49 protein-coding genes, 1 tRNA gene and 1 rRNA gene (1 of these 51 only partly in view) are annotated in these 57,270 nt (G+C 53.3%); 22 read left to right on the top strand and 29 right to left on the bottom strand.

From position 1 onward, the window contains the following. Together CPA50_RS13345 and CPA50_RS19695 are read left to right on the top strand one after the other, a co-directional pair. Nucleotides 1-378: the 3' end of a hypothetical protein gene (locus CPA50_RS13345; RefSeq protein ID WP_096783037.1), read on the top strand. 492 nt of this gene lie to the left of the window's left edge; 378 of the gene's 870 nt are visible here — the last part of the coding sequence; its start codon lies off the left edge, out of view; its stop codon occupies nt 376-378. 345 nt (nt 379-723) lie between these two features. After that, nucleotides 724-1,092: a hypothetical protein gene (locus CPA50_RS19695; RefSeq protein ID WP_227519655.1), complete on the top strand. Its 369-nt coding sequence runs from the start codon at nt 724-726 to the stop codon at nt 1,090-1,092. 39 nt (nt 1,093-1,131) lie between these two features. Here CPA50_RS19695 and CPA50_RS13335 read toward each other — a convergent pair whose 3' ends face one another. From CPA50_RS13335 to CPA50_RS13320, 4 genes are all read right to left on the bottom strand, one after another. Further along, the gene (locus tag CPA50_RS13335) at nt 1,132-3,699 is read right to left on the bottom strand and encodes a CHASE2 domain-containing protein (protein WP_096783036.1); all 2,568 of its coding nucleotides are present in this window, start codon (nt 3,697-3,699) and stop codon (nt 1,132-1,134) included. A gap of 33 nt (nt 3,700-3,732) precedes the next feature. Beyond that, nucleotides 3,733-5,370, bottom strand: a complete 1,638-nt coding sequence (locus CPA50_RS13330; protein WP_096783035.1) for a FecR domain-containing protein — start codon at nt 5,368-5,370, stop codon at nt 3,733-3,735. Next, on the bottom strand, nt 5,363-6,115 hold the full coding sequence (locus CPA50_RS13325; protein ID WP_096783034.1) for a response regulator transcription factor: 753 nt from the start codon (nt 6,113-6,115) through the stop codon (nt 5,363-5,365). Before CPA50_RS13325 ends, CPA50_RS13330 begins: the two co-directional genes overlap by 8 nt. A 115-nt stretch (nt 6,116-6,230) precedes the next feature. After that, entirely contained in the window at nt 6,231-8,393 is a 2,163-nt protein-coding gene (locus CPA50_RS13320; RefSeq protein WP_096783033.1) for a DNA topoisomerase 3, read from the bottom strand. Nucleotides 8,394-8,557: 164 nt separating this feature from the next. On the opposite strand from CPA50_RS13320, the gene CPA50_RS13315 reads away from it, so the two are divergent. Continuing rightward, nucleotides 8,558-8,929 (top strand): BolA family protein, encoded by a 372-nt coding sequence (locus tag CPA50_RS13315; protein WP_096783032.1) that lies wholly within the window; start codon nt 8,558-8,560, stop codon nt 8,927-8,929. Beyond that, the gene (locus CPA50_RS13310) at nt 8,926-9,549 is read left to right on the top strand and encodes an L-threonylcarbamoyladenylate synthase (RefSeq protein WP_096783031.1); all 624 of its coding nucleotides are present in this window, start codon (nt 8,926-8,928) and stop codon (nt 9,547-9,549) included. Before CPA50_RS13315 ends, CPA50_RS13310 begins: the two co-directional genes overlap by 4 nt. Before the next feature lie 3 nt (nt 9,550-9,552). On the opposite strand, the gene CPA50_RS13305 is transcribed toward CPA50_RS13310, so the two are convergent. Continuing rightward, the gene (locus CPA50_RS13305) at nt 9,553-10,215 is read right to left on the bottom strand and encodes a hypothetical protein (RefSeq protein ID WP_096783030.1); all 663 of its coding nucleotides are present in this window, start codon (nt 10,213-10,215) and stop codon (nt 9,553-9,555) included. 194 nt (nt 10,216-10,409) lie between these two features. Here CPA50_RS13305 and CPA50_RS13300 point away from each other — a divergent pair, with 194 nt between their 5' ends. After that, nucleotides 10,410-12,023: a methyl-accepting chemotaxis protein gene (locus tag CPA50_RS13300; protein ID WP_096783029.1), complete on the top strand. Its 1,614-nt coding sequence runs from the start codon at nt 10,410-10,412 to the stop codon at nt 12,021-12,023. 54 nt (nt 12,024-12,077) lie between these two features. On the opposite strand, the gene rnk is transcribed toward CPA50_RS13300, so the two are convergent. The 3 genes from rnk to CPA50_RS19475 form a co-directional block, all read right to left on the bottom strand. Further along, nucleotides 12,078-12,461: a nucleoside diphosphate kinase regulator gene (gene rnk, locus CPA50_RS13295; protein ID WP_096783028.1), complete on the bottom strand. Its 384-nt coding sequence runs from the start codon at nt 12,459-12,461 to the stop codon at nt 12,078-12,080. A gap of 461 nt (nt 12,462-12,922) precedes the next feature. Beyond that, nucleotides 12,923-13,402: a hypothetical protein gene (locus CPA50_RS13290; protein WP_096783027.1), complete on the bottom strand. Its 480-nt coding sequence runs from the start codon at nt 13,400-13,402 to the stop codon at nt 12,923-12,925. Between the two features lie 302 nt (nt 13,403-13,704). Next, nucleotides 13,705-13,842, bottom strand: a complete 138-nt coding sequence (locus tag CPA50_RS19475; RefSeq protein ID WP_179397231.1) for a hypothetical protein — start codon at nt 13,840-13,842, stop codon at nt 13,705-13,707. A gap of 350 nt (nt 13,843-14,192) precedes the next feature. Between CPA50_RS19475 and CPA50_RS19470 the strand changes: the two genes are divergently transcribed. Both CPA50_RS19470 and CPA50_RS13285 read left to right on the top strand, forming a co-directional pair. Next, nucleotides 14,193-14,558: a hypothetical protein gene (locus CPA50_RS19470; protein ID WP_179397230.1), complete on the top strand. Its 366-nt coding sequence runs from the start codon at nt 14,193-14,195 to the stop codon at nt 14,556-14,558. 88 nt (nt 14,559-14,646) lie between these two features. Further along, the gene (locus CPA50_RS13285) at nt 14,647-15,045 is read left to right on the top strand and encodes a DUF4019 domain-containing protein (protein WP_179397229.1); all 399 of its coding nucleotides are present in this window, start codon (nt 14,647-14,649) and stop codon (nt 15,043-15,045) included. A 722-nt stretch (nt 15,046-15,767) separates the two neighbouring features. On the opposite strand, the gene CPA50_RS13275 is transcribed toward CPA50_RS13285, so the two are convergent. Further along, nucleotides 15,768-15,844, bottom strand: a tRNA-Arg gene (locus tag CPA50_RS13275). A gap of 86 nt (nt 15,845-15,930) precedes the next feature. On the opposite strand from CPA50_RS13275, the gene CPA50_RS13270 reads away from it, so the two are divergent. After that, entirely contained in the window at nt 15,931-16,638 is a 708-nt protein-coding gene (locus CPA50_RS13270; RefSeq protein ID WP_179397228.1) for a TIGR04283 family arsenosugar biosynthesis glycosyltransferase, read from the top strand. Beyond that, the gene (locus CPA50_RS13265; protein ID WP_096783025.1) at nt 16,625-17,260 is read left to right on the top strand and encodes a TIGR04282 family arsenosugar biosynthesis glycosyltransferase; all 636 of its coding nucleotides are present in this window, start codon (nt 16,625-16,627) and stop codon (nt 17,258-17,260) included. The genes CPA50_RS13270 and CPA50_RS13265 overlap by 14 nt, the downstream gene beginning before the upstream one ends. Here CPA50_RS13265 and CPA50_RS13260 read toward each other — a convergent pair. Further along, nucleotides 17,247-20,099, bottom strand: coding sequence for an insulinase family protein (locus tag CPA50_RS13260; protein ID WP_179397227.1), 2,853 nt, complete (start codon nt 20,097-20,099; stop codon nt 17,247-17,249). The genes CPA50_RS13265 and CPA50_RS13260 overlap by 14 nt on opposite strands. A gap of 80 nt (nt 20,100-20,179) precedes the next feature. Further along, entirely contained in the window at nt 20,180-20,479 is a 300-nt protein-coding gene (locus CPA50_RS13255; RefSeq protein WP_096783024.1) for a hypothetical protein, read from the bottom strand. Between the two features lie 373 nt (nt 20,480-20,852). Here CPA50_RS13255 and CPA50_RS13250 point away from each other — a divergent pair, with 373 nt between their 5' ends. Then, entirely contained in the window at nt 20,853-22,838 is a 1,986-nt protein-coding gene (locus CPA50_RS13250; RefSeq protein ID WP_096783023.1) for an SDR family oxidoreductase, read from the top strand. 85 nt (nt 22,839-22,923) lie between these two features. Here CPA50_RS13250 and rnt read toward each other — a convergent pair whose 3' ends face one another. Next, nucleotides 22,924-23,550, bottom strand: a complete 627-nt coding sequence (gene rnt / locus CPA50_RS13245; protein WP_096783523.1) for a ribonuclease T — start codon at nt 23,548-23,550, stop codon at nt 22,924-22,926. Nucleotides 23,551-23,635: 85 nt separating this feature from the next. Beyond that, nucleotides 23,636-24,667, bottom strand: a complete 1,032-nt coding sequence (gene pyrC / locus CPA50_RS13240; RefSeq protein WP_096783022.1) for a dihydroorotase — start codon at nt 24,665-24,667, stop codon at nt 23,636-23,638. A gap of 252 nt (nt 24,668-24,919) precedes the next feature. Between pyrC and CPA50_RS13235 the strand changes: the two genes are divergently transcribed. Next, nucleotides 24,920-25,837 carry a flagellar protein MotY gene (locus CPA50_RS13235; RefSeq protein WP_096783021.1) on the top strand — a complete coding sequence of 306 codons (918 nt, stop codon included), beginning with the start codon at nt 24,920-24,922 and terminating at the stop codon, nt 25,835-25,837. 18 nt (nt 25,838-25,855) lie between these two features. Here the strand turns inward: CPA50_RS13235 and CPA50_RS13230 are convergent, their stop codons facing one another. Next, complete coding sequence (locus CPA50_RS13230; protein WP_096783020.1) at nt 25,856-26,782, bottom strand: histone deacetylase family protein; 927 nt, start codon at nt 26,780-26,782, stop codon at nt 25,856-25,858. A gap of 158 nt (nt 26,783-26,940) precedes the next feature. Between CPA50_RS13230 and CPA50_RS13225 the strand changes: the two genes are divergently transcribed. After that, the gene (locus CPA50_RS13225; RefSeq protein WP_096783019.1) at nt 26,941-29,685 is read left to right on the top strand and encodes a GNAT family N-acetyltransferase; all 2,745 of its coding nucleotides are present in this window, start codon (nt 26,941-26,943) and stop codon (nt 29,683-29,685) included. A gap of 52 nt (nt 29,686-29,737) precedes the next feature. Here the strand turns inward: CPA50_RS13225 and rdgC are convergent, their stop codons facing one another. From rdgC to CPA50_RS13185, 8 genes are all read right to left on the bottom strand, one after another. Further along, nucleotides 29,738-30,664, bottom strand: a complete 927-nt coding sequence (gene rdgC, locus CPA50_RS13220; RefSeq protein ID WP_096783018.1) for a recombination-associated protein RdgC — start codon at nt 30,662-30,664, stop codon at nt 29,738-29,740. A 19-nt stretch (nt 30,665-30,683) separates the two neighbouring features. Beyond that, entirely contained in the window at nt 30,684-30,884 is a 201-nt protein-coding gene (locus CPA50_RS13215; protein ID WP_096783017.1) for a DUF2788 domain-containing protein, read from the bottom strand. 24 nt (nt 30,885-30,908) lie between these two features. Then, a complete protein-coding gene (gene yaaA / locus CPA50_RS13210; protein ID WP_096783016.1) occupies nt 30,909-31,679 on the bottom strand; it encodes a peroxide stress protein YaaA in 771 nt (256 codons plus the stop codon). A 13-nt stretch (nt 31,680-31,692) separates the two neighbouring features. Continuing rightward, complete coding sequence (locus CPA50_RS13205) at nt 31,693-31,926, bottom strand: glutaredoxin family protein (RefSeq protein ID WP_096783015.1); 234 nt, start codon at nt 31,924-31,926, stop codon at nt 31,693-31,695. Continuing rightward, nucleotides 31,926-32,675 (bottom strand): YciK family oxidoreductase, encoded by a 750-nt coding sequence (locus tag CPA50_RS13200; protein ID WP_096783014.1) that lies wholly within the window; start codon nt 32,673-32,675, stop codon nt 31,926-31,928. Before CPA50_RS13200 ends, CPA50_RS13205 begins: the two co-directional genes overlap by 1 nt. 66 nt (nt 32,676-32,741) lie before the next feature. Continuing rightward, the gene (locus CPA50_RS13195; RefSeq protein WP_096783013.1) at nt 32,742-33,404 is read right to left on the bottom strand and encodes an HAD-IA family hydrolase; all 663 of its coding nucleotides are present in this window, start codon (nt 33,402-33,404) and stop codon (nt 32,742-32,744) included. Further along, on the bottom strand, nt 33,394-34,110 hold the full coding sequence (gene ubiG, locus CPA50_RS13190) for a bifunctional 2-polyprenyl-6-hydroxyphenol methylase/3-demethylubiquinol 3-O-methyltransferase UbiG (RefSeq protein WP_096783012.1): 717 nt from the start codon (nt 34,108-34,110) through the stop codon (nt 33,394-33,396). Before ubiG ends, CPA50_RS13195 begins: the two co-directional genes overlap by 11 nt. Nucleotides 34,111-34,145: 35 nt before the next feature. Then, entirely contained in the window at nt 34,146-35,486 is a 1,341-nt protein-coding gene (locus tag CPA50_RS13185) for a TRZ/ATZ family hydrolase (RefSeq protein WP_096783011.1), read from the bottom strand. Nucleotides 35,487-35,622: 136 nt separating this feature from the next. Between CPA50_RS13185 and mtnA the strand changes: the two genes are divergently transcribed. Continuing rightward, nucleotides 35,623-36,699, top strand: coding sequence for an S-methyl-5-thioribose-1-phosphate isomerase (gene mtnA / locus CPA50_RS13180; RefSeq protein WP_096783010.1), 1,077 nt, complete (start codon nt 35,623-35,625; stop codon nt 36,697-36,699). Here the strand turns inward: mtnA and CPA50_RS13175 are convergent. The 4 genes from CPA50_RS13175 to CPA50_RS13160 all read right to left on the bottom strand — a co-directional run bounded on the left by CPA50_RS13175 (nt 36,688) and on the right by CPA50_RS13160 (nt 43,272). Next, on the bottom strand, nt 36,688-37,476 hold the full coding sequence (locus CPA50_RS13175) for a helix-turn-helix domain-containing protein (RefSeq protein ID WP_096783009.1): 789 nt from the start codon (nt 37,474-37,476) through the stop codon (nt 36,688-36,690). The genes mtnA and CPA50_RS13175 overlap by 12 nt on opposite strands. Nucleotide 37,477: 1 nt before the next feature. Beyond that, nucleotides 37,478-39,649 carry a carboxy terminal-processing peptidase gene (locus CPA50_RS13170; RefSeq protein WP_096783008.1) on the bottom strand — a complete coding sequence of 724 codons (2,172 nt, stop codon included), beginning with the start codon at nt 39,647-39,649 and terminating at the stop codon, nt 37,478-37,480. A 231-nt stretch (nt 39,650-39,880) separates the two neighbouring features. Next, nucleotides 39,881-42,031, bottom strand: coding sequence for a 3-hydroxyacyl-CoA dehydrogenase NAD-binding domain-containing protein (locus CPA50_RS13165; protein WP_096783007.1), 2,151 nt, complete (start codon nt 42,029-42,031; stop codon nt 39,881-39,883). Between the two features lie 32 nt (nt 42,032-42,063). Continuing rightward, nucleotides 42,064-43,272: an acetyl-CoA C-acetyltransferase gene (locus tag CPA50_RS13160; protein ID WP_096783006.1), complete on the bottom strand. Its 1,209-nt coding sequence runs from the start codon at nt 43,270-43,272 to the stop codon at nt 42,064-42,066. A 209-nt stretch (nt 43,273-43,481) separates the two neighbouring features. Here CPA50_RS13160 and CPA50_RS13155 point away from each other — a divergent pair, with 209 nt between their 5' ends. Next, nucleotides 43,482-43,745, top strand: a complete 264-nt coding sequence (locus CPA50_RS13155; RefSeq protein WP_096783005.1) for a late competence development ComFB family protein — start codon at nt 43,482-43,484, stop codon at nt 43,743-43,745. Between the two features lie 12 nt (nt 43,746-43,757). On the opposite strand, the gene CPA50_RS13150 is transcribed toward CPA50_RS13155, so the two are convergent. Beyond that, nucleotides 43,758-46,229 (bottom strand): DUF349 domain-containing protein, encoded by a 2,472-nt coding sequence (locus CPA50_RS13150; protein WP_096783004.1) that lies wholly within the window; start codon nt 46,227-46,229, stop codon nt 43,758-43,760. A 218-nt stretch (nt 46,230-46,447) separates the two neighbouring features. Between CPA50_RS13150 and CPA50_RS13145 the strand changes: the two genes are divergently transcribed. Next, complete coding sequence (locus tag CPA50_RS13145; RefSeq protein ID WP_096783003.1) at nt 46,448-46,924, top strand: regulatory protein RecX; 477 nt, start codon at nt 46,448-46,450, stop codon at nt 46,922-46,924. A 3-nt stretch (nt 46,925-46,927) separates the two neighbouring features. Here CPA50_RS13145 and mltF read toward each other — a convergent pair whose 3' ends face one another. Further along, nucleotides 46,928-48,451: a membrane-bound lytic murein transglycosylase MltF gene (gene mltF / locus CPA50_RS13140; protein WP_227519654.1), complete on the bottom strand. Its 1,524-nt coding sequence runs from the start codon at nt 48,449-48,451 to the stop codon at nt 46,928-46,930. Between the two features lie 279 nt (nt 48,452-48,730). On the opposite strand from mltF, the gene purL reads away from it, so the two are divergent. Together purL and CPA50_RS13130 are read left to right on the top strand one after the other, a co-directional pair. Continuing rightward, nucleotides 48,731-52,636: a phosphoribosylformylglycinamidine synthase gene (gene purL, locus CPA50_RS13135; RefSeq protein ID WP_096783002.1), complete on the top strand. Its 3,906-nt coding sequence runs from the start codon at nt 48,731-48,733 to the stop codon at nt 52,634-52,636. A gap of 414 nt (nt 52,637-53,050) precedes the next feature. Continuing rightward, nucleotides 53,051-53,362, top strand: a complete 312-nt coding sequence (locus CPA50_RS13130) for an NGG1p interacting factor NIF3 (protein ID WP_096783001.1) — start codon at nt 53,051-53,053, stop codon at nt 53,360-53,362. On the opposite strand, the gene CPA50_RS13125 is transcribed toward CPA50_RS13130, so the two are convergent. Beyond that, nucleotides 53,357-53,920: an NUDIX hydrolase gene (locus CPA50_RS13125; RefSeq protein ID WP_096783000.1), complete on the bottom strand. Its 564-nt coding sequence runs from the start codon at nt 53,918-53,920 to the stop codon at nt 53,357-53,359. The two genes, CPA50_RS13130 and CPA50_RS13125, sit on opposite strands and share 6 nt — an antisense overlap. Before the next feature lie 96 nt (nt 53,921-54,016). On the opposite strand from CPA50_RS13125, the gene CPA50_RS13120 reads away from it, so the two are divergent. The 5 genes from CPA50_RS13120 to CPA50_RS13100 all read left to right on the top strand — a co-directional run. Continuing rightward, a complete protein-coding gene (locus CPA50_RS13120) occupies nt 54,017-54,598 on the top strand; it encodes an NUDIX hydrolase (protein WP_096782999.1) in 582 nt (193 codons plus the stop codon). Between the two features lie 12 nt (nt 54,599-54,610). Beyond that, complete coding sequence (locus tag CPA50_RS13115) at nt 54,611-55,138, top strand: gamma carbonic anhydrase family protein (protein ID WP_096782998.1); 528 nt, start codon at nt 54,611-54,613, stop codon at nt 55,136-55,138. 12 nt (nt 55,139-55,150) lie between these two features. Beyond that, nucleotides 55,151-55,333 (top strand): DUF1289 domain-containing protein, encoded by a 183-nt coding sequence (locus tag CPA50_RS13110; protein WP_096782997.1) that lies wholly within the window; start codon nt 55,151-55,153, stop codon nt 55,331-55,333. A 48-nt stretch (nt 55,334-55,381) separates the two neighbouring features. Beyond that, nucleotides 55,382-56,581 (top strand): formate-dependent phosphoribosylglycinamide formyltransferase, encoded by a 1,200-nt coding sequence (gene purT, locus CPA50_RS13105; RefSeq protein WP_096782996.1) that lies wholly within the window; start codon nt 55,382-55,384, stop codon nt 56,579-56,581. Between the two features lie 544 nt (nt 56,582-57,125). Beyond that, a 16S ribosomal RNA gene (locus CPA50_RS13100) occupies nt 57,126-57,270 on the top strand; the annotation flags it as partial.

The following is a 57,270-nucleotide window of genomic DNA, read 5'->3' as shown; positions in this document are numbered from 1 at the left end:
TATCGTGGCCACCGGGAAAATGCCCGTGCCGTGCTGGAAATTGCCAGCGACCAGCCCGCTGATAAACTGGCCTGGTTCTTTGACTTTGACCCGGCGGGGCAGGCCTTTGCGCTTGGTCAAGGCCGAGGGAGTACTTTGGTGCCTCAGAATTGGCGTGAGTTTGGCGGGCATACACCGTTTAACCAACCAAAGACTCATCGCAACCAGGTTTCGGCCCTGAAACGATTTAAAGCCCGGGTCAACGGTGAGCTTCTTGCGATTGCTGAGCACATGGCAAGCGAAGAACTGGCATTGATGCAAGAGCACATGGTCCTGCGGCATGTGCAATTGGAGGCTATAGCCATTGATGGTAGAGCAATGGCTATAGCGCCGGACTAGCTTCTTGCTTAGAAACTACCTTCAAGCCTTGCTACAAGGCCTTTGCCGGGCGACAGGATTTCACCTTCAGTAAGGTGTTCCCTGTATCGCTTATCCAGCAGGTTGTTTCCTTCCAGGGTAACTTTCAGATTGCTCAGATCGCCCGCTGAGCCGAAGTCCCATCCCAGGATATATCAATGGTTGCATAGCCCGGCGGGCTGACCGGACAAAGGCAAATTGTGCCCTATTGACGATTTTTAACTGGAGTGATGTCGGACTTCACATCAATAATCCTCCCCGGTATGTACCATTCAATAAATTCAGCGATGTTTTAGTAAACAAAATACTATGAAGTGCATCATTAATATGTCGAAGACATGGGCGGCCACGTTTTTTCTTGGGGCTGTGCTTGCGGGGTGTGGAGGTGGTTCCGGCGGGAGTGCCAGCCTGGGGCAGGAGAATTCTGCAGTTCTGAGCTGGAGTGCACCTGAGCTCCGTGTAAACGGTGAGGGTATCAAAATGGCTGAACTGGACAGGTATATTATCCGTTATGGTCAGGATGTCGATAAGCTGGACCATGAGGTTGTTATTCCTGATGCTCAGGAGAAGGCCAACATGACGCACAGGGTGACCGGGCTGGGTGCCGGAGTCTGGTATTTTACGATCCTTGTTCAGGATAACAATGGCTTGTTGAGCCCCCCCTCTGAAGTTGTGGACAAGGAAATCGAGTCCTGAGAGAAGCCCCGGCGGCCTGCCCGGAAAGATCAGGTCCGGTTACGACATCGGGTCTGCGATCGGCAGCTTTAGTGTAAAAGACGAGCCTTCTCCCGGGGCGGAAACTACATAAATCTCACCCCGGTGCTTTTCGATTACCGTTTTCACGAACGACAACCCCAGCCCTGTACCGTGAATACCTGCCAGCTCACTGCTTTTTTGGCGGCGGTAACGGTCGAAAAGGTAGGGCAGTTCCTCCGGCGCTATGCCAAGACCCTCGTCTGCAATCGTAAGGCACGCCTGATGTCCGGCAGGAAAGACCTGAAGGCTCACTGCTGAGCCTCTTGGGCTGTACTGTACGGCGTTGGTGAGCAGGTTTATAACTGCACGTTCAAGCAATTCTGCATTACCTCTAAGCCACAGATCTTCTGTACCTTGCAACTGCAATGAGATGTGCTTTTCGAGAGCCTGTTCGCTCACGCTGTCACGGGCATTTTCAACAATGGCCAGAAATTCGCACTCATAAAAACGGGTTTCCGTCAGTTGCTCGGCGCGTGCCAACTGAACAAACTCTTCAGCCAGGTGGTAGCTTCGCCTTGCCAGTCGCCCCAGTTGTTCCAGTTGGCTTTGATCGATATGGGAAGGGTCACGTTTCAGTTGTTCTATCAGTGCCAGTTGCGACACCAATGGCGAGCGGACATCGTGGGAAATAAAGTCGATAGCCTCCCGGTGTTGGCGTTGCTGTTTCCGAAGTTCAGAAATATCTGAAATGTTGGCAATAATTCCGTATTCAATGCTGTCCGGAAGGGCAAAAGGTGCGAAGTGAATGAGAAAGTCTTTGTCCCGGATGTTCAGGTCTACCGTCCGGCTTTGCAACAACGTGAGTGTTTCAGAAACAGTTTCATGCCAGGGCGGGGTTTCTCGTGGATCATGACCTTCCAGAAGTCGTGTCAGGGGAAGCCCCTCCAGACTGGGCATAGGTTCTCCGAACCATTTTTCAATATGACCGTTGGCAAACCGGATGATGCCCAGTTCATCGGTAACGATGATGCCATCAGGCATGCGCTCAAAACTCCGGCGGATAAACTCCTGCATATGATTCAGGCGTTCAGTGGCTACTTTTACGCGTTCAATGCGTGCTGAAATATTTTCGCTGGGTCTGAGTAATTGCTCTGTGGGGGCGAAGCTTGCGAGTTTCAGTCGTCGCAGATAGCGATGTGTGGCTTCTCTGCTCAGATCATTGGGTAATGTAAGGCCGAGCGTGTAGCAGGCATTGCCGCGGTTCAGGTGAATCCAGCTCCGGTTTCCCTCATTACGCCAGAGTCCGGGCACAAGATTATCCGGAACATCAGCGGGTTCAAGGTTGTGGGCGGCGAGGGTACTGTCGTTCTCCATCAATAACCAACCCTCTGGTTGAAGCAGAGACTGGAACTGTTCGAGAAGCTGTGTCAGCGGGCGCTTTGACAGCTTTGGCAAAGTTACTCGAGGGCTGCGGGCCAGTTCATCCAGTTGCCGGTTGAGAAACTGATTGGTCATAGCCAGGCGCAGGCCACTGGCGATGGGGAATGCGAACAGGGGAATGATCAGTGCATGGGCAACCGGCAGCCAGATATGGAATGTCGTTAGCATGGATATGCACAGGCCAGTCAGAGCGGCGCAGGCTGCAAGGCAGGCGAATAGAGTGCGGGTTGGACGCAACCAGGGCAAGAGCATGGCCAGGGTTACCAGTGCAATGATAGCCAGAGCTATTCCAGCCCATTCAGAGGCAGGGGTGATGAGTATGCCTTGCTGGTTTGCTGAAAATACATTGGCGTGGAATTCCACACCAGACATTGGCCTGCTGAAACCTGAGAAAGGTGTTGGCAGAATGTCTCCCAGCCCGGCTGCCGTGGCGCCGACAAAAACGGTTTTGCCCCCAAATACCTCTGAAACCGGAGGAGCGTTGAGCACATCGCTATAGGAATAGGTCGGCAGTGTGCCGGCTCCTCCTGCGAGTGGAACGATCCGATAGTCTTCGCGCACGTTTACAAAGGGTGGCAGACCTTGGGAATCAGGTTGTCTGGAGCTTACACCTGAGGCCGTGAGCCCCAGAGCTGGCCAAAGCTGGCGTGTCATTCCGTTGAAAAGATAGAGGCCTCTTGCGATCCCATCGTGATCGAGTTCGACGTGAGCATGGCCGAGTCCTGAAGCGGCAGTTATAAGGTCGCCGGCAGGAAACTGTTCACTGAGAAGTAGGTGCGAGTTTGGTGGCGATATATGTACAGGCAGAATAACCTTGCCATGTTCCTGCATGGCGCGCTTGAGCTCAGTATCGTCCGGGGACGGTTCCGAGAAAAGTATGTCGAATACAATGGTATCGGCACCGGCCTGGTGTAGTTTGCGGATAAGGGCTGCGTGGGTTTCTCGTGGCCATGGCCAGCGACCGTGTCGAGCCAGGCTGAGATCGTCAATGGCAACGATTACTACGTCAGGGGATACGTCGGTTGGGCTGGCTAGCATCGCAGAGTCGAGAAGCCAGTAGTCAACACGTTGCGGCAGAGCTGTCATTTCTGCTAACAGGAATATTAACAGGAGTGCCAGGCCGAGTGTCCATGGTGTCGTTCTAATAGGCAGCCAATCCCGGGTCATGAGTCCTGCTGTAGGTGTTGATCGTTCAAGAGATTATTCCAGGTACAATTCCCTCCCTGGCCCCCAGCGGCTTTGCAAAGGGCCGTCCGAAAGAGCTTTCAGGCGCACAAAATACCGCCTTCCGGGAATAAGACGCAAGGCCGCTGTAGTATCTGGCAAGGTTGCTTCCTTGATAATGTTGTTGAATCCGGGCTCTTCTGCCAGCTGCATCCGGTAACTCGAGGCTGTATCAACTTTTTGCCAGAATACGCGAACCTGGCTGTCGATGTAATTGATACTGATGATGCGCACCGGTGGGAGCGTTCCGTTTACGATCAGTTTGCGAGGCTGACTGGCCGCTACTGAATTCCCGCCGGCTTCTGTAACCACGCGCCAGTAATACTGGCCAGGGCTCAGAGGGCGGGAAGGCAAAGCTGTTGTCTCCGGAGCCCATTCGCTGGTTGCTATAAGGTTTCCAAAGGTCTCATCTTCGGCAATCTCTACCCGGGCGACTTCGTTTTCACCGTTGAGCGTCCAGCGGAATTCGGGCATGTCATCGTTCACGCTGCCCCCATTTTCCGGTGTCAGCAAGCTGGCTGTGCGGGCCTGTAGATTCACTTCTACCGGAAGTATGCCGGGCATTCCCGCCATACCGTTCTGGTCCAGGGCTGCCAGGAGAATCTTGTACGCGCCGTTATCCAGGCGATTGATAGCAAAGCTGTTGCCGCTTATTTTTCGGCTTTCCACCCAGAGTCCGCTATCTGTTTCAAAGATATCCAGGCGATAGTTGGTTGCCGGGCTTTTTTGCCAGGTCATTTCCGCAGGTAGTTGGGTGAGCACAGGCTTGAGTGGGTTAATTACCGGTGCCGCTGGCATCTTGCGTATGCTCAGTTTGCTACGGCCGTTACTGGTAACCGTTGCACTATAGCCTGCAGGAATTCGCTGGTTCTGGTTTGGTGCTCCGAAATCGACCACACCTTCTGTTACCTGCAAACTGGTGCCTTGCGGGCCAGTTTGTAGTGAAAAAGCAGTGCCGCGAACGGCGGCAATGGCAGAGGGAGTCTCAATTTCAAAGCGGGCGCCGCCTTCAATAACCGGCTTGACGCGGGTGTGGACTTCTCCCCGGTTCAGCCTGAGCCGGGTGTCGACCATGCCGGATTTGCCATACTGAGTCAGGCGATTGAATCTCAGCCGGGAATCCGGGGAGAGGCGGACTTCCGAGCCGTCAGCCAGGGTTATGGTTGCGGCTCCTGTGCCGGAATGCACTTCATCCCCAACCCGTATCAGCGTGTCTTTCGTCAGGCTTTTTTTGCGCCCGTCAACACCTGATATCAGCTGAACGCTGCCGGAGACTGAGGTGGCGCGTGCGGGCTCGGGTTGTCTCTTCAGCCAGGACAGAGGGATGCGAATGCGATCTCCTTCTCCAAGCGTGGCGGGATTCTGGATTGTGTTGTATTGAAGCAGGCGGCCGGAACTATAGCTTTTGGCCAAAAGATCCTTAGCCACCTCTGCAAAGCTCTCGCCGGGCTTCAAAGTGTAAGTCCACTCGGGGATGGCGTCGCTGGCAGAATTTGCCACGGTGGTCGCCGAGCCTCGGGTAATAGACAGTTCCGCCCACACAGGCATGCCCAGCATCAGAAGAGCCAGCAACAGACATGCTTTGGTGACGGGCGAGATTCGATATTCAGTCATTCTGTACTTGTACTTCCTGGTTTGCTTCCTGGGTTCCTGTCATATCTTCATTTACGACTTCGGTTTTCATGGCTTCTAGGCGGTAGCCGCGCTGGTAGATTGTCTTGATGCGGAAACCGTTTTCCGGATTCAGGCCCAACCGGCGCCGCAGGCGGCTCATGTGCGTGTCTACAGTTCGGGTGTTGATATCCCGCGCCAGCCCCCACACCCGTTCCAGAAGCACTTCCCGGGTGAGCAGCCGGCACTGGTTCTGAAACAGAAACAGCGTCAGGTCGAAGTCTTTGTCGGTTAACGTAAGCGCTTCACCATGGAGGTTGATGGTTCGTTGCTGCGTATTGACCTCGAAGGGCCCGTATTTAAGGATTTCTTTTTCATTGTTCGGGTTGGCACGACGTGCCAGAGCGTTAATGCGCGCCACCAGTTCTGCAGCTCGGGCAGGTTTTGCGAGGAAGTCGTCCGCACCAGCGTCAAGAGCTTCAACAATGTCGGATTCGCTGTCGCGCTGGGTCAGAAACAGTACAGGGATCGGCCAGTTGATCTGGGCCCTGATGCTTTTTAAAACGTCGATGCCAGTCATGTCTGGAATCTGCCAGTCGAGAATCATCAGGTCATAGCTTCGGTGCAGTGCTGCGCTGAGAAAGCCCTGGCCGGTTGGGAAGCTGTCGCAGTGATGGCCGCGCTCAGACAAAATGGACTGGATGTGCTGCGCCTGTTCCTGTTGATCTTCAAGCAGAGCAATGCGCATTGCGCCTCTCCTGGAGTAAATGATGTCACGTTGCGATGCTGTTTCGCGGATGGCGATACAGTAGTCCTGCTATATCAGTCAATTGTCACAAAATGCTGAACGGCATTCCGTTTCGTTATGTAGACTTGCGTAAACGGGTTGCAGGTTTCCCGTCGTCGTCATCCAGTGTTTGTCGGCAGGCAGGGAAATTACTGCAGCCCCAGAACCAGCCTTTTTTACCTTTTCGCCTTACCAGAGGTGAGAAGCAGTGAGGGCAGGGAATGGGTTTCTGGTTGGTACCATCTTCCGGAACCGCATCCTCAACGGGGCGTGTACCGCGGCAATCGGGGTATCGTGTGCAGGCAAAAAAACGGCCAAATTTCCCGTCTCTTTCCGTCATAGGCGCACGGCATTTGGGGCAGTTTGGAGCTTTGGTCTGTGGCCCGGTATCAGGCGCACCGGTTGCAGGGCCAATGAATCCGCGGATTTCCGACTTCAGCTTTTCCAGAAATTCACGGGGGTCGTCTTCGCCTCTGCGGATCCCTTCCAGGGTTGCTTCCCAGACTGCAGTTCTGTCTGGCTTGCTGACGGATTCCGGTAGTGCACTGATCAGTGCCTTGCCTTTGTCCGTGGCCCGGATGTGCCGGCTGTCCCTGTACAGGTAGTCCCGTTTGAACAGGGTGTCGATGATGTTTGCACGGGTAGCCTCTGTTCCAAGGCCGTCGGTGTCCCGCAGGGTTTTTCGCAACTCGGAGTCGGTTACAAATCGAGCTATGTTGGTCATCGCCGATAGCAATGTAGCATCGGTGAAGTACTGGGGAGGTTTGGTTTTGCGCTCACTCACGGAGCTGTCTTCGCAGAATACCGGTTCGCCCTTATCCAGGCGGGGTAAAGGAGATTTTTCTGCTTCCTGCTTCTTGTCCCTGAGCTTCAGTTCCAGTGCTTTCCAGCCAGGTTTCAGTACAGCCGTTTCTGTAGCGCGGAACCGGTGTTCTGCTACCCGCACGGTAATCCGGCCTTCACGATGTATGGCGTCAGCCGAAAACTGCATCAGGTAATAGCGGCTGATAAGGCCGTAGATTTTTTGTTCAGCGTCGCTGAGTTTGCCGTTGGGCGCTGTCCGGCTGGTCGGAATAATAGCGTGGTGGGCGTCGACCTTTTTGTCGTTCCAGGCGGCAGTCCGGCGGTTGAAATCAGCTTTATTGCAAGCCTCGTCAAGGTCTGGTGCGACCCGGCCTATGGCGCCTGTTACTTGCTCCCGCTGAGCATAGTGCCCTTCAGGCAGATACCGGCAGTCGGAGCGAGGGTAGGTTATGAGCTGATGGCGCTCGTAGAGATTCTGAGCAGTGTCCAGTACGTCTTTAGCCCCCATGCGGAACAGACGGCCTGCTTCTATCTGCAGCGCAGACAATGAAAATGGCAAGGGGGGTGCTTCGGGTCGGTCGCGAAACCGGGACTCAACAACGGAACCAGGCCGGCTGTTTACTGCAGCTGCAATGTGTTCGGCTGTAGCTCTGTCCAGAAGACGGTTTTCTTCGTCCAGATGGTCCTGAAACTGGTCATCGGGAAGCCAGCGCGCCGTGAAGGCTTGCTGGTCAGATTCTTCTTCCTGTGCTTTGAAGCGCGCTTCCAGGCGGAAGTAGGGCATGGGCTCAAAGTTTTCGATGGTATTGTCCCGCTCTACCACCAGCCCAAGTACCGGTGTTTGAACGCGCCCGACGGAATAGACCCCTTTTTGCCCCTGTTGCTGGTAGTTAAGTGTATAAAAACGGGTGAGGTTGATGCCATAGAGCCAGTCTGCTCTCTGTCGGGCGAGCGCCGAGTGGGAGAGCCTGCGGAACTCCAGGTTGTCTCTGGGATGCTGAATGGCTTTGGCAACGGCCGCCGGGGTCAGGTCGTTAATGAGTATCCGCTTTACCGGCGCGCTGGTTCCAAAGTAGCGAATTACTTCATCAACCAGTAGCTGACCTTCTCTGTCCGGATCGCCAGCGTGGACGATGGTAGTGGCCTGTCGGATCAGGGATTCAAGTGCTTTAAGCTGCTGACGTACGCTGTCTTTGGGGGTTACCTGCCACTTGTCGGGGAACATGGGAAGGTCATGCTGACGCCAGGCCTTCCAGGCCGGGTTGTAGCTGGCCGGCTCTGCCGGTTCCAGAAGGTGGCCAATGCACCAGCTTACCGTAGCCGATTCATTTCCCTGGCCGCAGCGGATCCAGCCCTGGCCTTTCTGATAGGGGCCAGGGAGGGCGGCGGCAATTGCTCTGCCGAGGCTTGGTTTTTCGGCGATATACAGGAGCATGGCTTGGGTCTGATTTTATCCGGGTTGAGGTCGCAGGGGAATGTGGCGGTTTGGTGGTTGGGTGTCAAGGTTCGGAGGGTGTCTCTTCTGTAGTAAACTGTTGGTATAGGTGGCTGTGGGGTATCGCCGTCAAATTCCGAGCGAATGTTGAGAGTTTAACTGTTATGAAAATCCAGAACACAATTGAAGCCAAGCTGAAAGAAGCGTTTGATGTGAGCATTCTTCAGGTGGAAAATGAAAGCCATAAGCATAGTGTGCCGCCAGACTCTGAGACGCATTTCAAGGTGACTCTGGTGTCACCGGCATTTGTCGGGCAAATGAAGGTTAAGCGGCATCAGGCTATTTATAAAGTGCTTTCGGAAGAGTTGGAGATGGCGGGTGGCGTGCATGCGCTGGCGTTGCATCTATACTCTCCGGAGGAGTGGGAGGCTTCCGGGCAGGTTGCGCCTGCATCACCGAATTGTCTCGGTGGCTCAAAGGCGGATTCGCAGGCAGCGGCTTCAGGCGCCCAAAATCAGAATGGAGTGCGTTCATGAGCCAGTTTTTTCAGATTCATCCAGAAAACCCGCAGAAGCGGTTGGTCAAACAGGCGGTAGAAATTCTTCGCAGTGGTGGCGTTATTGTCTATCCCACAGACTCGGGCTATGCCCTTGGTTGTCATTTGGGTGAAAAGCCCGCTGCTGACAAGATCAAGCGGATTCGCAAGCTCGATGACAAGCATAACTTTACGCTGGTGTGCCGGGATCTTTCGGATATCGGAGTCTATGCAAAAGTAGATAACACCCAGTATCGCTTACTTAAAACATTCACGCCGGGGCCCTACACGTTCATTCTGGATGCAACGAGTGAAGTGCCTCGCAGGCTGCTGCACCCCAAGCGGCGGACAATTGGCGTGAGAGTGCCCGATAACGCCATCGTTCAGGCGCTTCTGGGTGAGTTGGGTGAGCCGATTATGAGCAGCACGCTGATATTGCCTGGCGAGTCCGAACCAATGACTGATCCCTACGATATCCGGGATACACTGGAGCATGAGCTGGACCTGATTATTGACGGTGGTTTTTGCGGAATGGAGCCGACTACAGTGGTTAACTTCACCGGTGACGCCCCCACGGTTACCCGGGTTGGCAAGGGTGATCCAGCACCTTTTGAGAGTTGATACTCAGGCCCGGGTGTTCAGGTTGAAGGCGTAGGCACCTTGATTTTCTGCAATTTCAACCTGATTCGTCGGAGCTGAACGCCGGAGGGTGTCATAACGGTGCACCAGGTCCTGCAAGCCGTTGAACTGCTGGTCTTCACTGATTATTGTGTCCAGCAGTGAATTGTTCACGCCATAGGCCTGGTTAAGCTTCATGGCATTATCCATGAAGTGCAGAGTCGGTTCATTTACGCTCAACCGGCTGAAAGCATCTGTAAAGTTCTTGTTGACGTTCAGATCGTTCTCTATACGGGTGCGGGTTCCCTCTGGAACTTTTCCGTCCACCACAATCTTGCCGCTATCATTTTTATTGACGCTGACTACAGTGGTCGGGCTCAGATTGTATTCGGCAAGTTTATGCCGCAGGGTCTCTTTTAAAAAGGCAAGATCCTGCCCCACGGTTTGCTTGTAATCTGCCAGCGGTAACTTCTGAGATTTCAGCTTTCCCATATCACTCAGGGAATCGCCCGAAGGCGTGAAGCGGTCGCCGCCGGGGCTGGCAGGCTGCACTGTCTCTGAGCTGGCAGCCCTTTTGGTCTGTTGCCCCTCTGTCTCCGCTGCTGACCGGTTTTCCAGTGTTTGCTGAAAACGAGTGCTTGCCTGAATCAGGGAAGTCAGCAGTGACATGATGTTTTCCTCCATGGCCCACAACTGGCGCGCCAAAAAAATGCTTGATTACACATCAGGTAGCACATTCCGCGCCACTTGGCAGAAACGCTCCATTCTGACCTGCGTCAGTAAAAAATTGACGCAAATCTATAAAGTTAATCGCCGTTATGCCGTCAATAACAAATAGAACCTCTGAGGAACCCCGGCTTGTTATGAAAAATCAATACTCGATCCGTTTTCTGTTACTCGCTGCTTTGGCAGCCGGGTTTTCGCTCATTCTTGTATTTACAGTGTTATACAGCGCGAACGCCCAGCGTGATCACATGGAAGAGTTCAGTCACAAGTATGTGGATGGTCTGGCAAAGTCTTATTTTGATGGCCTGAATACCATGATGGTGACCGGCACGATCAGCAACCGGGACGTGCTTCGTGACAAGGTAATGGCCCCGGAGGATGTGCTGGATGTAAGAGTTGTGCGCAGTGATCAGCTGAATCGGATGTTTGGCAAGGGTACTCAGGCCGAACAGGTGCGTGATTCTGCGGACGAAAAGGCCCTGGCGGGGGAGCGGATTGAACAATATTCAAACAATGGTGATGGCCGCGTTTATACGCTGATTGAACCTGTCATTGCCCGCGAAAATTATCAGGGTGTGAATTGTCTGGGCTGTCATCAGGCGCAGGACGGCGATGTTCTGGGGGCAATACGAGTGGACTATTCACTGGCGGAGAGTGATGACAGCCTGCGCCAGCAACTGCTGGCGAGTGGTGGCATTCAGGTTATTACTTTTATTGTGGTGTTTTTCCTGACCGCACTGGCCTTGAATCGGCTGGTTTTCTCCAGATTACGACGGCTGCAGGCCAGTATGGATAAGATTTCGGGAAACTCCGACCTGACGCTTGAGCTGGACGTGACACGCAATGATGAAATCGGTTCTGTGTCTCTGGCGTTCAATCGCATGATGGCGAAAATCCGGGAGAGTATGCATACAGTTATGGATAACGCTGCACAGGTGGAGCAGGCCGCTCGCCGTATTGCAGCAAAAGCGGACACCACCGGCCATGAAGTGATGGCACAGAAGGACAATACCGATCAGGTGGCCAGTGCAACCACGGAAATGGCGGCCTCTGCCGTTCAGGTGCGTGGCAATGCCAATCACACATCTCGCAAATCAGAAGAAACAGCGGAGTCTGCCAGCAGCGGTGAGCGCCTTGCGAGAGCTGCAGTGGAGGGTATTGAAGCGCTAAATACCGAAGTGCAGGGCGGTGCCAGGCGAATCGCTGACCTGAACGAGCGCACTGGCCGGATGGCGGGCATGCTGGAAGAAATTTCCAATATTGCCGATCAGACGAATCTGCTGGCGCTGAATGCGGCCATCGAAGCAGCCAGAGCAGGGGAGCAGGGTCGCGGTTTCTCAGTGGTTGCAGATGAAGTTCGTGCTCTGGCAGCCCGCACTCAGGTTTCCACAGAAGAAATCCGGGAAACGATTAACGGGCTTAAAAGCGAAGTGGTTGATTGCGTAGCTACCATGCGCGACGCTTCGGATATGGCTGGCCATCAGGTAGAAGCTATCCTGAAAGTAGAGTCCGAGTTGCAGACCATTGCCTCGGCTGTTCGTGAGATTACGTCTCTGAACCAGGAGATGGAAAGCGCAGCGAACGAACAAAGTGATGTGTCAGAAGCCATTAATCAGAACGTGATTGAAATCAGTCGCTCCGCAGAGCAGACGTCAGCTGATGCTCAGGAAACGGCGGATATTGCAGGTGAACTGCTCAAGATGGCGGAAGCGCTCAGAGAAACCATAGAGCAGTTCCGTCTGAACAAGTAAGGGACATGGCGGGGCGGCCTTTGCAGGCCGGCCCTCGCAATCGTTACCCGGCGATCAGCCCTGTCGGGTAACATCAATAATCCTGAGATGAATATTATTGCGGCCACGGATTGGCCACTCAATGGAATCACCCACCGAAAGCCCGAGCAGGGCGGAACCTGCCGGTGCAAGGATAGAGATTTTACCTTCTCCGCTGCCCACTTCATGGGGGTACACCAGGGTCAGCTCCTGTTCCTGGCCACTATCCTCATTTTTAAAGCGAACACGTGAGTTCATGGTTACTACGTGTTCAGGCATTTCCGCGAGCGGCACAAGTGTGGCCCGGCTCAGTTCATCATCCAGACCGTCAGCAACGTCCGAGTCACCCTGTTTCTCGATCAGGGTTGTTAAGCGGTTAAAATCTTCTTCAGCAACCAGTATTGGCGGCATGTCAGCCATAGTAATCTCCCGGAAATATGTTTGTAATATGAAATATCAGGATTCAAACGCCGAATCCGGCGTTCTAGAAGCGGATTCAGCGAGAAAAGAGAAAGGCAGACAACACACCAGCAGTGTCTGCCTGTTTGCGGACACTGAAACGGTGGAAAGGAATGGTCTCTGAGAAAAGCGTTCTCACAGGCTCACCTGATGCGTTGATTCTGATAATTAAAAGGAAGTGCAGCACTTCGGCCACTTTCGTCAATCTATAAGCTTTTGCCGGGTTCCACAAGTGGGTGGGGACAAAACCCGGTAAATAAAACGTGCAGGGGAAAAGTCGCATTTGGCTCCTTCCCCTGAGCAAGACTTAGTCTTGCGTAAAGCTGTCTCAAAAGCGTCTCAGAACCCGCCTGCCCAGCCGCATGTGAATTGCGAGCCATCGGTTGGGGCAGGGCGCTAACTGCTTCTGCCCCAAGCAATCACTAATCGGGAAAGTCCAGCTCAAAGTCCTCCGGACATTTTGCTTCATCAGGAAACTCGTCCTCATTCCCCCAATACTGGTAGTGAATCTCCGATGCTTTCAGCCGATCGTCTTCGATTACATACCTTACTGAAACCGTACCCGGGGTTTTATCGTACGCGATCCCATTGACTGACAGGCAGTAGCCATCTTCGTTGGGCGTTTGGTAGTGGGCGTGGGTGGTTGATAACCATGCAGGGTAAGCTGCATAGTTTTTCAGTTCCTCTAGCTCGTCACCATCGGCATTGTCGAAATATTCAATCCAGTTGCTGGCAAGGTGTCGGCTAAGGTCCGTTGTCTGGAGATTGCTTTCGAGCTCTTTCTTAAATGCCTGATAAGCCTGCCAGGCATTGGCCGGAAGTTCCCTCTCAGACGTGGTCGAGCAGCCGGAAAGTATGAGAGTGGTCAGCACCAGGAAGCTGGTAATCTTTTTTGTCTGCATGCTCAGTTCCCCAATGCTTCCTGTAATTGGCGATCCACTTGGGCAGGTCGTCCTTGTAGAGCTCTGGCAGCTCTGCATAGAAAACCGGAGCAGGTCGTGATGAGTTTTTCTACATCAATACTCCCACTAGCGGAAATGGAGGCGACTCCAACTCGAATTCTTGCATTGAATCGAAGGTCTCCAGCGTCATTAACTGACATCATCGCGCGGAAAACACCGGCATTGACGCCGATTTCCTGAAGGGTTTCGCGTGCTACGAAGGATACTCGACCAGCATTTCCACTCAATGCGGCTTGTCCGTTTTAATCAACGGTTAGGGTTAAGGGGCCGACTTCTCGTACAAGCGCTGTGGTGATGCCTTTATTCTTGCTATATGCCACTTCCAATAAACGGGCTACGGTAATTCGCACCTCGGCGGCAATCGGGGTTTGAGTACTCATTCGAAATTCCTTTTTCGCTTAAGCTGAATTGGGTTGCAGATTTTGCAAAAACAAGGAGGGGAGGCTGACGTGGAGCAGCTAATGAAAGCGCGGCAAAGCTTCTGGCGATTCCGGCATCCGTTCCCTCGATGCGCTGTGAAGCGTAATCCATATTTGAAACAAAGATCAAGGAATCCCGTCCATTCCCGACCAACCCACATCAACTTCACACCGTAATTACAAAGACTTGAAACGAATGCCTCTTTAGAGCAACTGGCGTTTTCTGTAGTCCCGTTAAGATTGATGGGGCAGGCCCCATGCCTGCCAGGCAGCGCGCTCTCCAAGTACTTTGAGCCGGGAGTTGCGACGACATGCCATTGATGGCTAACATCTATGATGCCGAGGCTGCAGCCCTCTCATCATGTTCAGCGCGTCTTGTTTGCCGGGCCAAGCCCAAGCTGGCCGAATTTACCCTGTTGGGGCCGTTGGTAGGTGTTGTCGGTTGGTTTCTCGGCTTGTATTGGCTGCTATGGATAGGTGTCGTTCTTGCCACCATAAATTTATCCCTGAATCTTGCTTCGGGCGCTATGAAGCTACCGGTTTTACCGGGCGTGTTCATGTTTGTTGCCGCTGAATTGCTTAATCCTTGGTATCTGGGGGTTGGCGTTGGCTTGCTCATCTGGAAAGCTCTGGAAGGTGCTGCTGAGTTGTTCCGGCCAAGATCCGTGGGGGAATGATGAGGGATCGCATAACCCGTTGTTTTGGATTGTTGTGGTCTTCTTCCAATTTAGTGGACCCGCATTGGGTACTCCGAAGGAGGAACTCGTGAAAAAGATTGTTTTTACCCTGCTCATATTAATTGGTACGTTTCCAGCTCTGGCCGCTGACGACGAACAAGCTCAATCCGCATACTCCTGGCTTGAGTTGATTGATACCGGCAAATACGAAGAAAGCTGGAATCTGACCGGTTCATTTTTTAAGGGGAAACTGTCTCGCGATCAATGGTTACATGCATTAACTGAGGCCCGTAAGCCATTGGGGGATTTGCGATCCAGAGAGGTGAGTTCCGTTACTGAAACAGGTTCGTTACCTGGCGTGCAGGATGGCGAATATGTGGTTTTTATCTTTACTTCCTCATTTGAAGGTCAGGATTCGGCCACCGAGACACTGACGTTGACTAAAGAAAATGGCGAATGGCGGCCAGTTGGTTACTTCATCCGGTAGGGCATGGCCTTCGAGTTTAGGAATGGAATCCACAGCATCCGGATGAATTTTTTCGGAATGTATGTCTGGAGCCTTGTGGTATCAGTTCCCGCTATCGTGCGATCTGTCTGGGCATTTCACCTCCTACGGGTCCTACACCATATTGGTAAACAATCGAAAATATGGCGATAGCAGAGTCCGATCACCAGCCAAAGAGAGTTTCCTGCGGGATATTGCCAGACTGAGGGGTGGAGACAACGACTTCGTGGTGGCTGCCAGCTTGGATATTGGCGCACTCAGAGCGTTCCAAAGTCGAGCAAAACGCTGGCCTGATGAAGGTGACAGATTTAAACCCGTACCCGAGGGATATAGAATATTGGGCGACAGGAGAAAGCTGCCACCCTGGTAACTGGGGGCTTACCTTGAAGCGTTTTCCAGGGAGCTAATGAGCACTTCCAAGTCCTTTGCACGGACCAATTTTCGCCTCTGTCTTACCAGTTCTTTGTTGAGATAGGCAAGGGCATCCGGGTCGCTACAGAATCTTTCTGCCAATTCCAGCGGTGTCATGTTGTATGAGTCTCGGTGCCAGGTCAGCTGCTCATTTAAGTTTCCACCCCAAAATGTACCCCCCGGATATATAGATTGGGGCGGGGCTTTATAGATCGTTAAGGACGGTTGAGTTCCGTTAAGTTTCTTAAAAACAGGCGGTTGTGGAGATTATTGGATCGATACAGAAGGGTGATTGGTGCCCTCGGCAGGACTCGAACCTGCTACCTTCCCCTTAGGAGGGGGACGCTCTATCCAGATGAGCTACGAAGGCGCTTCTTTAAGAAGATCGGTATGATAACGGCCAGAAGCTTATGGCTCAAGGTGTTACCGTGATTTCTGCTTGTCCGGGAGTGTGTTTTGTCTGATCCGTTCTCATTAACCATTATTGTCCCGGTCTGGATGGAGGCGGGGGATATTGTGGAAACGCTTGAAGCTCTGCAGCCTCTGCGCCTTGCAGGGCATGAGGTTATTGTTGTGGATGCCGGTAGTACGGATGGGAGCGCCGGGCTGGCGGCCCCGCTTGCGGATCGTGTGATTCAGTCGGGAAAAGGCAGGGCTGTTCAGATGAATGCAGGGGCATCAGTTGCGAAAGGTGATGTTCTGTTGTTTCTGCACGCAGATACCCGGCTTCCCGCTGATGCCCTGGCTTGCCTGAACGGTTTTTTTCATAGCAACAAAGCCTGGGGGCGGTTTGATGTGCGCCTGAGTGGGCGGGGTGTGATGCTTCGGGTGATAGCCTGGTTTATGAACTGGCGCTCCCGGTTAACGGGAATTTGCACCGGTGATCAGGCGTTTTTTGTGCGCAAAACTGTTTTCGAGACCTTGAAGGGTTTTGAGGAACTACCGGTTATGGAGGATGTCGAATTTTCTCGGCGGCTTTGCCGTATTTCCCGGCCCTTTTGTCTCCGTGCCTTGGTTACAACAGATAGTCGCCGCTGGGAGCAGCGGGGCGTCTGGCGCACCATTTTTCTTATGTGGCGGTTACGCTGGCGATACTGGCGTGGCGAATCACCGGAATCACTTGTTCACTCTTACCGCTCGGACGTTCGTAATGGCTCAGACTGAAACCTCACATTCTCTGTTGATGCAATTCGCTAAATGGCCGGAAGCGGGCCGGGTCAAAACACGCCTTATTCCTGCGCTTGGGGTTTCCGGGGCGCTGAATGCGCACCTGGCCCTTACGAACGCAGTACTGGATAACCTCTGTAGGTCGGGGCTTCCTGTGCAGTTCTGGTGGGACAGAAACGTGGAATCAGTTCCTGCGGATGCGCAGGAACTTGTCCGCACTATTGAGCAACGGGGCCTGGAACAGAATATACAACAGGGCCCCAACCTGGGTGTTCGGATGCTTGGCGCCCTTGGTGCCGGCCTTGAGTCCCACACCCATGCTTTGATTGTGGGAAGTGATTGTCCGTCGGTTGAATCGGAGTATGTGCATCAGGCTATAGCTCGCCTGCAGGAATACGATGTGGTTCTGGGGCCTTCAGACGACGGTGGCTATGTATTGATTGGTGCACGCCGGGTAGTGCCCCATATGCTCGATGGTATCGAGTGGGGCACGGAAAGTGTGCTGGAACAGACTTGCGAAAGGTTAAAGAAGCTGGGGCTCAGCGTTAGTTTGCTGGAGCCCCGTTGGGATGTGGATGAGCCGGAGGACTGGGCGCGCTTTCAGCTTACTTTGCTGTGACCGGCGGCTGCTTCCGGACAAGTTCCCGTGCTTTATAAGCACTCAGGCCTTCCCCGCCAGTTACGGCACGTATTGCCCTGTCTCTGTTTAACACTGCATCCCTATAGGTAGTCTTCAGATCTTCAAGGCTTACCGCTTTGACCGCTTCTGCGAGCTTCTCGCGGGAGTCAAAGCTATCTGAGCCCCGGTCAATCTCGCGCCAGTAGCGACCTGAAATCTCTCCCAGCTGACGATCCTGATCCAGTATGCTGCTGATCACCGCCTGCTTTTCCCGGCTCAGGCGCTCCTCGTCCAGATTACCAAGGACTTCCTCATAGCGTTTGGCAAACTCGCGAACCGCCTGATCTATTTCTTCCTGGCTGGCGGTAGGGGATTGAACCACAAAGCCTAGGCCTGGGGTTTCGAGCAGCTCAAAAGGTGTGGCGTACACAATGTAGCCAAGCTGGCGGGTGGTGCGGATATCCTCATAAAAAGGACTGCTTATAATCTGTGCCAGCAGGCGGAACCGGGCGCGCTCTTCAAAGCTGGTGTTCCTGCCCTGAGAGTAAAGCGTATATCCCGTATCAGGGTGGTCTACATTCAGAGAAACCAGCATTTCGTTTTCAGGAAGCCTGTGTACACGGCTGCGCTCAACATCTACCAAGTCACTCTTGCCCAGAACAACAGCATTAACCTGCTGTGCCAGGTTCAGTGCATAGGCTTCTGTAATATTGCCATGAGCCAGTAGCACCGGGTCTACTTCCGAAAGCAGGGCGTTGGCAAAGGATATAAGGTCGTCAAGAGTCACTTCTCTGGCAGCTTGCAGTTTTTCTTTAGTGCTCCAGGTGTCCTCAAGCAGGGCCGTCTGGATGAACCTTGATGTCTGTTCAACCGGACGGTTTTTGGCTTTGTTCTGCAGGCTGTCTATCAGGTTTTGTCGGGCAATATCAAACCGCTGCCGGGTTACTTCCGGAGTGGCAATCTGCATCAGGATGCGGTTCATCAGCGTGTGCAGTTTGTCCGTGTAACCACCAACCCGCACAGTAATGCCGCGCAAGTGTGGATAGATGCTGTAATCCAGTCCGGCAAGGCGGGCGGAATAGGCCCAGGCGTTCAGGTTGTTATTGATGCTGTCTATAAGCAGCTTTGTTAAAACGTGACTGCGTGCGGATGCGCGGACAGCCGGGGTGCGCAGGCTGAAGAATACGTTGGCCTTTGGTGTGTTAAAGCGAGTGTCCCGTGCAAACCAGATCGCCATGCTGTCCTGGTTGCCCAGGAGTTCAGGCTTGTTCATGGTGTTGCCGGATACCATGGCGAGATTTTCAGGCACAAATGGATTTGGTAAGGGTAGCCGAAGTGCTTTCGTCAGGGCTTCTGGTGCCTTGGTCCGGAGATATTCTGCATTCAGGGGTTCGATCTGCCAGGGGGTGTCGTACCACTGAGTCAGGTTTGGGTTTGTGAGCTTTGGTTCCGGTGCCAGCAAATAGGCCATCACGTTATCGGGAGTTAGCCTGTCGAGGATTTCGTTGTATTGATCCGGAGCGTAACGCTCCATCAGCCAGGGCGCACTGAGAAGGACATCTGCGGGGTAATCCTGGAGTTGGCTCGACAGACGCATGGCTTCATGAACCGGTTCGCCTTGTTCACGAAAGCGAAAATCAATTTGGGCCAGGCGCTGCATTTCTTGAAAACGTTGCTGGTCGATGCCTCGTTCACGAATGATGTCGATGTATTTGAAGACCAGAGGCAGGATTTCTTCGTACCGGCTCAGGCCCTCGGGTGTCAGGGCCATGCTGATGTCCAGCGTGGCATTTTCGCCGGTATCCATACCAATGCCTGCTGAAAGGCTATCGGCAAGGCCGCTCTTTTTGAGCACATCGAAAAGGCTCCCCGGGCCCTCATGCCCAAGCAGGTTGGAGACATAGCTTGCGGGCTTGGTGCGGTAATTTTTCTGCTGGGATGGAATCGGGAAGGATAACGACAGGCTGCGGACATCTTTGATGGCTTTTGCTGTTACCAGTGCTGGTAGTTTTTCGGTTTCAAGCAGGCTTGCTGTGTGTGCCCTCGGCTTCAGGTGGCGGTTCTCAATCGTGCCAAAGCGTGCGCGCACTGTGGTTTCCAGCTTGTCCAGCGATTGCGGGCCGTAGACCGCAAGAGTCATGAGGTTGGCGGAGTAATGGGTTTGCCAGAACTCGATCAGGTCAGGTCGAAGGGGATTGTCTTCGGTATTTTCCAGAGTAGTCAGGTTGCCGACGGCGAACTGGTGAAAGGCATGCTCAGGATTACTGGTAGCTTTTTTGACGGAATAGAAGCGACGCCCGTCTTCTTTTTGTTTAGCCCGGAACTCTGAATGAACGGCGTGGCGTTCGCGCTCGACCAACTCAGGAGTAAACAGGGGGGCAGCAAACTGTTGGGCAAAACGATCCAGTGCAGGCTCAAGATAGTCTGCCTGGATATCGAAAAAATAGTTGGTGTTGCGAAACGCGGTAAAAGCGTTGTGGCTGCCGCCGTGCGTTTTGATGAACTGCTGGTATTCACCGGCTTTGGGGTACTTTTCGGTGCCGAGAAAGAGCATGTGTTCCAGAAAGTGGGCGATGCCTTCCCGCTCTTTGGGGTCATCCCCGCTGCCAATGGCTACGTTCATGGATGCGGCAGCTTTTTCTGCATTCTTGTCGGATACCAGAATGGCTTTCAAGCCATTATCCAGTTCGATGAAACGGTAGTCGTTCTTATCGTTGGGGCTCTTGTCCGGTGTTTGCGCTGCACTGGCAAGGGAGCTCACAAATAACAGGAAAAGCAGCGCAAACACATTTGCTGATAGCACCTGTATTCGGGCATTCAAGTGATTACCGATTTGCATAGGGTCTCTGTCATCCGGTTAAAGGCGTTTAAGACGTGCTTTTGCTTGCACTGACTGCTGAAGATGGGGGTCTGCTCCACTCAGTGCATCATTGCATTGCGGGTGTTTTCCGGCTGTTGATCCAGCGTTTTTCGGGCCAGATCTGCCGCCTGATCTGCATCGAGTTGTCCGGATGCAATACGTTCCAGAACGGTGGCCATAATCGCAACAGACTGCCGGTATTCAGTAAATTCTGCCTGGAACGCAGTGTCGATAGCCTGGTAAACCGCCTGAATTTTCTGTTCCCGATCTCCGGCGTTCTTTGTCGTGTCGTTGATGGCTTTCAGGCAGGCGCGGGCAATAGCGATGTAGCGTTCGGTGTTCGGATTGTCATTTTGCATTATCTGGATTCCGGCATGTTGCTTGGTCTATGGAAAGAGTTGACGCCTGAAAAGGCAACAAGTTCCAGATTATCGCATTGCTGGCAGGCTGTTTCATTGCTTTGCGGTAATTCATCACCGGGGAGGGCGGGTGCCAATTACTGTGCTAGTCTAAAATCCAGTGTGTCGGCAGGATAAACAGGCGCGGTCGTCGGTCCAGAAATAAATAAATATATTTAAAACAATTGGTTGCGTAGTGTTTTTTCTGAGAACGCCGATACATGTAAGTTGCATTTAAGTACAATGCCGGCGGCATTGAGCCTGTATAAGACTATGGTCTAATAAGGCCGGTGTGAACAGACAACAATAGAGCAACAAGCAGGGTGGATTATCGATGGATTATTTCCTGACCGGTGGTACCGGGTTTATTGGCCGTTTCCTTGTGGAAAAACTTCTGGCACGCGGTGGTACCGTGCATCTGCTGGTGCGGGAGCAGTCCCGTGACAAACTTGACGCACTCAGAGCGCGTTGGGGCGTGGATGAGTCCCGTGTTAATGCCGTGATTGGAGACCTGACCAGCGACAATCTGGGTATTGACGCCAAAACCCTGAAATCCCTGACTGGAAAGGTCGACCACTTTTTTCATCTGGCCGCTGTTTACGATATGGGGGCCGATGAGGAATCCCAGCAGGCCGCGAACATTGATGGAACCAGGGCCGCAGTTAATGCTGCCGAAGCCATGAAAGTGAAACATTTCCATCATGTTTCGTCGATTGCGGCTGCGGGTTTGTTCAAAGGTATTTTTCGGGAGGATATGTTCGAAGAAGCGGAGAAGCTGGATCATCCGTATCTTAAGACCAAGCACGAGTCCGAAAAAGTTGTCCGTGAAGAGTGCAGGGTACCATTCCGGATATACCGCCCGGGCATGGTGATTGGCCACTCGGAAACCGGGGAGATGGATAAGGTCGACGGCCCGTATTATTTCTTCAAAATGATCCAGAAAATCCGTCGTACCTTGCCCCAGTGGGTACCGACGATCGGGGTTGAAGGCGGGCGTCTGAACGTTGTCCCGGTGGACTTTGTTGTCGATGCGATGGATCACATTGCGCATCTGGATGGCGAAGACGGCAAGTGCTTCCACCTGGTGGATACCGACCCTTACAAAGTGGGCGAGATTCTCAACATATTCTGTGAGGCCGGTCATGCGCCTAAAATGGGCATGCGTATAGATTCGCGTATGTTCGGCTTTGTTCCCCCGTTTATTCGCCAGAGCCTGAAAAACCTGCCACCGGTGAAGCGGCTGACAAGCGCTGTGCTGGATGATATGGGCATCCCGAGTTCTGTGCTGTCCTTTATCAACTATCCCACGCGTTTTGATGCCCGTGAAACCGAGCGTGCGCTGAAAGGAACAGGTATAGAAGTACCTCGCCTGAAAGACTTTGCACCTGTGATCTGGGATTTCTGGGAGCGTCATCTTGATCCTGACCTGTTCAAGGACCGCACTCTCAAGGGCACGGTTGAAGGTAAGGTGTGTGTGATAACCGGTGCTACTTCAGGTATTGGTCTGGCGACGGCTGAAAAACTGGCGGAAGCTGGCGCTATTCTGGTGATTGGTGCCCGTACCAAGGCAAAACTGGACGAGGTGAGCGCATCTCTGGAAGCGATGGGTGGCATCGTACATGCCTACCAGTGTGATTTTTCTGATATGGAGGACTGCGACCGGTTTGTGAAGACCGTTCTGGAGAATCACGGTCACGTTGATGTGCTGGTGAATAATGCCGGGCGCTCGATTCGTCGTTCGCTGTCGTTGTCGTTCGATCGCTTCCATGATTTTGAACGTACCATGCAATTGAACTACTTTGGCTCCGTGCGTCTGATTATGGGGTTTGCTCCCTCTATGTTGGAGCGTAATCGGGGGCATGTGGTTAACATATCTTCCATTGGTGTGCTTACTAACGCACCGCGCTTCTCGGCTTATGTTGCATCAAAGTCGGCACTGGATGCATTCAGCCGGTGCGCTGCTTCTGAATGGTCAGACAGGAACGTGACGTTTACTACTATTAATATGCCATTGGTAAAAACGCCGATGATTGCTCCCACCAAGATCTACGATTCTGTACCGACGCTTACGCCGGAAGAAGCTGCGGATTTGGTGACGAGTGCGATTATTGACCGCCCCAAGCGTATTGCTACACGCCTTGGCATTTTTGCTCAGGTGCTGCATGCTCTGGCGCCCAAGATGGGCGAAATTGTGATGAACACCGGGTATCGCATGTTCCCGGATTCGTCCCCGGGAGTTGGCGGCAAGGTTATTGAGCGGCCCAAGGTGTCTACGGAACAGGTTGCATTCGCAGCTGTGATGCGGGGCATTCACTGGTAAATAGTATTCTTTGTAATCTTGAAACAAAAAACCGCGCTTAAAGCGCGGTTTTTTGTAGGTGTTATTTATTGAACTAGTGGCTGTTCTATTCAGCTTCATCTGAAATCATTGGTGGCGGAAACCCGCCCAGCTCTTGCCAGCGATTTACGATGCCGCAGAACAGATCGGCTGTTTTTTCTGCATCGTAGGCCGCGGAGTGAGCTTCTTTGTTGTTGAACGGAATGCCTGCCAGCTTACAGGCCTGGGCCAGAACCGTGTGGCCATAAGCCAGACCGGCAAGGGTAGCCGTGTCGAACGTGGAGAAGGGGTGGAACGGGTTCCGGTTGATTTCCGCCCGCCGTGCCGCAGCAAATACGAAGTTGTGATCGAAGGTTGCGTTGTGGCCCACCAGGATTGCGCGCTTGCAGTCGTTTGCCTTGATCGCTTTCCGGATGGGGCCGAAGATTTCGCTCAGGCCTTCGCGCTCGGGAACGGCTTCACGCTCCGGGTTCCAGGGGTCGATCCCCGTGAAATCCAGCGCAGATTGCTCAAGATTGGCCCCTTCAAACGGATCGATCTGCTGCAAATGGGTTTCAGCACGCCGCAAACGACCGTCGTCGTCCATGGTCAGTATCACCGCAGCAATTTCCAGCAGAGCATCACGTTCCGGATTGAACCCACCGGTCTCCACATCGACCACAATGGGTAAAAAGCCGCGGAATCTGCGGGACATGGGGTGCGATTGGGGGTGCAGTTGTCTGTTTTCGTCAGTCACTAAGGCTCCGGTCGTGGCTGTTTATCAGGAAGTCGTAGGAAAATTACGCCAAACGCCAGTTGATGGTTTCGCCAGCTTTCAGCGGAACGATGGTACCACCCGCCAAGGGTAATTCCCCGGGCATAGTCCAAGGTTTTCTCATCAGGGTTATGGTACCGGTATTTCGCGGCAGACCATAGAAGTCCGCGCCGTTCAGGCTGGCAAATGCTTCCAGCCGGTCAAGAATACCAAGTTCTTCAAAAATATCAGCATAGAGTCCAATCGCGCCATAGGCTGAATAGCAGCCCGCACAGCCGCAGGCTGCCTCTTTCCGATCCTTTGTATGAGGAGCCGAGTCGGTTCCCAGAAAGAACCGCTTGTCACCGCTGGCAACAGCGTCCCTCAGCGCTTGCTGGTGTCTGTTGCGTTTCAGAACAGGAAGGCAGTATAGGTGAGGGCGAATCCCGCCCACCAGCATATGGTTGCGATTATACATAAGGTGCTGGGGTGTAAGCGTTGCGGCAAGATTTTCCCCCTGGTGATGCTGCACAAACTCCACAGAATCGGCGGTGGTAATGTGCTCAAGCACAACCTTGAGGTTGGGGAAGGCTTGCAGTGTGGGCGCCAGAACCCGGTCAAGGAATACCTTCTCCCGATCAAAAATATCAATGTCTGCATCGGTGACTTCGCCATGGACAAGCAGCAGCATGCCGCAGTCTGCCATAGTTTCCAGTACCGGATAGATGTTGCGGATATCCTGCACTCCAGAGGCGGAGTTTGTGGTAGCTCCGGCTGGATAAAGCTTGGCAGCAACAACACCTTCCGCTCTGGCCTCAAGTATGTCTTCGCGTGTAGTGGACTCTGTAAGGTAAAGCACCATCAATGGTCGGAAATCAGTACCTTTGGCCGCAGCCAGTACGCGATCCCGGTACGCTGAAGCTTCAGCGGCATTAGTAACCGGTGGCACGAGATTTGGCATGATGATCGCGCGGCCGAAGCAGGCAGCAGTAGCCGGCACAACGTCCTTAAGAACATCGCCGTCACGAACGTGGAGGTGCCAGTCGTCGGGGCGCACAAGGGTGAGCTGTTCGGTCATGATTTGATTCCGCGGTACCGTCAAAAGGTTCAATAAAGGGCGTAAGACGCGGCGTGAAAAGGCGTGTTCACTTTCAACGGCGCTCTGGCACTGAAAAAGTTGGCAGATTATAACAGAACACGCCAGTGATTGTTTTTCCTCTCGTGAGCTAAAGAATGCTGTGAGGGTGCCGTTAAACATGGAAAGCACGAAACATCGTGAACCACTGGTATAACTGCTCTTGCGTCCGTGGGGCGCTCTTATGGGACTCTTATGGTGTCTGACCTTCCCAAAAAAACGCTGAATATGCTGGCCATACTCGCTCTTGGCGTCTTTTTGCCCGGATCAGGCCTGGCCGGAAGTTACGGTGCCGGAATCTCAAACAGCCAGTGGTATCTTTCTGAATCTGTTTTCGAATGTTCTTTGGTGCATGAGGTTCCAGGCTATGGCCGGGCCGTTTTTAGCCACAGGGCGGGAGAGAGCCTTTCATTTTTCCTTGAATCCGAATCCCGGCTTATGCGCCCTGGGCGTGGTTCGTTAGTTGTTGAAGCGCCTGCGTGGCGACCGGGCACAGCGCCAAAATCTGTAGGTGTAGTGCACGTATCTGAGGGGCACCGTCCGGTATCCCTTGAATCCCGCCAGGCGGTGATTCTTGCGCAAAGCCTTCTCGACGGAATGCGCCCAACCGTTACCCGTGCCTCCTGGTACGATGGAAGCCCGGTCCGTGTGCAGGTTTCCAATATTAATTTCAATGGCCAGTATCAGCGCTACAGGTCTTGTGCTGCGAATCTTCTACCGGTAAATATCGATCAGATAGGGCGTTCAAAAATAGTGTTTGCCAGTGGGAGCAAGACGTTATCTGAAGCCGATATGGGCCTGTTGGACGACATTGTCGCCTATCTGGCGGCCGATATTACGGTAGAGCGCGTATTTGTAGATGGGCATAGTGATCGTATCGGAAACCGTATTGATAACCGGGCATTGTCTGAGGAGCGTGCCAATGTTGTGGCTGAGTATCTGAAGGGGCGCGGAGTGGACCCGGACATGATTACAGTGAGAGCTCACGGAGACCAGTACCCGGTGTCCGGGCGAGCTGCTGATAACCGTCGCACAACGATTCGCCTTCAGCGCGAGGGCGAGCGGCCTGGGCTACAGCAAGCCAATGGATATGGCGGTGCTTCCGCCGGATAACGCAACTTCAGGCCGCCCTCAGTAAACCGAGCTCAATACTTCCAGGTGAGCGTTCACGCTCTCTGCCAGAGCTTTCAGGTGGTAACCCCCTTCCAGCGTCGAAATAATCCGGTCGTTACTGTGTTCGTTCGCAATGCCCACCAGCATTTCTGTGAGCCATCGGAAATCCTCGACCTCCAGATTGAGTTCTCCCATCGGGTCCAGGCGGTGAGCGTCAAATCCGGCAGAGATAAGAACAACCTGAGGTTTAAATGCGTTCAGGCGTTTGATCCAGCCGTCTTCTACCTGTTTACGGTAGGTTTCAGCCGAACAGTCCGCTTCAATGGGAATGTTCACTATGTTGTCGGCTTGCCGGTGCACGTGCGAGTGCGGGTAGAACGGGTGCTGGAAGCTCGAGCACATCAGTATGCGTTCATCTCCGCTCACAATGTCCACGGTGCCATTTCCTTGATGCACATCAAAGTCAACGATGGCTACACGCTCAAGATGATGGAAATTGAGTGCCCGCATGGCTGCAAGAGCAATGTTGTTGTAAAAACAAAAGCCCATGGATTTGCTGCGCTCAGCGTGGTGGCCGGGAGGTCGTGCGCAGATAAATGCATTGGTAACCTGGCTGCTCATGACCATATCCACGGCCTGAACATTGGCACCGGCAGCCAGTTTTGCAGCACGGAGTGTGTCCGGCATCATGGCGGTGTCCGGATCAGTAAACACCCGGCCACGAGTTGGCTGCATCATGTCGAGCTGTTGCAGGTAACGTTCCGGGTGCACGTTTAAAAGCTGGTCCCGGGTGATTTCTTCCGGGCGTACCCAGTCGAGCTTTTCAGCAACCCCGGTGTCTGCAATGTAACTGATGATGGCTGCCAGGCGGTCAGGGCTCTCGGGATGCTCTGGGCCCATGTCATGTTTCTTGCAGTCATCATGGGAAAAAAATGCGGTGGTCATATATTTCGAAACGCCCCGATTATACTTGTATTCTTTTTGATTTTATCAGGGATAATCTGATGGTGCTGTGTTTCTTTGGTCTTATAGAGCCAATAGGCATTTCACATCGGTTCGTCTATGCATAAGATAGGACAAACACCTTCTGAAGGAGAGTCAGCTTGAGCACCCGGTATCTGGAAAGTCTGTTCAATCCTGCGTCAATTGCAGTGATAGGGGCATCGGAGCGAGCAGACAACCTTGGGGGTATGGTGTTGCGGAATCTGATGAGCGGCGGCTATCCCGGTAAACTTCTGGTAGTTAACCAGAACGACTATGACAATGTTCACGGCGTACCCTGTGTAAAAAAAGTGTCCAAAATGGAGTTTTCGCCGGACCTCGCCATTGTCTGTACGCCACCGGATACAGTTGCCAAGACCATCAGGCGCCTGGGCGAGGCCGGGGCACGTACAGCGATCGTGATGACCGGCGGGATGTCCCGTACTCACAGTAAAACCGGAAAGCCGTTGATGTATGCGGTTCGGGAGGCGGCAAAGGAGACCGGGATAAGGGTTCTGGGGCCGAACACCATTGGCTTTATGGTGCCAGCCAGAAGCCTGAACGCCACTTATGCTCATATGGGTGTTCTTCCTGGCCGCGTAGCGTTTGTGGGTCAGTCGGGTACTATCGCCAGTTCGGTGATTGACTGGGCCTTTGCCCGTGGTGTTGGTTTTTCCTATTTCCTCACCCTCGGTGATGGCATGGATATCGATCACGATGATTTGATTGATTATCTGGCTCAGGACACGCAGACCCGCGCAATTCTCCTGCACATTGAGCATATTCCAAACGCCCGGCGTTTTATGTCGGCCGTGCGGGTTGCCTCCAGAACAAAGCCTGTGATTGCCGTTAAATCCGGGCGTGTGCCGGAATCCGAGTGGCTACCCTATGAGCTACCTGATGGAATAGTGCGCAGCGATCCCATATACGATGCCATGCTACAGCGCGCTGGTGTGCTGCGGGTTGATGGGCTTGGGCAGATGTTTGACGCCCTGGAGACCCTGACCCGCATGCGGCCTTTGCGCAGGGAATCTCTGGCCATTATGGCGAACGGCGTTGGTCCCGGGGTTTTGGCCGTTGACCGACTGGCAGATCTGGGTGGAGAACTGGCTTCGTTGTCCGAATCCAGCATTACTGCGCTTGCGGAGCTGTTACCGCAATACTGGACGCGGAAGAACCCAATCGATCTTAACTACGATGCATCGCCTGAGCTTTACGGGAAGGCAATCAAAATTCTGGCAAAAGATCCTGAAGTTGCCAACCTGCTCGTGATGTACGCTCCCAGTCTGACGGAAGACAGTCTGCAGATTGCCGACGCGGTTGTGCAGGCTGCAAAGGGCACGCGGCTCAATATTTTCACCTGCTGGCTAGGGCAGAGTACTGTGATGGATGCACGCGAGGAGTTTTATCGCGCAGGGGTGCCGTCGTTTTTCAATCCGGAGAAGGCGGTCGTTGCCTTTATGCAACATGTGCGGCATCAGCGAGTCCAGCGCCTGCTGACGGAAACTCCCGAATCGTTTACCGACCATTTTGCAGACCATACGAAAACCCGGCGTATGGTTATGAATGCGCTTCATTCTGGCCGAAAACATTTGTCGAGCCGGGAAGCCCGGGATGTGATTCGCGATTACGGCATCAGCGCTATAGAAACCGTTTATTGTGATGATGTAGAAGAAGTTGTGGAGGCTTTCTCCATCGAGCGCCGACCGGTAGATGTCACGATTGTTCATGAGCAGTCCTGTCAGCCGTTTATGACTTTGACAGCCGCCCAGCGCCGCTACAAGGGGACCATGCAGAAGCTGAGCAGCGAGACTGAAATTATCGATGCCTGCCGTTTCCTGATGGAGGAATATCAGAAGCATTTTCCTGTTAGCGGGTTCCTGGGTTTTGCCATGCAGCTCTCTTATCAACACGTTGGCGGCATTGAATTCAGCGTAGGGATTACCCGGGATGTCCAGTTTGGGCCTCTGGTGGTCTGTGGTGCCTCCGGTGCTCATATCAACGTAATCTCCGATCGCCAGATTGCGCTACCGCCGTTGAACATGGTCCTTGCGCGGGAGTTGTTGCGTCGTACTTATATGTACAAGCTGCTCAGGGAGCACAGCCTGAAGCCGGAATCCGACATCCGGGCGGTTTCGGAAACGCTGGTTACACTTTCCCAGATCGTGATCGACAACCCTGAGATCCGGGGGCTGGAGATTTCGCCGCTGTTGTTCAATGACCAGGGGGCGGTAGCGGTTAACGTGGCTATCAACCTTTCTGAAACACCAGGCCGGCCGATTATTCAGCCATACCCAAGGGAACTCGAGGAGTGGATTGTGCTGCCCAAGTCGGGTCGCCGGGTAATTATTCGCCCGGCTCTTGCCGAGGACGAGCCCTCGCATCGGGCATTTCATGAACTGCAGTCGCCGGAATCCATTCGTTACCGGTTCTTCCAGTATCGCAAGCATTTCTCCCGGGAAGACGTTGCGCAGATGGTGCAAATCGACTACGACCGGGAAATGGTATTTATCGCCAACGCTCCCAGAGAGGATGGCAAAGGGGAAGAAACCCTGGGGACCGTGAGAACCTGGACAGACGCGGATAACCTGCAGTGCGAGTTCGCGGTCATGGTGCACGATAAGATGAAAGGTGAAGGTCTTGGCGTGGCGTTGATGCAGAAAATGATCGACTACTGCCGCGCCCGTGGCACGGTCGAAATGGTCGGCAATGTACTGGCCGACAATCGCCCGATGCTGCAGCTTGCTGAGCACCTGGGTTTCGAGGTGAAGTATAACCCTGAGGAAGAAGTGATGGATTTGCGGCTGGTGCTGAATGAGCCGAAAACTGCCTGGCAGAAGGAGAGGCTGAGCAAGAGAACCCACTGACGCCTTTCTGTGAAAGACGTCAGTGGTGGCGTTCATTCGTCCGGTTTGCTACTTACTCTTCAACGATTGCTGAACGGTCTTCGCCGCCCAGGGCTTCGAGTAATCCCGGAATCAGTTTCGACAGTTCAAGGGTCATGAGGGTGAAGGCTGCATCAAATTTTGCGACAGCATCATCAACATCAACGTCGTCGAGCTGGTCCTGAAGAGTTTCTCCAAATTTCAGCCTGCGGATGCCCAGCTCCTCGTCGAGAATGAAAGACACGTTCTCGTCCCATGTCAGGGCCAGTTTGGTGACTTGCATGCCCGCTTCCAGATGATTGCGGATTTCGTCTGCTTTCAGGTCCAGGCCTTTGCAGCGAACTACGCCGCCGTCTTCCGAAGGGTCTTTCAGTTCACATTCATTACCCAGCACTATCGTAGCTGGCAGGTCGACGGTTTCATTCAGCCAGCCCGTTAATGTGAAGGCAGGCGCCAGTTCTACAACGGGCGGCCGCACAGGCAGGGAACCCAGACTTTTGCGCAGGGTTGAAGCCAGGTCCTCCGCCTGTTTGGCAGAGCCTGCATCGACAACCAGGACACCGTCCTTCGGAGCCAGATAAGCAAAGCTGCGGCGGTTCCGGGAGAATGCCTGGGGTAGCATTTCCAGCATCACCTGTTCTTTGATTTCGTCTTTTTCCTTACGACGAACCTTGCGGCCCTGTTCAAGTTCAATGGCTTCAGCTTTCTCTTCAACGGCATCTTTCACGACTGGCCCAGGCAGAATTTTTTCTTCCTTGCGCAAGGCAATCAGGTGATATCCATTGGCACTGTGAACAAGCATCTCACCGTGTTTGCCCAGAGGCGGAACCCAGCCCTGGCGATTGGTTTCCTGTGGGCCGCAGGGCTTGAAAGCGTCGCTGCTGAGCTTTTCTTCGAGCTCTTCAGCAGAGATATCAAACGGTTTGGTAAAACGGAAAACGCGGGCATTGCGAAACCACATCAGGCTTGATCCTTGTTTTTCATAATTGCATGATCTCTACGAGAATTGTCTTAATGATAAAGCCCACCACGCCGGCTCCCAGCACAGTAAACAGGGCGATGGTGCCAAACTTTCCAGCCTGCGATTTTTTTGCCAGATCCCAGACGATAAATCCCATCCAGACAATAAGGCCTGTCAGAAACACCAGCATGGCGATCTGAGAAAATACTGCTTCATTCATGATGTGCTCCGAACTCAATCTGGATTACTGTTCATCCCGCAGGAAAACCCAGTTGTTTTTATCGGATTGGTCTTCGCTGAAATAATAACCATCAAGGTTAAAACCTTTGAGGTCGTTTGCGTCGGTAATACGGTTCAGGATGGCGAAACGGCACATAAGACCGCGGGCTTTCTTGGCGTAGAAACTGATCATTTTGTATTGACCGTTCTTCCAGTCCTTGAATTGGGGGGTAATCAACCTCCCTTCAAGATCCTTTTTCCTGACACTTTTGAAATATTCGTTTGAAGCCAGGTTTACCAGTACTTCGTCGTCGTTCTTCAGCAGGCGGTTTATTTCCTGGGTAAGGCTATCGCCCCAGAACGCGTACAGGTCTTTGCCACGTTTGTTCTCAAACTTTGTTCCCATTTCCAGCCGATAAGGCTGCATCAGGTCGAGTGGTTTGAGAATGCCGTAAAGCCCGGACAACATGCGCAGGTGCTTTTGGGCAAAACTGAAGTCCTGCTCGCTGAAGCTTTCCGCATCCAGCCCGGTGTATACATCTCCTTTGAACGCCAGTATTGCCTGGCGGGCGTTTTCAGGGGAAAAGGGTGTGTGCCAGTCCTGGAATCTCCCGGCGTTCAGCTGGCCCAGTTTGTCGCTGATGCTCATCAGGTTGCTGACCTGATGAGGCTCCAGTTCTTTTAACTGATCAATCAGCTCGCAGGCGTCATCCAGAAAGTCGGGCTGGGTGAAGGTTTCCGTTGCCAGCGGACTCTCGTAGTCGAGGGTTTTAGCGGGAGAGATAACCATCAGCATGTCAGATAATTCCTCATTGCAGAAACGTAAGTAACTGATCCCGGTCAAACGGCCAGTCGAGTTCTTGTCCGGTATCGCTCCGCCGGAGTACGGGAATCCGCGTGCCGTAGCGTTGTACCAGTTCTTCTGATTGCGCGATATCCACAACATCCACTGGTACAGGCGCCGGCATAGGCGTGTTTACCAGCAGAGCTTCTGCCAGTTCACACAGGTGGCATTGGGATGTGGTGTAAAAAAACAGTTCCATTATTTCGGCTGAGCGTCCACTTGTTGTCCGTTTACGCCGGCGCTGTCTTTACCCATCAGATACAGGTAGACCGGCATAAGTTCTTCCGGTGCCGGATTTTGCTGTGGGTTTTCAGCCGGGTAGGCATGGGCCCGCATATTGGTTCTGGTGGCACCCGGATTCAGGCTGTTAACCCGCACATTGTGGCGCTCGTCATCCAGCTCATCGGCCAGGAGCTGGCTCAGACCCTCAACCGCAAACTTGGATACTGCATAGGCTCCCCAATAGGCCTTTGCTTTACGGCCAACTCCGGAGGATGTGAAAATGACTGAAGCTGCATCTGATTTCCGCAGCAGGGGAATCATCGCCCGGCTTAGCAGGAATGGAGCCGTTGCGTTCACTTGCATGACCTTGTTCCAGGTTTCCGGGTTGTACATTTCCACCGGGCTGCGGTCGCCGAGAATACCGGCGTTATGCAACAGACCATCAAGCTTTCCGAAGTTGTCTTCCAGGGTCATGGCCAGTTCTTCGTAGTCTTTCGCGCTAGCACTTTCAAAGTTCATTGGAACTATGGCCGGCTTCGGGTGCCCAGCCGCTTCAATTTCGTCGTAGACAGACTCCAGTTTGCTCACTGTCCGGCCCACAAGAATCAATGTGGCTCCGTGCGCAGCATAGGTTTTTGCGGCTGTGCGGCCAATTCCGCTGCCCGCACCGGTCACCAGTATGATGCGATCTTTCAGAAGATCAGCGGGTGCCTGGTAATCTTGCATAACCTGTCTCCGTGTCAGCCTGAGGTTCATCAGAGTGCGTTAAAGTTGGTCGGTTTCAAAAGTGCGTCATTGTAACAGCTTTGCGAGATCGCTGACTGTGTCGGCGACAATGTCGGCTTGCCATAGGTCAACAGCTTCAGGCTCTTCGATATAGCCATAGCGTACAGCGATTGTTTTCATATGGGCATTGCGTCCGGCCTCTATATCCCGTTCATGGTCGCCCACATACACTGCTTTGGCCGGGTCTGCACCTATCTGTTTACAGGCAAGAAAAAGAGCTTCCGGAGCGGGTTTTCGTAAGGTGACATGGTCTGGGCAGACCAGCGAAGCGCAGCGCTCTTCCAGGCCGAGTGCCTTTACCAGCGGAGCCGCAAAACGTACAGGTTTGTTGGTCACGATACCCCAGGGAATGCTTTTGCCCTCCAGTGACCGGAGCAGCTCGTCCATGCCTTCGAACAGGCGGGTTTCGACCGCGACACCAGCCTCATACAGATCAAGAAACGCTGTATGTTTGTTGAGATAATCCGGATGCTCCGGTTCCAGCCCGAAGCCTACCCGTACCATGGCCCGTGCGCCATTGGAAACGGATCTGCGTATAAGGTCTGCAGACAGCGCCATAAGGCCGTGTTGCTGGCGCAATTCGTTAAGGCAGCGGATGAAGTCCGGTGCGGTGTCGATCAGAGTGCCATCCAGATCGAAAAGAACGGTTGAGGGCTTTTCAGCTTTCACGTATATCCCGGGCGTGCATCAGATAATTTACATCAACATCCCGGCCCAGCTTGTAAGAGCGGGTAATGGGGTTATAAGTCATGCCGGTCAGTTCGCGCACATCCAGCCCGGCGTGGCGAAGGTAATCGGACATTTCCGAGGGTCGAATAAACTTTTTCCATTCATGAGTGCCTTTGGGGAGCATGTTCAGGACATATTCGGCTCCGACAATGGCAAACAGGAAAGATTTCGGATTGCGGTTAATAGTCGACACAAACAGGTGTCCGCCAGGCTTGAGGAGAGCCGAGCAGGCTTTGACAACTGAGGCCGGGTCGGGCACGTGCTCCAGCATTTCCAGGCACGTAACGGCGTCGTACTGGCCTGCATGTTCGGGGTCGCGAGCCAGCTCTTCAACAGTAATTTGCTGATAGTCCACCTTGATCCCGCTTTCCAGACCATGCAGACGTGCAACGGCCAGGGGCGATTCGCCCATATCTATACCGGTTACGTGAGCTCCACGCAGTGCCATGCCTTCTGACAGCAGGCCTCCGCCACATCCTATGTCAGCCACCCGTTTACCAGCCAGGGATACGCGTTCGTCGATATAGTTCAGGCGTAAGGGGTTAATATCGTGCAGTGGCTTGAACTCGCTGGTGGGATCCCACCAGCGATTGGCCAATGCTTCGAATTTGGCAATTTCGTTCCGGTCAACGTTCTGGTTTGTCATGTTGCGCTCTGCCTGATCAATCTGTCGGAATTTGTTTAGTCAGCCTGCTGTTGGCGGATTTGCCTTGCCCAATCCTCAACGCGGAGCATCAGGTCTGGAACATCTATGCGTGTCAGTTTGCCATCCTGTACCTGAGGTGCGCCGTTGATCCAGCTATGGGTTACAGCGCGGCTGCGGTTGCTGTAAACAAGGTGGGAGGCAGGGTCGTAAACCGGCTGAGTAAACGGGTCGCTGAGATCAACAGCAATAATGTCTGCCAGCTTTCCTGCTACTAGAGAGCCCAGTTCGTGGTCACGACCCAGTGCTTTGGCTCCATTCAGTGTTGCGCCCTGAAGAGCCTCATGGGCAGAAAATGCTGCAGCATCATTGGCGACCACTTTTGCAACCATGGCAGCAGTGTGGATTTCACCGAACAGATCCAGGTCGTTGTTGCTCGCCGCGCCGTCAGTTCCGACCGCCACGTTAATTCCTCGCTTCATGAGCTTGTCGGCAGGGCACAGGCCGCTGGCGAGCTTGAGGTTGGATTCAGGGCAGTGAATAACATGCGCCCCGGTTTCTGCGAGCAGAGTAATATCTGTGTCGCTGATCTGAGTCATATGGACACATTGGGTTCTGGGGCCAAGAACGCCAAGTTCTGCAAGCCGTTCTGTGGGGCGTTTCCCCATTTTTTCTACGGCATCGGCTACTTCAAATTCGGTTTCATGCAGATGAATCTGAATGCGGGCACCTGTTTTTTCAGAAAGCGCGAGAGCTTTGATCAGGGGGCCATCAGATACGGTGTAAGGCGCATGTGGGCCAATGGCCGGCATGATGTAATCATCATCTTTCCATGCTTCTATCAGGGCTTCGCCTTTACTCAGATATTCATCAGGGCCGGAGCCCCATACGGTTGGGAAATCCAGCAGAGGAAAACAGATCTGGGCGCGCATGCCTGTATCATGGGCCAACTGAGCCACAATTTCCGGGAAAAAATACATGTCCGAGAAGGTTGTTGTGCCGGTTCTCAGCATCTCTGCCATGGCCAGTTGTGAGCCGTCGGCAATAAACTGTTCGCTGACAAAGCGGCTTTCGGCGGGCCATATATGGTCATTCAGCCAGGTCATCAGGGGCAGGTCATCCGCCATACCCCGGAAAAGCGACATCGCCGCATGTCCGTGCATGTTGATCAGCCCTGGCATAACCACGTGGTGAGGCAGGTCAATCGTCTCACGGGTACGAAACCCGCGATCCGCTGCTGCTACGGGCAGTACTGCCGCAATTCGGGTGCCCTGAATAATAATGGCCTGATGCTCAAGCACGATTCCGGACGGTTCAATAGGAATCAGCCAGCGTGCGTTGATGCGAATATCAGCTGTGGTGATGGTATCTGCCGTCATTGACCCTGCCTTGCAGTGCCGGCCACAAAATGCGTTGAGCATAAAAAGTGCACAAGTGCGCCGGACAATGAAATGTAGCCCGCAAGTATAACCGTTATACTGGCCGTTTTCAGCGTTAAGAAACGGTAGCCAGGCAATGAATAATCTTACAGATACTCCTTTCTCCCGTGCTTTGGGTACGGTCGCACTCAGATGGCAAGGCAACAGTCTGGAACTGCTTGATCAGCGTCTATTGCCAGCTCAGGAGCACTGGATAACTCTGGAAGGTGCATCCGGCGTCGCCCGGTGCATTCGGGATATGGTGGTGCGTGGCGCACCGGCTATTGGTATCAGTGCGGCCTACGGTGTTGCACTTGCTGCCAGGCATGCCGGAAGCAGGGACTGGCAAGCTGAAATCAGGCAGGCTATACGTGAGTTATCTGAATCCCGGCCAACCGCAGTGAATCTGTTCTGGGCCTTGCAGCGAATGGAGCGGGTGTTTGACTCGTGTGAGTCTGTTGGCGAGGCTCAGGAGAGGTTGGCAGATGAAGCAGAGGCTATCCATCAGGAAGATCTGGCCGGCAATCTGGCCATGGCCGATCATGCTCTCAGTGCAATGGGGCTCTCGGCCGACAACGCCGCGCCTGTCTCGGTTCTGACCCATTGCAATACAGGTGCGCTCGCAACAGGCGGTTACGGCACTGCGCTGGGCGTTATTCGCCGGCTTCATGAAAAAAAGTTACTGACGCGGGTTTATGCGGACGAGACTCGTCCGTGGCTTCAGGGTAGTCGCCTCACCGCCTGGGAATTGATGCGGGATGATATTCCGGTGACTCTGAACGCTGATGGCGCTGCTGCGGCCATTCTCGCTGCTGGTGAGGTGCGGTGGGTTCTGGTGGGTGCCGATCGTATTACTGCCAATGGCGATGTGGCCAATAAAATCGGGACTTACAGCCTTGCGGTGCTGGCACGCTATCACAACGTGAGGTTTATGGTCGTAGCGCCCTCAAGCACAGTGGATATGTCGCTGGCGTCGGGTACAGATATCCCCATCGAAGAGCGCGATGGCCGGGAGGTTCGTGAAGTGCGGGGCATTTCTCTCGCTCCTGAAGGGGTGCCGGTGTTTAATCCGGTGTTCGATGTAACGCCCGCAGATCTTATTGACGTTATTGTTACTGAGAAGGGAATCGTTCGGAATCCGGATATGGCAGGAATGCAGGGGCTATTCGGTTGATGGTTTTTTTTCGGCAGAGATCTTTGTACCCGGCGGTTTGTTTTGTTGCTTTTCAAAACTGGCGCGGAGTTCGGCTACCTGTTTTTCCTGCTCTTCGGCGAAGTGGAGGGACATCTCAAAACCCTGTCTGGTGAATTCCAGTACTTTGTGGAAGTCTTCGTCTGAGAGTGTTCGTGCGGAATCATGGCGGCGGAAGATGTTTATAAATTCCCGTTCCCGCTCAAACTGCAAGGGTAATCTGGCCACGCCCCAGTCGTTAAGAGTCTGCCAGACCTCGGGGTTGTAGTTCCGGGTTGTGCGCATGATGAACGGGATAGGGTCGTTCCGTGCGATCAGGGCAGCCAGACGGAGAATCAGTTCAAATGAAAGTGTAGCTGTTCCGTTCTCGATGGCCTCAAGAACGGACTTGTCGCGGAGATTGAGGGCCTCGCTCATCTCCGACAGTGTCAGCCCGGCAACTTCCCGGATGTCCTTTATGGAATGGCCTGCTGCCAGCATGGCCCTCAGTTGATCCTGAGAGTTGATCAGCACTCGCCCCAGTCGCAGTGAAGTGTCTGTGGCGCGGGCTCCGAGGCGGAAAGCCGATCCGGTTAAGCTGGCAAGCCGGTCAATAATTCCTTCCGGCGCCTTTTCTTCCGAGGCCGGCTTACTCAGACCATCCAGTTCTTCCAGCGAACGCATGGCGTGGAGTGCATCCAGCAACATGTCCTGCAGGGCCCGGGCTTTGCTCTGACCTGCTTTTTCACTGACTGCCTGCTTGCCGGTTTTCTGGCTCATATTACCGGGCTTCAGCCTGGGCCGCGAATTGTTGAGGGCTAAGAATTGAGGCCATCCGACTGTCCATTTCCAGCATGTCAGCCATTATGTTGCCGCCTTCGCGGATCACGAAATCCAGTTCTTCGTCGGTAGTACCCAGGTCTGCAGCCTGCAGGTCCTGCCAGTCCTCCAGTTCATCCAGAGTCTCGAACGGCGCTTCGCCGCGCAGTTCCCGACGGGCATTGGCAATGGTCAGCCGGGTACGATCTATCTGTTCTTGTTGAGTAGTGCGCTCATCCAGATTGAGGCTCACAGTGTCTCTCTGACGCTGCTCTTTGAGGAAATCAATTTCCTGCTGAAGGAGGCTGAATTCGGGGCTGCTGGCAAAGCGATCATCATGGCGCTTACGCAGTTCGTCGATGATTCCGCTGAAATCAAAATACCGGGTATGAGGAACGGCATCTATCTGATCCCAGGGCAGGGCATGATCCAGCGCATCCTCACCAATACGGGTTTTGTCGATCCGGGAAGGAATCTCTATATCGGGAATCACCCCTTTGTGTTGGGTTGACCCCCCGGATACGCGGTAGAATTTTGATTGGGTAATCTTGAGCTGGCCATGATTCAGTGGCCGGACGGCCTGCACAGTCCCTTTACCAAAGGTTTGCGAACCCACGACCAGACCGCGACCGTAATCCTGGATTGCACCGGCAAAAATCTCCGAAGCCGATGCACTCATGCGATTGGTGAGCACTACCAACGGGCCGTCATAGGCAACCGATGCATCTTCGTCATTCAGAACCTGAACCTCGTTGCTTGAATTGCGAATCTGGACGGTAGGGCCAGTATCGATAAACAGGCCAACCAGATCATTTGCTTCGTGCAGTGCACCGCCGCCATTATTGCGCAAATCAATTACCAGGCCATCTACGCTATCCTGCTGTAGTTCTGTAATCAGTTTCCGGACATCGCGTGTTGTGCTTTTGTAGTTGGGGTCTCCGGCCTGCATGGCACGGAAATCGGCGTAAAATGTAGGAACAGTAATTACGCCCACAGTGTATTTTTTGCCATTGCGCTCAAATTCGATGGAGTCTTTGCTGGCACTCTGTTCTTCCAGTTTTACTTCATCACGGCTGATAGCAATGGTTTTGGTCAGGGTTTCATCGGTCGCGCTGGCAGGAACCACTTCGAGTGTAACGACGGAGTTACGCGGACCGCGGATGAGGTCGACCACTTCATCCAGGCGCCAGCCAATCACGTTGACAGGTTTTTCGCCCTCTTGCTTAACCGATACTATTCTGTCTGCCGGCTGGAGCTGGCCTTGTTTTGAGGCAGGGCCGCCCGGAACCAGCCGCACCACTTTGGTGTACTCGTTATCCGCCTGCAGAACCGCGCCAATACCCTCGAGTGAAAGGCTCATGTTGATATTGAAGTTTTCGGAGGTGCGTGGCGAAAAGTAGGAGGTATGCGGATCCCACATGCCGGTAAATGCATTCATGTAGGCCTGGAAAGCATCTTCGCTACGCGCCTGGTAGGCCCGCTTGAGTTGGCCTTCATATCGGCGTTTAAGGCTTTCTGTGATCGTTTCGTCGTCGGAACCATTGAGGCGCTGCGCAAGCACGGCATTTTTGATGCGTTTAACCCAAAGCGCATCAAGCCCCTTCTTGTCTGGCTCCCATTCGGTGTCCGAACGGTCAAGAAGAATGCTTTCGTTGGTACTGAAATCCAGACTCCCGATACCTTCGTCTACGGTTTTCAGTGCGAATTGAAGGCGCTCGATAATACGTTGCTGAACCAGGTTGTAGATGTCGAATCCCGGTTGAAGCTGGCCGGTTTTCAGAGCGGACCCCAATCGGTTTCTTACTCCACTGAGTGCCTCGATATCGCTGCCCGTGAGGTAGACTCGCTGGCCATCGAGGTAGTTCAGGTAAGCATCAAATACATCGCCGGAAAGCTTGTCGCTTATCCCGAGGTCACGGAAGTGGGTGAACTGCAGTTGTCTGGCGATGAGGATGTTTGCCCGCGCCTGATCAATCGTTGGCGCAACGGGTACATAGGCTTCCGGCTCAACCGCTTTCGCCTGTATTCCGAAAGGTGCTGATAAAAGCAGGGCAACAGTAAACGCTTTGCATACGCCTATCCGGCCAGGTTTGATAGGGGCGCGACGGACAGATATTTTTTCCGCGATGGTCATATAGGCATACCTGATGATGCTGGGTACCTGCCAGACGTGTCTGGAGCCGGTTAACCCGTGGGCTGATTGATTTATTGTAGGCAAGGGCTACACCCGTTGCTATAGGCATGGCGTATCGATTCGTGACAATCTGTCCATGAACACAAAGCGCAGATTGCAGAAGGCGACCCGTAAAAAGCGTTCCGGATGGGCGTGCGGCGGAGGGGGGGAGCCCTCCACCGTTCAGATTTTTCAGAGAAAGGGTTTTTCCAGTTTCGCGTGCTCCAGTAACAGCGCTGGTGGTGCAAAACGCTCGCCGTAGGTTCTGGCCAGTTCGTTGGCTCGGTCGGTAAAGGCTCTCACGCCATATTGATTGATAAACTGTATGGCCCCGCCGGTCCAGGGTGCATATCCGATACCGAAGATGCTGCCGATGTTGGCATCTTCCACGGTGCGTAACACCCCTTCTTCCAGGCAGCGCAGGGTTTCAATGGCCTGAATGAACAAGATGCGGTCTTTGAGGTCCTGCAGCTCCACCTGTTGGGCTTTGTTGCTATCCACGTAAAGCGTTTCAAGCTCTGGCCACAGATACTTCCTGCCCCTGGCCGGATACTCATAGAAGCCCGCGCCGGCAGCCTTGCCTTTGCGCCCGTGCTCCTGAACCATCTGGTCGATGATGGTTTCAGCCGGGTGCGCATTCCATGTGCCACCTGCGGCTTCGGTGTCTTTCTTGCTCTGGGTGCGAACATGCTGCATGAGTGTCATGCTGACTTCATCGGTAATCGCCAGCGGCCCGACCGGCATGCCTGCCAGCAAGCCAGCGTTTTCGATGCTGGAGGGGTGAATGCCTTCGCCCAGCATGCAGATACCCTCATTGACAAAGGTGCCGAAAACGCGGGAAGTGAAGAAGCCGCGGCTATCGTTCACAACCACCGGAATTTTGCCAATCTGCTGAACATAATCGAAGGATCGTGCCAGAGTTTCGTCTGAGGTTTTTTCGCCCACAATGATTTCAACAAGCTGCATTTTGTCTACAGGTGAGAAAAAATGCAGACCAATGAAGTTTTCCGGTCTGGAGGAGGCTTTTGCCAGCTGGGTGATGGGGATGGTAGACGTATTGGAGGCAAAAATGCCGTTGCTGACCAGCTTCGGTTCGGCTTCTGCTGTGACTCTGGCTTTGAGGTCGCTGTCCTCAAAAACTGCTTCGATTACCAGGTCGCAACCCTCAAGGTCTGCGGCTGAGTCCGTGGCCCTGATACGGCCCAGTATTTCGGTTTTCTGCTCTTCGGTCATATGACCCTTGCTGACCTTTTTTGACAGCAGGCTTTCGGAGTAGCTTTTGCCTTTTTCAGCACTATCGAGTGAAATATCTTTAAGTACCACTTCGATACCACGAGTGGCTGTGGAGTAGGCAATACCTGCGCCCATCATTCCAGCGCCCAGCACACCCACCTTCTTGAAGTGTTCTTTCTTTATACCTTCAGGGCGACTGCCGCCAGCATTAATGTCATTGAGCTGGAACCAGAAGGTGCCGGTCATGTTCTTGGCAATCTGGCCAGTCACCAGTTCAGTAAAGTAGCGGGTTTCGATCAGGCTGCCGTTGTCGAAGTCAACCTGTGCGCCTTCAACTGCGGCAGACAAGATGCGCTCCGGGGCAGGGTAGCAACCCCTGGTTTTCTGTTTCAGCATGGCGGGGGCAATGGCCAGCTTTGGTGCCATGGCTGGATGGTGGGGGGCGCCACCGGGCAGTTTGAACCCTTTTTTGTCCCAGGGCTGCTGGCATTTCGGGTTTTCCTCGATAAATGCTCTGGCTCTGGCCATCATGTCTTCTGCAGATCCGGCCAGCTCATCAACAATACCTGCTTTGAGGGCCGCTGACGGGCGAACTTTTCTGCCTTCCATGAGGAACGGGAAAGCTGCTTCCAGTCCAATCAGTCGCGGCAGGCGCTGGGTACCGCCACCCCCGGGGAGCAGGCCAAGGGTTACTTCGGGAAGGCCCAGCTGAATATCATTGTCGTTGAGGACGATGCGATGGTGACACGCCAGGGCAATTTCAAAACCGCCACCCAATGCAGTCCCGTTGATCGCTGCGACCACGGGTTTGCCGCAAGTTTCCAGCGCGCGCATCCGGGCCTTCAGGCTGTTAACCATGCTTTCAAAGGCTTGCGCATCTTCGTGAGTGACTTTGTGAAGTTCTTTCAGGTCACCACCTGCAAAGAAGGTTTTTTTGGCAGAGGTAATAATAATGCCGCGAATATCTTCCAGATCGGCCTGTACTTTGCCGACGGTTTCATTGAGGCCTTCACGGAACACCTGGTTCATGGTGTTCGCGGACTGGCCCGGCATGTCGATGGTGAGGGTCAGAATCTGATCTGAACCCAATTCATAACGGATGGCACTCATAAACGGTTCTCCTTACAGAAAAAGTGTGGGGTTCAGACACGCTCAATGATGGTGGCGATTCCCATGCCACCGCCAACGCACAGAGTTGCCAGCCCGAAGCGCAGTTCACGACGCTCCAGTTCATCCAGCAGAGTGCCCAGGATCATTGCTCCTGTAGCGCCTAAGGGGTGGCCCATGGCGATGGCGCCGCCGTTTACATTCACTTTTTCGTCTGGAACTGAAAGTTCTTTCTGAAAACGCATTACCACGGAGGCAAAGGCTTCATTTACTTCAAACAGGTCGATCTGATCTACGGTCATTCCGGCCTTTCCCAATGCCTTGAGGGTTGCCGGAGCTGGTCCGGTAAGCATAATAGTGGGGTCTGTACTGGTTACTGCGGTGGCCACAATCCGGGCGCGGGGTTTGAGACCCATGGCATCGCCTTTTGCCCTGCTACCGATCAGAATTGCGGTAGCACCGTCGACCATGCCGGAGGAGTTGCCAGCGTGATGAACATGTGTGATTTTTTCAACGTAGTGATATTTTTCGCTGGCGACACTGTTAAATCCCATTTCTCCCATCATCTGGAAGGACGGCTTGAGCCCTGACAGGGACTCAACGGTGGTGTCGGCTCTCACATGCTCATCGTGGTCCAGGATGACTACGCCGTTCTGGTCTGTGACCGGAATGATTGATCGGGCAAAGAAACCTTGCTTCCATGCATTGGCTGCTTTCTGCTGTGATTTCACTGCGAATCTGTCGACATCTTCGCGGCTGAACCCTTCCATGGTAGCGATCAGATCCGCGCCAATCCCCTGAGGCATGAAGCCAGTATGCAGGTTGGTCTGGGGATCCATTGCCCAGGCACCGCCATCAGATCCCATAGGTATACGGGACATGGATTCTACGCCGCCGGCGACAACCATATCTTCCCACTCAGAGCGCACTTTCATGGCGGCAAGGTTTACCGCTTCTAATCCTGACGCGCAGAAACGGTTAAGGGTGACACCAGATACTTTTTCGTCCCAGTCTGCTGCGAGCGCAGCGGTTTTGGCAATGTCAGCTCCCTGATCACCAACGGCGGAAACGCAGCCAAGAACGATATCGTCTATCTGGGCTGTATCCAGATGGTTTCTCTGCTGTAGTGCTTTCAGTACAGTCGTCAGCAGGGTAATCGGCTTGACGCTGTGCAGGGAACCGTCTTTTTTACCGCGCCCTCTGGGAGTGCGGACCGCATCGAAGATATACGCCTCAGTGGTCATTGTTTTTCCTCTGATGATTGTTGCTTTGTGGTTTATTGACCAGAAGCATCACCATAGCCCGTGGATGGTATCGCAGGTAATGACGCGGCCTGCCAATCGGAGTGGCGAAATTGCTCAGAGACGATGACAGGTGGGGTTGTGAGTTCTATCTTTAGAAAGAGGCAGAGGCCTTTGGAGGGTCATCATGCACATTCAGGAGGCAAAAAATCATGTCTTTCACAGATTCTATCGATAACTTTTACGAACGTCTGGTGGTGGATGCCATTGATGCTACGAGAGAGCCTGGGGACAGCGCGGACTTCCTGACTGATGTCATGTGTGTCGCTCTGAACCGGTTACCACCCCGATATTACCGGCACACCATTGATATGATGTTTTATCTGGCGGATGAGGAACTCAGGGGTATGAAAGACAAATCCCTGGCCGCCGTTCAGGACGCCAGGGGGTTTGTCAGAGAGCATCAGCGAGAATAAAGTTCCTGGCGCTCAGTTTGTGATCAGGTTGTCCAGAGCGCTGTTCAGACGGCTGGCCAGAGCTGTGTCGGCGGGTTGATCTGCTGACCGGATGCACCAGCTGGCAACGAGAGCTTCAACGCTCTGGAGAGCATTGTCTGCTTTTTCGGCTGAACCCATTCCTTGCGCGAGGCGCTGAATCTGTATTTCCATACGTTTTTTCTGGTCTTCTGCCGGCGATGGCACGCCAGCCAGAATCTCTGCGCGAATGACCAGTTCGTGATCATTCAGTGTGCCTGCGCTTTCCGAAAGGGCAGTCCATTTTTCGGGGAAAGTGATTTTCGCTGGCGTTTTGCCTTGCGTGCGTGCGAGCACAAGCGCTTGCCATTCAGAAATGCTTGCTTTGAGTTTCTGTGTTGAAACAGCCTGGTTCAGTCTCTGTTTTTCTTTCTGGATTTGTTCTTTTATCCCCGGTGATACTTGAGCTGTATCCAGGGAGCGAAGTGCAGTAGTTGCGTGTTCCAGAGTCTGGGCGTCCTGGTCAGAGCTGACGTTCCTGATCTCTTCCACCACGGCTTCTGCTGCAATGTCCGCCTCTTTTGCAGCCAACTGCTGCTCTGAGCGTTCAGAGTCCCGACGGGCAAATATTTCATCACAGGCTTTGCGGAATGCCTGCCAGAGCTTGCGGTCTTCCCGGTGGCGGGTGATTCCGACTTCTTTCCAGTCTGATTGCAGTGCTTTGGCCTTGTTCATTGCTTCTTGCAGCGGCTGGTGTTCAGTCAGTGCCTGAGCCTGCTCTACGATAGCTTGCTTGAGAGCTTCGTTTTTCCGGTGTTCTTCATCTATGGGTGCTTCGAGCTTTTTGAGCAGATCATCAAACTGTTTCTGCACCTGCCGGTTGTCTCTGAACTCTATAGGCCATGCAGATTTCCATTCCTGGCGTGCAGTCTGCAAGATTCGGTCTACGGCTTTCCAGTCGATGGTGCTCCAATCCGCGTCGTTAACAAAATGCTCAAGCTCGGAACAGATTGCTTTGCGCTTTTCCAGGTTTGCCTGTTTAAGGCCTGACTTGGCTTTAAAATAAGTTTTGCAGGGTTCGTAGGCTTTATCAGATGCCTGCTTGAAGCGAGACCACATAGTGCGGTCTGAAGACCCACCCAGGTCCCGCCACTCCTGCTGCAGCTCTTTTATGCGTTCGGACTTTGCCTCCGGCTCGATGGGTTGTTCTGCGAGGTACTCCATCTGTTCACACAGAGCGATCTGTTTTGGTTCGGTCGCAAAGCCCTGCCAGTCAGTAAGCTCTCTCAGTTGGGCTGTAAGTAGTTGTATACGGGCCTGAAAACTCTTGCTGTGACGATGATCAAGAGCTTTCAGATACTGCTGTGCGGTTTTTAAATGTTGCTTCGACTCTTTCAGCTGTTTGGACTCAAGAGCGTCTTCCAGTTTATCTAAAACTGCTTTCAGGCTATCCGCTGTCGCTTGTTGCTGCTTCAGATCATCATTCGGTTTAACCTGGGGCTTGGCCTTGGGCTTTCCTGCGAGCTTACGCGCCGGCACCAGTAGATCCGGAATGGGGAAGCCTTGAGGCCAGTTGATCTCTTTCAGCAGGGCCAAAGCACGTTCCCGGTCATCAGGGCTGGCTTCTTCCTGTTCAGCAGCTGTAGAGAGCGCGAGCAGTGAATCTTTTTCCTGGCCGATATGACGAACTGACGCAATATAGCTGCGCAGTGTCATCATGGACGTTTCAAAGGCCTGTTGCTGCGCTTTCTCAATCCGGGTATCGCGGGTTGCTTCCAGCCAGCGGTTTTCCTGGGTTTTCTGAAGGGCATCCAGTGAGGCAAGCGATGCAAGTTCTTCAACCGGCTGGTGACGGAGATCGTCAAGGGTCTGGGTCAGAAGAGCCAGGGTTTCATCCCGTTGAAGTTTCTGCTCAAGCTGACGCTGTTCTTCAATCCGGGCTGCCTCCTGCTCGGCAATGCGCTCCCGGCAGCGATGAACCGATTGAAGGAACTCGCTGAGCTGGTCTGGCGAGGCGCTGGCCTCAACTGTTGCCCACTGGTTCAGAAGTGTATCCACGCGAGCACTATAGAGTTTGGTATCGTCCGTTTTTGCCAGATCACTGGCATTGCTGATCAGATTGGTAATAGTCTCTGATACGAGTTCTTGGCGGGCCTGCTCTTCCCGGATGACCAGCAGTTTCTGTCGCACCACCTGGTATACGCCCTTGTCACGGGTTTTTGCCTGTTTTTGAACCCGGTGAAGAAGTTCTGCTTCCTGAAGCATGCCGGCGGCCCTGAGCCGGATGTCTGCAGTTAAGCCCTCAACCGCCAGGCATGCGGCCACTTCCTGAGTCGGGGCGCCCTGTAGCGTCTGGAGCTGTTCCTCCCTTAACTCAGCACGTTTATCCTCAGCAGGAACAGCAACCTGTGGTTTCTGGGTTGTTGTCTTGCGGACTGGTGCTGTGGGTTTGCGGGATTTAAACAGTTTCTGGAGGAATGCAGCCATGACGATGTCCTTAGGGATTGAAACCAGTCTGCGGTGTCGGGCAAAGTAAGCCGGCACCGGCCATCGGCGCTCTTTGATGTGCAATCTGTTGACCTGGTTGTCGGGTCATCACAGTCTTCGGAGCGCCGGATACTGCCGTCGGGGATTCATGAATCAGCGCCGACGGTATTAAAACGGAGCTAGTCTAGCGTTTTGTGAGCGTTTGCGGGAAGAGTTGAATGGCAAAACAGGAAAATTGTGACGATCAGGAGTACAAGGCGCGCTCGGTTGCATTGAGGCTGCTTGCCCGCCGGGAGCACAGCCGACAGGAGCTGACGCTGAAATTACAGCAGCGCAGAATTGATAGTTCAGTTATTGCGATGGTCCTGAATGATTATGAGAAGGAGGGTTGGCTGGATGACAACCGGTTTGCGGATGTCTATTCACGCCAGCGTATTGATCTGGGTTACGGCCCTTTGAAAGTGCGGGCGGAGTTGCAGCAGCGTGGCATTCATCACACCCCGGACTGTTTTGATGAGCTCGCTGATGCAGACTGGATCCGGAATGCGCTTTTGCTGAGGGAGAAACGTTTTGGTCTGGCTGATCTGAGCGCAGACTGGGACGAAAAAGTACGCCAGGCCCGGTTTCTTACTCGCCGTGGTTTCACTGCAAACCAGGTGGAGCGGACGCTCGAGGTGCGCGAGCCTGGCATGTAAGTGTCAGAGGGTTGGCGGGATAACCCCAAGCTCGGGAGGAAGGCTGGCTCGCATGTCAGCTCCTTCTTCCGGTACTCCATCGGGAGTTCCCCCCTCCGGACCTGGTTCCAATCCGACAAACTGTGAGTCTCCGGGGGAAGCAACTTCCTCTACTGGCTTCATCATTCGAGCCAGCACATCATAGTAACGGCGAATATTCTGCACATAGAGAACAGGCTCATGGCCCCGGGCATAACCAAAACGGGTTTTTTTGTACCATTCTTTTTGTGCCAGTAGTGGCAGAAACTCTTTCACATCCATCCAGCGGTCAGGATTTTTACCGGCACTTTCGGTAAGCCTGCGGGCATCTTCCAGGTGCCCGAATCCCACGTTATAGGAGGCCAGAGCGAACCAGGTACGATCTGGCTCGGCGATACGCTCAGGGATCCTTTCGTGAACTATGCGGAAGTACTTGGCTCCCCCTTCAATGCTCTCGTCCGCGTCCAGGCGGTTATTGATACCGATGTAATCTGCTGTATTACGCGTCAGCATCATCAGTCCACGAACACCCGTTGGTGAGACGGCATTGGGGCGCCAGTGTGATTCCTGGTAGCCGATAGCTGCGAGCAGGCGCCAGTCCATATCGAACATGGAGGCGTGATCCCTGAACAGGGTCTCATAGTTGGGGAGCCGGTTTTCTACGTGATGCATGAAAGTACGGGCGCCCACATAGTTCAGGTGGTCCAGATGGCCGTAGAAGCGTTCGGAAAGCTGGGCGATAGTGCCGTCTTCCTGCATTTTTTCGAGAAATGCTTTTGCAGCACTGACCAGAGAGTCGTCCTGGCTTGCCGGGAACAGCCATGTCAGTTCTTTGGGCTCGCCAAGGGTGAACCCCTTTTTTACCTGAGGGAAAAATACGTGATTGAGCTTGAGTTCATTGGATGAGATGACCGCGTATGAGAGCTCCCCGGTTTCCACTCGAGCCAGAATGCCCGCGGCATCCAGACCATGATGAACCTGCCAGACGATATTGGGAGTTATCCCTGTCAGGGATTCCAGCTGGTATTCATGGTTGCTGTCTGAAACCAGATGCAGAGTCTGTCCTGCAAGATCTGCAAGGGTCTCGGGGCGATCTGCATCGCGGTTGTAGACAACCACTGACTGGGCTTCGATACCTGCAGGAAGCGTCTTGTACTGACTTTCAAACAGCGGCTGAGCAGAAAGTCCTGCAAGCCCTATGTGTGCGAAATTTTTTGAAAGCACGGAAAGTACTTCCGTGTTGTCTTCGGCGACCCTCAGCCTGAGTTCAACGCCCAGCTCCTCGGCGAAGAGTTTGGCCAGTTCGTAATCATAGCCGGTTGGCCCGTCGCGCCCCTCGTAATATATAGAGGGCGAAACCCGGGTAATAACGTGCAGTACACCCTCATTGCGGATTTCCTGCAGAGTGCTTGGTTGGCTGCACCCGGTGAGAGCCAGCAGAATCAACGCGAAGGCGATGATTGGTATGTATGTCTTCGCTGCGTGGTATGCAGTAAGAATTCTGGGCAAGTCCCTGATCTCCGTTACCGCTAAATCATCGGGATGCGCGAAAAGTAACTGGCTGCATCCGGTGTATTTCGGATGTGGCTTCCATGTCCACTTGCCAATGATCCCTGCTGCAGGAGGGGGGGTCAATAAAAGTTGATCAATAACTATGCAAAATAATGTCAATTGCGCGCAAGGAGAATAACGTTTCTGCGCTGTATCCCGGCAACGCTTTCAAGTATGATGTGCGCCTTCTCAGAATGCACCCGGACTTCCCCGTTTCGCGCGATACAGGTTGATATCATGCTTGAACTTCGCGGCGCACCCGCGCTTTCGCCATTCCGCTCTCATAAACTGTATGCCAAAATCCAGGCCATCGTGCCCGAGATTGAGCATGTTTATGCCGAATTCATGCACTTTGTGGATCTGGAGGGCTCTCTTTCTGAATCCGAGCAGGCCATTCTTGACCGACTTCTGACATACGGGCCCAGCGTGCCGGGTGAGGAGCCTGACGGAGTGCTGTTTCTCGTCGTGCCACGGCCGGGAACTCTGTCGCCCTGGTCAAGCAAGGCTACCGATATTGCCCGCAATTGCGGTTTGCGCCAGATTCAGCGTATAGAGCGTGGTACAGCGTTTTATATCAGGGCTGGCAAGAAGCTTGGTCTGGATCAGCGCGAGAAGGTTGCCGAGCTGTTGCACGATCGTATGACTCAGAAAGTCTTCCACGAAATGGGTGGTGCTCAGCTACTGTTCAGCCATGAAGAACCGCGTCCACTGGAGCGGGTTCCTGTTCTGGCCGGCGGCCGGAAAGCGCTGGTAGCAGCGAACAGGCGCCTGGGCCTTGCGCTGGCGGATGACGAGATTGATTACCTCGTAGAATCGTTTATTGACCTTGAGCGAGACCCCACAGACGTTGAGCTGATGATGTTTGCCCAGGCAAACTCCGAGCACTGTCGCCACAAGATATTCAATGCCTCCTGGGACATTGATGGCGAAGGGCAGGAAAAATCCCTGTTTGCCATGATCCGAAATACCTTCGAGATGAACAGCGAAGGCGTGTTGTCTGCGTACAAGGATAACGCATCGGTCATTCAGGGCAGCCGTGCTGGCCGGTTCTTCCCGGATCCGGAAACCGGCGTTTACGGCTATAATCAGGAAGATATCCATATTCTCATGAAGGTGGAAACTCACAACCACCCGACTGCAATCGCACCCGCTGCGGGTGCTGCAACGGGTTCTGGTGGTGAGATCCGTGATGAGGGGGCTACAGGTCGCGGCTCCAAGCCGAAAGCCGGCCTTTCCGGTTTTACGGTCTCTAATCTTAATCTGCCCGAAGACCCGCAACCCTGGGAAATCAATTACGGCAAGCCCGACCGGATCGCTTCTGCGCTGGATATAATGATTGAAGGGCCTATTGGCGGAGCTGCCTTCAATAACGAATTTGGTCGTCCCAACATAGCCGGTTACTTCCGGACTTTTGAAGAAAAAGTTGCCGGACCGGCTGGTGACGAAGTCCGTGGTTACCACAAGCCCATCATGATTGCCGGTGGCCTTGGTAATATCCGTGCAGAACATGTGGAAAAAGGCGAGATACCGGTAGGTGCCAAACTCATCGTATTGGGTGGTCCTTCCATGCTTATCGGCCTTGGAGGTAGTGCTGCTTCGTCCATGGATTCCGGTTCCAGCAACGAGAATCTCGATTTTGCCTCCGTGCAGCGGGATAACCCGGAAATGGAACGCCGGTGCCAGGAAGTGATTGACCGCTGCTGGCAGATGGGCGAGGAAAATCCCATGTGCTTCATCCACGATGTCGGCGCTGGTGGTCTTTCCAACGCCATGCCGGAGCTGGTGAAGGATGGTGGTCGTGGTGGCAAGTTCCAGTTGCGGGATGTCCCCAGCGATGAGCCTGGAATGTCGCCGCTGGAAATCTGGTGCAATGAGTCCCAGGAGCGCTATGTTATAGCTGTAGCCCCGGAAAACCTGGATGTTTTTGATGCTTTGTGTCGCCGGGAACGTTGCCCCTATGCCGTGATCGGTGATGCGACAGAAGCTCATCATCTTGAATTGAGCGACTCCTATTTTGGTGACAAGCCCGTTGATCTGCCGATGGATGTTCTGTTTGGCAAGCCACCGCGTATGCACCGGAGTGTCACCCGGGCGTCTTTTACCAAGCCGGTATTTGATTCCACCCAGATCGATCTGAATGATGCGATCCGCAGAGTGTTGCGGCTTCCTTCTGTAGGTTCCAAGAACTTCCTCATAACTATTGGTGATCGCACGATTACCGGGCTGGTTGCCCGTGACCAGATGGTCGGTCCATGGCAGGTTCCTGTCAGTGATGTTGCGGTAACTGCAAGTTCCTTCGATGTACTGGCTGGTGAAGCCATGGCTATGGGTGAGCGCACGCCGATTGCAACTGTCGATGCTCCTGCATCTGGCCGGATGGCGGTGGGTGAGGCGATTACCAACCTGGCAGCAGCGGCCATTGGCAAACTCTCCGATATTCGTCTGTCAGCGAACTGGATGTCTGCTGCAGGCCATCCGGGCGAGGACGAAAACCTTTACGAAACTGTGCGTGCTGTTGGTATGGAGCTTTGCCCCGAACTCGGGATTACTATTCCCGTAGGCAAGGATTCCATGTCGATGAAGACCATGTGGGACGAGGATAATGGCGAGCAGAAGAGCGTTACTGCGCCGCTGTCCTTGATTATCAGTGGTTTTGCTCCGGTGACCGATGTTTCGCGGACCCTGACACCGCAGCTGGTAACGGATGCAGGTGTAACGGATATGATTCTTGTCGATCTGGCCGCAGGGCAGAATCGCCTGGGCGGGTCAGCTCTGGCTCAGGTCTATCGTCAGGTTGGTGCTGTAGCCCCGGATCTTGATGACCCAGAAGATCTCAAAGCATTTTTTGCCGTTATCCAGGGTTTGAATTCCGACAACAAGCTTCTTGCTTACCATGACCGCTCGGATGGCGGTCTGTTTGTGACGCTTGTGGAGATGTGCTTCGCTGGCCGCACCGGTATCGACATCAAGCTGGACGGACTGGCTGATGAAAGCAGCCAGTTTGCCCGGGAGCTCTTCAACGAGGAGCTGGGTGCGGTTATTCAGGTACGAAGGGAAGATACGGATTTTGTTCTGCAGCAGTTTTCAGCTGCCGGCCTGGGTGACCACATCAGCGTTATTGGAACACTGAATGATCAGGATCGGGTACGTCTGACCTTTGAAGGCGCAATGGTAGTTGATGACTCGCGAACCGAGTTGCAGCGCCTGTGGTCCGAAACCAGCTATCGTATCCAGTCTCTCAGGGACAATGCTGACTGTGCTCTTGAAGAGTTTGATAACCTGCTGGACGCTGATGACCCGGGACTTCACGTAAAGCTTTCTTATGATGTAAATGAAGACATTGCAGCGCCATACATTAATACAGGTGCGCGTCCCAAAGTTGCTGTTTTGCGTGAGCAAGGTGTTAACGGCCAGGTTGAGATGGCTGCGGCATTTGACCGGGCGGGTTTTCAGTCTGTCGACGTGCACATGAGCGACCTGCTTTCTGGCCGTGAGAATCTGGAGACGTTTGACAGTCTTGTTGCCTGTGGCGGTTTCTCTTACGGAGATGTTCTGGGCGCCGGTGAAGGCTGGGCGAAGTCCATTTTGTTCAACGACCGCGTACGTGATCAGTTTGCAGCGTTCTTTAACCGTCAGGACACTCTCGCGTTAGGTGTGTGCAACGGCTGTCAGATGCTATCCAATCTGCACGAACTGATTCCTGGCAGTGAAGGCTGGCCACGCTTTGTCCGGAACCAGTCAGAGCAGTTTGAAGCACGGTTGGCAATGGTTGAAGTGATGCCGTCGCCGTCGGCGTTCCTCGAAGGTATGGCAGGTTCGCGTATGCCTATTGCTGTCGCCCATGGAGAAGGAAGGGTAGAGTTTTCCGGGAGTGCGTCCGCTGGGGATCTGGCGGAAAACGAACAGATAGCACTTCGCTTCGTGGATAACCGGGGTAAGGCAACCGTTCGTTATCCATACAACCCTAACGGGTCGCAGGATGGCATTGCGGGGGCGACCACCCGTGATGGCCGTATCACAATCATGATGCCGCATCCTGAGCGGGTATTCCGGGCTGTTCAGCATTCCTGGCGCCCGAAAGACTGGCAGGAAGATGGCTCCTGGATTCGCATGTTCAGGAATGCAAGGCGCTGGTTCGGCTGATCAAACCCTGACCGGGAAAGCCGACTTTGGACAGGCCTGATAAGGTGCCTTTCCATGGTCGGTTTTTTATGTCTGAAATCCGGGTGTTTTAGAAATTTTCAAGTAAAAAGAATCGTCATATTGCAGAAAAACCGCTTGACTCAATATATTTATGCACATTTCAGAAGGTTCTTTGTGTGTTCTGTGAGCAATGTGCATGATATCGGTTCATTTTTTAATCTTTTTCTTTAACGTGCTGAAATATATAGGAAAAACATATTGGGTGAATTTGTCGCCAATTTAACATGAGGGCAGTAAATACGCGGTTTATAGAGGGGTTCCCTAAAACTTTCCCCAGAGTTATCCACAGATTCTGTGGGTAAGTGGCTAAGCTATTAATCTGTACAAAAAATATCCTGTAGGGAGGAGGGGTTCATGTACAAAATATGCTATTTCGTTCCCGAAACGCATCTGGAAATAACCAAGCAAGCTTTATTCGATGTTGGTGCCGGATGTATTGGCAACTATGATTCTTGTGCCTGGCAGTGTCGTGGCCTTGGACAGTTCCGGCCTCTGGACGGGAGTCGTCCGTTTCTGGGGAAAAGTGGTTCGCTTGAAGTTTTGGAGGAATTCAGAGTTGAGCTTGTTTGCAGGGATGATCTGATCAGGCCGGCAGTTTGTGCTCTCAGGCAGGCCCACCCGTATGAGGAGCCTGCCTACGAGGTTTATCGGATGGAAGTGTTATAAGTCGTCCTTGTTTCGGGTCGCGGCCATAGGGTGCCGGATATCACTCACGTGAACGCCGAAGTGGTCTTTTTTCATATCGTCGAGAAACAGTTCGAGTGTTTTGCGCACTGTAGGGAAAGATATGTCCTCCCACGGAATGTCGTCCGGAGCAAAAAGGCGGCTTTCAAGGGATTCTTCACCGGCGCCAAACTGCCCGTTTTTAAGGGTTGCCCGGTAGAACATGTGTACCTGGTTTATGTGGGGAACATCGATAATGGAGTAGAGCCCTTCAATATTAATTTCGGCGAGAGCTTCCTCCAGTGTTTCACGCTCCGCCGCTTCAACTGTGGTTTCGGCATTTTCCATATACCCTGCGGGCAGAGTCCAGTAGCCATAACGTGGTTCAATTGCGCGGCGGCAAAGCAGAATCTGGCCCTCCCATACCGGCACAGTGCCAGCGACGATGCGCGGGTTCTGGTAGTGAATCGTGCTGCAGTTAACGCACACATAGCGGTGACGGTTGTCGCCTTCGGGGATACGTTGTTTAACCGGATAGCCGCATGAGCTGCAGTACTTCATGTTTTTCCCCGTATACTTGAATTAATAGAGCGTTCAGTTTAATGATCCTGGCTGTCGCTGTCTCATTCAACACCGGATTTGTTCAGGAGTCCCGAATTGCGTGATTTACTTGTTCGGCGTTTAAGAGGTTATGCACCGAAAACGCTTGATCTGAATTACCCGGAGGCGGGCATTCTCGTGCCGGTTACGGACGACCCAGGCAATCCGGAAATGATATTTACATTGCGCTCGGAAAATCTGAGTACGCATAGTGGGCAGGTTGCTTACCCGGGAGGAAAGCGTGATCCCGGGGATTTGTCGCTGGCCGCGACAGCCTTGCGTGAAACCCACGAGGAAATTGGCTTGCCCCCCGATCAGGTGGAGATTATTTCGCCACTGGGTCAAGTGATGTCACGTCACGGAATTCTTGTAACCCCCTACGTTGGTGTCGTACCAGAGGAGCATCCGCTGGCGCCGAACCCCGCTGAGATCGACAGTGTATTTCGTGTTCCGCTTTCATTTTTCCTCGAAGACCGGCGTGAGCGCACAGATGTGCTTCCTTTTCAGAACCAGACAATTCATGTTCCTTGCTACCGTTGGGAGCGTTATCAGATCTGGGGGCTGTCGGCTGTGGTTCTGGTCGATTTTTTAAATGCTGTGTACGATGCCGATATAGATTTGCTGAAACCCCGACCATAGTAAGGAAAATTCATGCTTTATGAACTTGATGGTTGTGCCCCGGAATTAATTGGCGATAACCAGTTTATTGCTGACAACGCCACCGTGATAGGCAACGTTGCTCTTCATGAAAAAAGCAGTGTCTGGTTCAATGTTGTGATTCGCGGGGATAATGAACTTATCTCAATAGGCCCGGAAACAAACGTGCAGGACGGCTCTGTTCTGCATACCGACCCGGCTATGCCATTGACCTTGGGTAAGGGGGTCACTGTTGGTCATAAGGCCATGCTGCATGGGTGTGAAGTCGGTGATTATTCGTTGATCGGTATTAATGCCGTTGTATTAAATGGCGCCAAAATCGGAAAGCACTGCCTTATTGGTGCGAATACCCTCATTCCGGAAGGAATGGTTGTTCCTGATGGTAGTCTGGTAGTGGGAGCACCGGGAAAAGTGAAGCGGGAGCTTACAGAGCAGCAACGGAAAATGCTTGAGTTGAGCGCAGCGCATTACGTGCAGAATGCAAGTCGCTATGTAACAGGCCTGAGACCGGTAAAACTCTGAGGCAGATTCGTTATGGCTACTGACGATAAAGTTCGTTCGCCCTGCGTGAGTATATGTGCTCTGGATGAACGTGATGTGTGTATAGGATGCCAGCGCACCGGCGATGAGATTTTACATTGGACCACAATGACCGACTGTGAGCGCAAAGCGGTGCTGGTAAAAGTTGCAGAGCGGGAACGTGAGATCGCACTTTGATCGGACGTGATGGTCTCTGATGAGGGCCTGCCCCTACTGGAGGATACGATGTTGGATAATATTGCGAAGGTGACGCTGGGTACGCCGCTGAAAGAAAACGCCTTTAAGGTACTTCTGTGTGGTTCGGGTGAACTTGGAAAAGAGGTTGCTATCGAGTTGCAGCGGTTTGGCGTTGAGGTGATTGCTGCTGATCGCTACCCCAATGCTCCAGCCATGCAGGTTGCCCATCGTAGTCATGTGATAGACATGCTGGATGCAGAAGCTCTGCGTAACATTGTGGAGCAGGAAAAGCCCGACCTTATTGTCCCTGAAATTGAAGCCATTGCGACTGCGGAGTTGGTCAGGCTTGAGCAGGAAGGGTACAGGGTTATTCCTTCTGCCAGGGCAGTTAATCTTACGATGAACCGGGAGGGGATCCGGCGATTGGCAGCAGAGGAGCTTGGACTGAGTACGTCACCTTACCGGTTTGTAGACACGAAAGAATTGTTTGTCGATGCCATCAATACCATTGGATTGCCTGTTGTTGTAAAGCCGGTGATGAGCTCTTCCGGTAAGGGGCAGAGTACTGTTACTGATAAAAGTCAGATTGATGCTGCCTGGGATTATGCCCAGACAGGTGGCCGCGCCGGCAAGGGACGGGTGATCGTTGAAGGCTTTGTGGCATTTGATTATGAAATAACCCTGCTGACCGTAAGGCACTCTGGTGGAGTTAGTTTTTGTGAACCCATTGGTCATCGACAGGAAGATGGAGATTACCGCGAATCCTGGCAGCCACAGCCAATGAGTGCTAAAGCGCTGCAGAAGTCTCGTGAAGTCGCATCGAAGATTACTGAAAATCTTGGCGGCTATGGGGTGTATGGAGTAGAGCTGTTTATCCATGGTGATGAGGTTTACTTCTCTGAAGTGTCCCCGAGGCCTCATGATACCGGTCTGGTGACCCTCGTTTCCCAGGATCTGTCCGAGTTCGCCCTGCATGCGCGGGCAATACTTGGCCTGCCTGTCCCGGGAATCCGACAACTGGGTCCGTCAGCTTCAGCAGTAATCCTGCCTGAGGGTGATTCCAGAGATGTAGCATTTTCCGGTCTGGAGGTGGCGCTTTCGGAACAGGATGTACAGTTAAGGCTATTTGGTAAGCCTGAACTCTCGGGCCGGCGCAGGATGGGTGTTGCTCTGGCCAAGGGAGTAACCATTGAAGAAGCCAAAACCAAAGCTGTGGCAGCGGCCAGGTCGGTTGATGTTCACTTGTAGTTGAGTGGTTTGAGGACCGAATGGGGGAGAGGTGTTATGGGGGAGCGCGCTTGCACTTGAGCGGTTGACTGAAACAATTTGGAAATAGTTTCGTAACCCCGTTGACACCTGCGCCCAGCTCTGTAGAATGCGCATCTCGCTTGAGGGACACGCCGGAACAGCGGAGTGTTTTGAGAGAGTTAACCGTTTGAAAATGTTGAAGAAAAAGCTTTCAGAATTCTTCGAGATAACGGTTGACAGGGTCGGGATTCGATGTAGAATACGCCCCTCGGAATCAAGTATGAATCAGCCGGTAAGTATCGGTGGTTTTGGAAGGAAAGCTTCTGAAACGGCTCGAAAAAAACGGTTGACAAGGCGGCGAGAGAAAGTAGAATACGCCTCCTTGATTGAGCAACGGCTCAAACGCTCTTTAACAAATTGACCAAGTAATTCGTGTGGGCGCTGGCTGGAGTATTTCGACAAGAAATACCAAGGCAAGCGACTCGTCGAAAATTGAGTTTTGTCTTGAGCAAGAATTAAGAATCTTCGGATTCTTGTATGATTTAAACTGAAGAGTTTGATCATGGCTCAGATTGAACGCTGGCGGCAGGCTTAACACATGCAAGTCGAGCGGAAACGATGGTAGCTTGCTACCAGGCGTCGAGCGGCGGACGGGTGAGTAATGCTTAGGAATCTGCCCAGTAGTGGGG

This window comes from Marinobacter sp. ANT_B65, assembly GCF_002407605.1.
GTDB lineage: Bacteria > Pseudomonadota > Gammaproteobacteria > Pseudomonadales > Oleiphilaceae > Marinobacter.
The sequence above is the reverse complement of the archived record's forward strand: the minus strand, read 5'-3'. Positions and strand labels throughout refer to the sequence as shown.

What these genes read in the sequence shown, in the direction of transcription:
- CPA50_RS19695 (WP_227519655.1), top strand. Translation starts at nt 724, where the DNA reads ATGTCGAAGACATGGGCGGCCACGTTTTTTCTTGGGGCTGTGCTTGCG.
- CPA50_RS13335 (WP_096783036.1), bottom strand. Translation starts at nt 3,699, where the DNA reads ATGACCCGGGATTGGCTGCCTATTAGAACGACACCATGGACACTCGGC.
- CPA50_RS13330 (WP_096783035.1), bottom strand. Translation starts at nt 5,370, where the DNA reads ATGACTGAATATCGAATCTCGCCCGTCACCAAAGCATGTCTGTTGCTG.
- CPA50_RS13325 (WP_096783034.1), bottom strand. Translation starts at nt 6,115, where the DNA reads ATGCGCATTGCTCTGCTTGAAGATCAACAGGAACAGGCGCAGCACATC.
- CPA50_RS13320 (WP_096783033.1), bottom strand. Translation starts at nt 8,393, where the DNA reads ATGCTCCTGTATATCGCCGAAAAACCAAGCCTCGGCAGAGCAATTGCC.
- CPA50_RS13315 (WP_096783032.1), top strand. Translation starts at nt 8,558, where the DNA reads ATGAAAATCCAGAACACAATTGAAGCCAAGCTGAAAGAAGCGTTTGAT.
- CPA50_RS13310 (WP_096783031.1), top strand. Translation starts at nt 8,926, where the DNA reads ATGAGCCAGTTTTTTCAGATTCATCCAGAAAACCCGCAGAAGCGGTTG.
- CPA50_RS13305 (WP_096783030.1), bottom strand. Translation starts at nt 10,215, where the DNA reads ATGTCACTGCTGACTTCCCTGATTCAGGCAAGCACTCGTTTTCAGCAA.
- CPA50_RS13300 (WP_096783029.1), top strand. Translation starts at nt 10,410, where the DNA reads ATGAAAAATCAATACTCGATCCGTTTTCTGTTACTCGCTGCTTTGGCA.
- rnk (WP_096783028.1), bottom strand. Translation starts at nt 12,461, where the DNA reads ATGGCTGACATGCCGCCAATACTGGTTGCTGAAGAAGATTTTAACCGC.
- CPA50_RS13290 (WP_096783027.1), bottom strand. Translation starts at nt 13,402, where the DNA reads ATGCAGACAAAAAAGATTACCAGCTTCCTGGTGCTGACCACTCTCATA.
- CPA50_RS19475 (WP_179397231.1), bottom strand. Translation starts at nt 13,842, where the DNA reads ATGAGTACTCAAACCCCGATTGCCGCCGAGGTGCGAATTACCGTAGCC.
- CPA50_RS19470 (WP_179397230.1), top strand. Translation starts at nt 14,193, where the DNA reads ATGCCATTGATGGCTAACATCTATGATGCCGAGGCTGCAGCCCTCTCA.
- CPA50_RS13265 (WP_096783025.1), top strand. Translation starts at nt 16,625, where the DNA reads ATGGCTCAGACTGAAACCTCACATTCTCTGTTGATGCAATTCGCTAAA.
- CPA50_RS13260 (WP_179397227.1), bottom strand. Translation starts at nt 20,099, where the DNA reads ATGCAAATCGGTAATCACTTGAATGCCCGAATACAGGTGCTATCAGCA.
- CPA50_RS13255 (WP_096783024.1), bottom strand. Translation starts at nt 20,479, where the DNA reads ATGCAAAATGACAATCCGAACACCGAACGCTACATCGCTATTGCCCGC.
- CPA50_RS13250 (WP_096783023.1), top strand. Translation starts at nt 20,853, where the DNA reads ATGGATTATTTCCTGACCGGTGGTACCGGGTTTATTGGCCGTTTCCTT.
- rnt (WP_096783523.1), bottom strand. Translation starts at nt 23,550, where the DNA reads ATGTCCCGCAGATTCCGCGGCTTTTTACCCATTGTGGTCGATGTGGAG.
- pyrC (WP_096783022.1), bottom strand. Translation starts at nt 24,667, where the DNA reads ATGACCGAACAGCTCACCCTTGTGCGCCCCGACGACTGGCACCTCCAC.
- CPA50_RS13235 (WP_096783021.1), top strand. Translation starts at nt 24,920, where the DNA reads ATGGTGTCTGACCTTCCCAAAAAAACGCTGAATATGCTGGCCATACTC.
- CPA50_RS13230 (WP_096783020.1), bottom strand. Translation starts at nt 26,782, where the DNA reads ATGACCACCGCATTTTTTTCCCATGATGACTGCAAGAAACATGACATG.
- rdgC (WP_096783018.1), bottom strand. Translation starts at nt 30,664, where the DNA reads ATGTGGTTTCGCAATGCCCGCGTTTTCCGTTTTACCAAACCGTTTGAT.
- CPA50_RS13215 (WP_096783017.1), bottom strand. Translation starts at nt 30,884, where the DNA reads ATGAATGAAGCAGTATTTTCTCAGATCGCCATGCTGGTGTTTCTGACA.
- yaaA (WP_096783016.1), bottom strand. Translation starts at nt 31,679, where the DNA reads ATGCTGATGGTTATCTCTCCCGCTAAAACCCTCGACTACGAGAGTCCG.
- CPA50_RS13205 (WP_096783015.1), bottom strand. Translation starts at nt 31,926, where the DNA reads ATGGAACTGTTTTTTTACACCACATCCCAATGCCACCTGTGTGAACTG.
- CPA50_RS13200 (WP_096783014.1), bottom strand. Translation starts at nt 32,675, where the DNA reads ATGCAAGATTACCAGGCACCCGCTGATCTTCTGAAAGATCGCATCATA.
- ubiG (WP_096783012.1), bottom strand. Translation starts at nt 34,110, where the DNA reads ATGACAAACCAGAACGTTGACCGGAACGAAATTGCCAAATTCGAAGCA.
- CPA50_RS13185 (WP_096783011.1), bottom strand. Translation starts at nt 35,486, where the DNA reads ATGACGGCAGATACCATCACCACAGCTGATATTCGCATCAACGCACGC.
- mtnA (WP_096783010.1), top strand. Translation starts at nt 35,623, where the DNA reads ATGAATAATCTTACAGATACTCCTTTCTCCCGTGCTTTGGGTACGGTC.
- CPA50_RS13175 (WP_096783009.1), bottom strand. Translation starts at nt 37,476, where the DNA reads ATGAGCCAGAAAACCGGCAAGCAGGCAGTCAGTGAAAAAGCAGGTCAG.
- CPA50_RS13170 (WP_096783008.1), bottom strand. Translation starts at nt 39,649, where the DNA reads ATGACCATCGCGGAAAAAATATCTGTCCGTCGCGCCCCTATCAAACCT.
- CPA50_RS13165 (WP_096783007.1), bottom strand. Translation starts at nt 42,031, where the DNA reads ATGAGTGCCATCCGTTATGAATTGGGTTCAGATCAGATTCTGACCCTC.
- CPA50_RS13160 (WP_096783006.1), bottom strand. Translation starts at nt 43,272, where the DNA reads ATGACCACTGAGGCGTATATCTTCGATGCGGTCCGCACTCCCAGAGGG.
- CPA50_RS13155 (WP_096783005.1), top strand. Translation starts at nt 43,482, where the DNA reads ATGTCTTTCACAGATTCTATCGATAACTTTTACGAACGTCTGGTGGTG.
- CPA50_RS13150 (WP_096783004.1), bottom strand. Translation starts at nt 46,229, where the DNA reads ATGGCTGCATTCCTCCAGAAACTGTTTAAATCCCGCAAACCCACAGCA.
- CPA50_RS13145 (WP_096783003.1), top strand. Translation starts at nt 46,448, where the DNA reads ATGGCAAAACAGGAAAATTGTGACGATCAGGAGTACAAGGCGCGCTCG.
- purL (WP_096783002.1), top strand. Translation starts at nt 48,731, where the DNA reads ATGCTTGAACTTCGCGGCGCACCCGCGCTTTCGCCATTCCGCTCTCAT.
- CPA50_RS13130 (WP_096783001.1), top strand. Translation starts at nt 53,051, where the DNA reads ATGTACAAAATATGCTATTTCGTTCCCGAAACGCATCTGGAAATAACC.
- CPA50_RS13125 (WP_096783000.1), bottom strand. Translation starts at nt 53,920, where the DNA reads ATGAAGTACTGCAGCTCATGCGGCTATCCGGTTAAACAACGTATCCCC.
- CPA50_RS13115 (WP_096782998.1), top strand. Translation starts at nt 54,611, where the DNA reads ATGCTTTATGAACTTGATGGTTGTGCCCCGGAATTAATTGGCGATAAC.
- CPA50_RS13110 (WP_096782997.1), top strand. Translation starts at nt 55,151, where the DNA reads ATGGCTACTGACGATAAAGTTCGTTCGCCCTGCGTGAGTATATGTGCT.
- purT (WP_096782996.1), top strand. Translation starts at nt 55,382, where the DNA reads ATGTTGGATAATATTGCGAAGGTGACGCTGGGTACGCCGCTGAAAGAA.